Annotated in this window: 54 protein-coding genes and 1 pseudogene; 2 read left to right on the top strand and 53 right to left on the bottom strand. The window is 35.2% G+C overall.

Annotated elements, in window-relative coordinates; translation table 11 throughout:
* Nucleotides 1–181: 181 nt before the first annotated feature.
* From WKS98_RS06935 to WKS98_RS07185, 51 genes are all read right to left on the bottom strand, one after another.
* Nucleotides 182–538 carry a hypothetical protein gene (locus tag WKS98_RS06935; RefSeq protein WP_316536343.1) on the bottom strand — a complete coding sequence of 119 codons (357 nt, stop codon included), beginning with the start codon at nucleotides 536–538 and terminating at the stop codon, nucleotides 182–184.
* Nucleotides 538–1,134 (bottom strand): major tail protein, encoded by a 597-nt coding sequence (locus tag WKS98_RS06940; protein WP_311537686.1) that lies wholly within the window; start codon nucleotides 1,132–1,134, stop codon nucleotides 538–540. The genes WKS98_RS06935 and WKS98_RS06940 overlap by 1 nt, the downstream gene beginning before the upstream one ends.
* Nucleotides 1,127–1,471, bottom strand: a complete 345-nt coding sequence (locus tag WKS98_RS06945; protein ID WP_498918074.1) for a hypothetical protein — start codon at nucleotides 1,469–1,471, stop codon at nucleotides 1,127–1,129. Before WKS98_RS06945 ends, WKS98_RS06940 begins: the two co-directional genes overlap by 8 nt.
* Nucleotides 1,468–1,845: an HK97 gp10 family phage protein gene (locus tag WKS98_RS06950; RefSeq protein ID WP_498918075.1), complete on the bottom strand. Its 378-nt coding sequence runs from the start codon at nucleotides 1,843–1,845 to the stop codon at nucleotides 1,468–1,470. The genes WKS98_RS06945 and WKS98_RS06950 overlap by 4 nt, the downstream gene beginning before the upstream one ends.
* Nucleotides 1,842–2,174: a phage head closure protein gene (locus WKS98_RS06955; protein ID WP_498918077.1), complete on the bottom strand. Its 333-nt coding sequence runs from the start codon at nucleotides 2,172–2,174 to the stop codon at nucleotides 1,842–1,844. The genes WKS98_RS06950 and WKS98_RS06955 overlap by 4 nt, the downstream gene beginning before the upstream one ends.
* A complete protein-coding gene (locus WKS98_RS06960; RefSeq protein WP_498918079.1) occupies nucleotides 2,161–4,005 on the bottom strand; it encodes a collagen-like triple helix repeat-containing protein in 1,845 nt (614 codons plus the stop codon). Before WKS98_RS06960 ends, WKS98_RS06955 begins: the two co-directional genes overlap by 14 nt.
* A 9-nt stretch (nucleotides 4,006–4,014) precedes the next feature.
* Nucleotides 4,015–4,287, bottom strand: a complete 273-nt coding sequence (locus WKS98_RS06965) for a head-tail connector protein (RefSeq protein WP_498918081.1) — start codon at nucleotides 4,285–4,287, stop codon at nucleotides 4,015–4,017.
* A 10-nt stretch (nucleotides 4,288–4,297) separates the two neighbouring features.
* The gene (locus tag WKS98_RS06970) at nucleotides 4,298–5,488 is read right to left on the bottom strand and encodes a phage major capsid protein (protein ID WP_498918083.1); all 1,191 of its coding nucleotides are present in this window, start codon (nucleotides 5,486–5,488) and stop codon (nucleotides 4,298–4,300) included.
* Between the two features lie 4 nt (nucleotides 5,489–5,492).
* On the bottom strand, nucleotides 5,493–6,179 hold the full coding sequence (locus WKS98_RS06975; RefSeq protein WP_498918085.1) for a head maturation protease, ClpP-related: 687 nt from the start codon (nucleotides 6,177–6,179) through the stop codon (nucleotides 5,493–5,495).
* The gene (locus WKS98_RS06980) at nucleotides 6,166–7,284 is read right to left on the bottom strand and encodes a phage portal protein (protein WP_498918087.1); all 1,119 of its coding nucleotides are present in this window, start codon (nucleotides 7,282–7,284) and stop codon (nucleotides 6,166–6,168) included. The genes WKS98_RS06975 and WKS98_RS06980 overlap by 14 nt, the downstream gene beginning before the upstream one ends.
* 210 nt (nucleotides 7,285–7,494) lie before the next feature.
* The gene (locus WKS98_RS06985; RefSeq protein ID WP_498918089.1) at nucleotides 7,495–7,989 is read right to left on the bottom strand and encodes a DUF8617 domain-containing protein; all 495 of its coding nucleotides are present in this window, start codon (nucleotides 7,987–7,989) and stop codon (nucleotides 7,495–7,497) included.
* A 51-nt stretch (nucleotides 7,990–8,040) separates the two neighbouring features.
* Complete coding sequence (locus tag WKS98_RS06990) at nucleotides 8,041–9,630, bottom strand: terminase large subunit (RefSeq protein ID WP_498918091.1); 1,590 nt, start codon at nucleotides 9,628–9,630, stop codon at nucleotides 8,041–8,043.
* Between the two features lie 98 nt (nucleotides 9,631–9,728).
* Nucleotides 9,729–10,016, bottom strand: a complete 288-nt coding sequence (locus WKS98_RS06995) for a transcriptional regulator (protein WP_498918093.1) — start codon at nucleotides 10,014–10,016, stop codon at nucleotides 9,729–9,731.
* A gap of 98 nt (nucleotides 10,017–10,114) precedes the next feature.
* On the bottom strand, nucleotides 10,115–10,420 hold the full coding sequence (locus WKS98_RS07000; protein WP_498918094.1) for a hypothetical protein: 306 nt from the start codon (nucleotides 10,418–10,420) through the stop codon (nucleotides 10,115–10,117).
* 90 nt (nucleotides 10,421–10,510) lie between these two features.
* Complete coding sequence (locus tag WKS98_RS07005; protein WP_498918095.1) at nucleotides 10,511–10,735, bottom strand: DUF4314 domain-containing protein; 225 nt, start codon at nucleotides 10,733–10,735, stop codon at nucleotides 10,511–10,513.
* Between the two features lie 45 nt (nucleotides 10,736–10,780).
* Nucleotides 10,781–12,223: a DNA cytosine methyltransferase gene (locus WKS98_RS07010; protein WP_498918096.1), complete on the bottom strand. Its 1,443-nt coding sequence runs from the start codon at nucleotides 12,221–12,223 to the stop codon at nucleotides 10,781–10,783.
* Entirely contained in the window at nucleotides 12,216–13,451 is a 1,236-nt protein-coding gene (locus WKS98_RS07015) for a site-specific DNA-methyltransferase (RefSeq protein WP_498918097.1), read from the bottom strand. Before WKS98_RS07015 ends, WKS98_RS07010 begins: the two co-directional genes overlap by 8 nt.
* Complete coding sequence (locus WKS98_RS07020; protein WP_498918099.1) at nucleotides 13,448–14,230, bottom strand: S-adenosylmethionine synthetase N-terminal domain-containing protein; 783 nt, start codon at nucleotides 14,228–14,230, stop codon at nucleotides 13,448–13,450. The genes WKS98_RS07015 and WKS98_RS07020 overlap by 4 nt, the downstream gene beginning before the upstream one ends.
* Nucleotides 14,231–14,235: 5 nt before the next feature.
* Nucleotides 14,236–14,901 carry a P27 family phage terminase small subunit gene (locus WKS98_RS07025; RefSeq protein ID WP_498918101.1) on the bottom strand — a complete coding sequence of 222 codons (666 nt, stop codon included), beginning with the start codon at nucleotides 14,899–14,901 and terminating at the stop codon, nucleotides 14,236–14,238.
* 32 nt (nucleotides 14,902–14,933) lie between these two features.
* Nucleotides 14,934–15,293 carry an HNH endonuclease gene (locus WKS98_RS07030; protein ID WP_498918103.1) on the bottom strand — a complete coding sequence of 120 codons (360 nt, stop codon included), beginning with the start codon at nucleotides 15,291–15,293 and terminating at the stop codon, nucleotides 14,934–14,936.
* Between the two features lie 111 nt (nucleotides 15,294–15,404).
* On the bottom strand, nucleotides 15,405–15,821 hold the full coding sequence (locus tag WKS98_RS07035; RefSeq protein ID WP_144398650.1) for a DUF1492 domain-containing protein: 417 nt from the start codon (nucleotides 15,819–15,821) through the stop codon (nucleotides 15,405–15,407).
* A 47-nt stretch (nucleotides 15,822–15,868) separates the two neighbouring features.
* A complete protein-coding gene (locus WKS98_RS07040) occupies nucleotides 15,869–17,212 on the bottom strand; it encodes a DEAD/DEAH box helicase (RefSeq protein WP_498918104.1) in 1,344 nt (447 codons plus the stop codon).
* A complete protein-coding gene (locus tag WKS98_RS07045; RefSeq protein ID WP_498918106.1) occupies nucleotides 17,213–17,494 on the bottom strand; it encodes a VRR-NUC domain-containing protein in 282 nt (93 codons plus the stop codon).
* A 137-nt stretch (nucleotides 17,495–17,631) separates the two neighbouring features.
* The gene (locus WKS98_RS07050) at nucleotides 17,632–19,860 is read right to left on the bottom strand and encodes a phage/plasmid primase, P4 family (RefSeq protein WP_498918107.1); all 2,229 of its coding nucleotides are present in this window, start codon (nucleotides 19,858–19,860) and stop codon (nucleotides 17,632–17,634) included.
* The gene (locus WKS98_RS07055) at nucleotides 19,861–20,184 is read right to left on the bottom strand and encodes a DUF7768 domain-containing protein (protein ID WP_498918109.1); all 324 of its coding nucleotides are present in this window, start codon (nucleotides 20,182–20,184) and stop codon (nucleotides 19,861–19,863) included.
* A 13-nt stretch (nucleotides 20,185–20,197) separates the two neighbouring features.
* Nucleotides 20,198–22,129, bottom strand: a complete 1,932-nt coding sequence (locus WKS98_RS07060; RefSeq protein ID WP_498918111.1) for a DNA polymerase — start codon at nucleotides 22,127–22,129, stop codon at nucleotides 20,198–20,200.
* Entirely contained in the window at nucleotides 22,104–22,304 is a 201-nt protein-coding gene (locus WKS98_RS07065; RefSeq protein ID WP_002834902.1) for a hypothetical protein, read from the bottom strand. The genes WKS98_RS07060 and WKS98_RS07065 overlap by 26 nt, the downstream gene beginning before the upstream one ends.
* A gap of 9 nt (nucleotides 22,305–22,313) precedes the next feature.
* A complete protein-coding gene (locus WKS98_RS07070) occupies nucleotides 22,314–22,859 on the bottom strand; it encodes a DUF2815 family protein (RefSeq protein WP_044565544.1) in 546 nt (181 codons plus the stop codon).
* On the bottom strand, nucleotides 22,849–23,973 hold the full coding sequence (locus WKS98_RS07075) for a DUF2800 domain-containing protein (protein WP_498918113.1): 1,125 nt from the start codon (nucleotides 23,971–23,973) through the stop codon (nucleotides 22,849–22,851). The genes WKS98_RS07070 and WKS98_RS07075 overlap by 11 nt, the downstream gene beginning before the upstream one ends.
* Nucleotides 23,973–24,269: a hypothetical protein gene (locus WKS98_RS07080; protein WP_035109048.1), complete on the bottom strand. Its 297-nt coding sequence runs from the start codon at nucleotides 24,267–24,269 to the stop codon at nucleotides 23,973–23,975. The genes WKS98_RS07075 and WKS98_RS07080 overlap by 1 nt, the downstream gene beginning before the upstream one ends.
* Entirely contained in the window at nucleotides 24,211–24,375 is a 165-nt protein-coding gene (locus WKS98_RS07085; RefSeq protein WP_002834906.1) for a hypothetical protein, read from the bottom strand. The genes WKS98_RS07080 and WKS98_RS07085 overlap by 59 nt, the downstream gene beginning before the upstream one ends.
* A 194-nt stretch (nucleotides 24,376–24,569) precedes the next feature.
* Nucleotides 24,570–25,088, bottom strand: a complete 519-nt coding sequence (locus tag WKS98_RS07090; protein WP_498918116.1) for a sigma-70 family RNA polymerase sigma factor — start codon at nucleotides 25,086–25,088, stop codon at nucleotides 24,570–24,572.
* Nucleotides 25,089–25,421: 333 nt separating this feature from the next.
* Nucleotides 25,422–25,586, bottom strand: a complete 165-nt coding sequence (locus WKS98_RS07095; RefSeq protein WP_176269516.1) for a hypothetical protein — start codon at nucleotides 25,584–25,586, stop codon at nucleotides 25,422–25,424.
* Nucleotides 25,587–25,658: 72 nt separating this feature from the next.
* A complete protein-coding gene (locus tag WKS98_RS07100; RefSeq protein WP_498918118.1) occupies nucleotides 25,659–26,444 on the bottom strand; it encodes an ImmA/IrrE family metallo-endopeptidase in 786 nt (261 codons plus the stop codon).
* A gap of 2 nt (nucleotides 26,445–26,446) precedes the next feature.
* Complete coding sequence (locus WKS98_RS07105) at nucleotides 26,447–26,818, bottom strand: helix-turn-helix domain-containing protein (RefSeq protein ID WP_002834913.1); 372 nt, start codon at nucleotides 26,816–26,818, stop codon at nucleotides 26,447–26,449.
* A 245-nt stretch (nucleotides 26,819–27,063) separates the two neighbouring features.
* Entirely contained in the window at nucleotides 27,064–28,863 is a 1,800-nt protein-coding gene (locus tag WKS98_RS07110; RefSeq protein ID WP_498918120.1) for a recombinase family protein, read from the bottom strand.
* A gap of 59 nt (nucleotides 28,864–28,922) precedes the next feature.
* Nucleotides 28,923–29,069 carry a hypothetical protein gene (locus WKS98_RS07115; RefSeq protein WP_001058404.1) on the bottom strand — a complete coding sequence of 49 codons (147 nt, stop codon included), beginning with the start codon at nucleotides 29,067–29,069 and terminating at the stop codon, nucleotides 28,923–28,925.
* A 448-nt stretch (nucleotides 29,070–29,517) separates the two neighbouring features.
* Nucleotides 29,518–29,934: a sigma factor-like helix-turn-helix DNA-binding protein gene (locus WKS98_RS07120; protein WP_001051308.1), complete on the bottom strand. Its 417-nt coding sequence runs from the start codon at nucleotides 29,932–29,934 to the stop codon at nucleotides 29,518–29,520.
* Between the two features lie 277 nt (nucleotides 29,935–30,211).
* On the bottom strand, nucleotides 30,212–32,035 hold the full coding sequence (locus tag WKS98_RS07125; protein ID WP_017646122.1) for a serine hydrolase domain-containing protein: 1,824 nt from the start codon (nucleotides 32,033–32,035) through the stop codon (nucleotides 30,212–30,214).
* The gene (locus tag WKS98_RS07130; RefSeq protein ID WP_498918123.1) at nucleotides 32,032–33,411 is read right to left on the bottom strand and encodes an MATE family efflux transporter; all 1,380 of its coding nucleotides are present in this window, start codon (nucleotides 33,409–33,411) and stop codon (nucleotides 32,032–32,034) included. Before WKS98_RS07130 ends, WKS98_RS07125 begins: the two co-directional genes overlap by 4 nt.
* Before the next feature lie 21 nt (nucleotides 33,412–33,432).
* Nucleotides 33,433–34,878 carry an ABC transporter ATP-binding protein gene (locus WKS98_RS07135; RefSeq protein WP_498918125.1) on the bottom strand — a complete coding sequence of 482 codons (1,446 nt, stop codon included), beginning with the start codon at nucleotides 34,876–34,878 and terminating at the stop codon, nucleotides 33,433–33,435.
* Nucleotides 34,827–35,522, bottom strand: coding sequence for an energy-coupling factor transporter transmembrane component T family protein (locus tag WKS98_RS07140; RefSeq protein WP_001226868.1), 696 nt, complete (start codon nucleotides 35,520–35,522; stop codon nucleotides 34,827–34,829). The genes WKS98_RS07135 and WKS98_RS07140 overlap by 52 nt, the downstream gene beginning before the upstream one ends.
* Nucleotides 35,522–36,130, bottom strand: coding sequence for an MptD family putative ECF transporter S component (locus WKS98_RS07145; RefSeq protein WP_498918127.1), 609 nt, complete (start codon nucleotides 36,128–36,130; stop codon nucleotides 35,522–35,524). The genes WKS98_RS07140 and WKS98_RS07145 overlap by 1 nt, the downstream gene beginning before the upstream one ends.
* A 19-nt stretch (nucleotides 36,131–36,149) precedes the next feature.
* A complete protein-coding gene (locus tag WKS98_RS07150; protein ID WP_498918129.1) occupies nucleotides 36,150–36,890 on the bottom strand; it encodes a class I SAM-dependent methyltransferase in 741 nt (246 codons plus the stop codon).
* Nucleotides 36,891–37,475: an L-2-amino-thiazoline-4-carboxylic acid hydrolase gene (locus tag WKS98_RS07155; protein ID WP_009346326.1), complete on the bottom strand. Its 585-nt coding sequence runs from the start codon at nucleotides 37,473–37,475 to the stop codon at nucleotides 36,891–36,893.
* On the bottom strand, nucleotides 37,472–39,226 hold the full coding sequence (locus WKS98_RS07160) for an ABC transporter ATP-binding protein (protein ID WP_009346315.1): 1,755 nt from the start codon (nucleotides 39,224–39,226) through the stop codon (nucleotides 37,472–37,474). Before WKS98_RS07160 ends, WKS98_RS07155 begins: the two co-directional genes overlap by 4 nt.
* Nucleotides 39,223–40,977: an ABC transporter ATP-binding protein gene (locus tag WKS98_RS07165; RefSeq protein WP_000791333.1), complete on the bottom strand. Its 1,755-nt coding sequence runs from the start codon at nucleotides 40,975–40,977 to the stop codon at nucleotides 39,223–39,225. Before WKS98_RS07165 ends, WKS98_RS07160 begins: the two co-directional genes overlap by 4 nt.
* Nucleotides 40,967–42,436 carry an ABC transporter ATP-binding protein gene (locus WKS98_RS07170; RefSeq protein WP_000569061.1) on the bottom strand — a complete coding sequence of 490 codons (1,470 nt, stop codon included), beginning with the start codon at nucleotides 42,434–42,436 and terminating at the stop codon, nucleotides 40,967–40,969. Before WKS98_RS07170 ends, WKS98_RS07165 begins: the two co-directional genes overlap by 11 nt.
* A complete protein-coding gene (locus WKS98_RS07175; protein WP_001162459.1) occupies nucleotides 42,433–43,137 on the bottom strand; it encodes an energy-coupling factor transporter transmembrane component T in 705 nt (234 codons plus the stop codon). The genes WKS98_RS07170 and WKS98_RS07175 overlap by 4 nt, the downstream gene beginning before the upstream one ends.
* Entirely contained in the window at nucleotides 43,138–43,737 is a 600-nt protein-coding gene (locus tag WKS98_RS07180) for an MptD family putative ECF transporter S component (protein WP_000797113.1), read from the bottom strand.
* 66 nt (nucleotides 43,738–43,803) lie between these two features.
* Nucleotides 43,804–44,418 (bottom strand): TetR/AcrR family transcriptional regulator, encoded by a 615-nt coding sequence (locus tag WKS98_RS07185; protein ID WP_000155678.1) that lies wholly within the window; start codon nucleotides 44,416–44,418, stop codon nucleotides 43,804–43,806.
* A gap of 589 nt (nucleotides 44,419–45,007) precedes the next feature.
* Here WKS98_RS07185 and WKS98_RS07190 point away from each other — a divergent pair.
* Both WKS98_RS07190 and WKS98_RS07195 read left to right on the top strand, forming a co-directional pair.
* On the top strand, nucleotides 45,008–45,364 hold the full coding sequence (locus WKS98_RS07190) for a plasmid mobilization protein (protein ID WP_498918130.1): 357 nt from the start codon (nucleotides 45,008–45,010) through the stop codon (nucleotides 45,362–45,364).
* A gap of 2 nt (nucleotides 45,365–45,366) precedes the next feature.
* The gene (locus WKS98_RS07195) at nucleotides 45,367–46,698 is read left to right on the top strand and encodes a relaxase/mobilization nuclease domain-containing protein (protein ID WP_498918131.1); all 1,332 of its coding nucleotides are present in this window, start codon (nucleotides 45,367–45,369) and stop codon (nucleotides 46,696–46,698) included.
* A gap of 71 nt (nucleotides 46,699–46,769) precedes the next feature.
* Here WKS98_RS07195 and WKS98_RS07200 read toward each other — a convergent pair whose 3' ends face one another.
* Nucleotides 46,770–47,429 carry a DNA-binding protein gene (locus WKS98_RS07200; protein ID WP_498918133.1) on the bottom strand — a complete coding sequence of 220 codons (660 nt, stop codon included), beginning with the start codon at nucleotides 47,427–47,429 and terminating at the stop codon, nucleotides 46,770–46,772.
* A 40-nt stretch (nucleotides 47,430–47,469) separates the two neighbouring features.
* A pseudogene (locus tag WKS98_RS07205) lies at nucleotides 47,470–48,847 on the bottom strand (helicase-related protein); the annotation flags it as partial.

The raw sequence follows: 48,847 nt of genomic DNA on the forward strand, positions 1-48,847 counted from the left end.
TAAAACTTATCAAAGTCTTCTTGTGTAGCTACTTCTTTGTATTTATAGTCGTCATTATTCTTTTCTGTGAACATATCATTTACAAGTCCAATTGTTAGTAGAGATAAATCAGAAACAGAAAGACCAAGTTCCACTGCCCTTAATAGGAATAAGGGTGTAGTCATTGGTCTTTCTGTTGGTCTTACTTTTTTTTAGGAATTTCTTCCGACTTTATGTTAAGTCCCCATAACTCAATTAACTGAGGTAGAATTTGGTAAATTGAAAAAGTTGAGAAATTATCTAACCATTCTTCTGGACTATCAGGAATAGATTTGTCTCCATGCTTTGCCATTACATAAGCTATATTTTCAAATAACTCAAGTGAACCAATATCAAGATTAGATTTATCTTTATCGTTTTTCTTCATGGACCTTTCTAGTTCCATCAAGTCTTTAAAGATGTCTCGACCAAACTTTAATCTATAGATTCTTGGAATAGCTGCAGACGCACGAAATATAACATCTTTTCCATCAATTTTTATAGTTTTTGTTAATGCCATTATCTACTACCTCCTGTTGTCCTTGCCACAGAGGATGAACTTTCTATTGGTAGATAAACTGATTTATACCAACCATCATAAGTTTCCTTAGTTGTCTCATCACTTGTTCTAGCCTTTACATTACCATTTGGAAGTGGTCTTGCTTGGATAGATAAGGTTTCTGGTTGAACTTCTCTTGATTCTTCATTGGTTTCTCCTTCAAGAGTAGGTCTTGCTGCTGAGCAGTTATACATGACATGACGGATTTTCTTTTGGTCACCATCAAACTCGAAAAGAAGTGCAAAGTTTGCAGTCTCAGAATTTGAGGACTCAATTAAAACTTTATTAGAATCTGATTTTTCCATCAATACATCAGTCCTAAAGGATTCTGGAATAAGAGCGATTTCTAAATCTCCATCATATCCCATATTGTTTGAAATAGTGTAATATTCAATTCCATCTGCATAAAAGCTTTCTGGCTCTCCATTTGGATCTAATGAAATTGAAACAGCACCAGGCATTGGCACTGGTGTCTTATATTTAATAACGCCCTCTTCTGCTTTATCAAAGAGAGCGTAGTGTACGTTACAAATATTAAATTTAACTTTATTAGCCATTATTATTTACCTCCGTAATTTTTAAATTAAGTGTGAATTCATACAAAACTTCATAGAGTCTTTCTGACTCAATCCAAACTTCAGATTTTTCATAATAGATTTTTTCTCTATCAAGTATCTCTTCTATTTTTTCTTCAAGTTTTAAGTCCTTCTTATCAGTATAAAGTTCTAAGTCTATCTCAGTATTTTTATAATATACATATCCATCTGCACCAAAGTGTTTATTATTTGGGAATAGATAGACTATAAATGGTGGATATGGACTTTCTCCCTCAACAAAGTGTGAGTATGCAAAAGGAAGTCCAATCTCGTTAATTATTTTCATTAACTTCTTCATTCTCTTAACTTCCTCATAATATTTTCTTCCAATTCTCTGACCCCTTTCTCTTCAGATGGTCCAATGTGTGGCTTAGCAGAAACTCTTCCTCCTTGTCTAAGGACATGACCTTTTTCAAGTAAATGAGCCAGTTGATATCTATTCCTTGAGTGAACTACAAGTTCTATTGAGTTTGAAGTTTCTTTCATAGTTTTTACAGACCAAGACTTAGAATATTTCTTTGTTTCTCCTACAGGAGCATTTTCTTGTATTTCTTTTCTTATATTCCTACCAGCTTTTTTTACTTCATTTTTGACTTCATCTGTAGCCATATCAGAATATTCTTCTAAGCCCTTCATAATTTCACTAGCCAGGTTTTCAATTTTTACATTCATCTACTCACCTTCCTACACCTAAATTTTATAAGTCTATTTTTATAGTTCATAAAGTCAATTGAGATGATATTGTAATTTTCAGCTTCAAATAGAATCCTGTACTCTGAGGTATTAATATTCTTTAACCTATTTTGAAATCTTACAGTAAAAGAAATATCTGACCTATCTACTTCCATACCAAGGAAAACTTCTTCTCCTTTACCTTGAAATGATATATACGAACTTGTGGTTAGATAATCATTCCATATTGAGCTATGATTACCTATTTCATCTACTTCAACATCTTTATTTTGAAAGGTTATCTTTCTATTAAAATCAGCTATTTTCATAATAGTCTCCAGTATCTTCTGGGAGTTCTGGTAGAATATAATAAGCTAGATAACGACTTTTATTCCAACCACAAAAATTTCCATTAAGGATAAAAAATAACATATAATCGTCGTAACCCTCGTTACTTTCATACCTTGTTTTTAATAACTTTTTATAGTTAGGTGATTTAGTAATCCTTTTTTCCTTTGTAAATAAGTTTATTTCATCGGTTGTTTTCATATCACCATTTACATAGGATATAAATAAGATATCATCATCAGTTTTAACTTCTGTATTTTCATCATATTCCCATTCGTAAGCTATGCTCACATTATTATTAGATTCAACTAATAACGATATTCCTTCATATGTGTACCTTTCACCAGAATAATTTCTACTATAAGATAAAAATTTTCCTTTTGCCCATTTTGATAAGTCAACATTTAGCCTTGGACTTTGAGGAACACCATTCTTTAATTCAAAATAATATATTTTATAATCTAAAGTGTGGATTCTTAAACCACTAAGATTAGCATGTACTATTCTGTCAAATTTATAGTTAATTAAATTAAGTGAAAAAATATTACCATTTGCACTCAATCCCGATACGGTGCTATTAATTTGGACATAGGTTGTATCAAAGTAGCTAAAAAAATCATCATATTCATTAACCCTTAGATATTTTTTATTCTTCAAATTATGAAACTCTGCTTCAGACTTATCATTTGCTGATACAATTAAGGTATCATTAACAGTTTCTAGGTTTATTTTTTTATTTGATGGGATTTTTGTATCGATAACCCACAGTTCCTCTAATATCATGGATATCCCATAAATTGAAATAAACCCATTATTATCTGCACTAACTATTCCAAAACAATCTCCATTACTATAACTACATAAGTTTAAATATCTACGCTTATTAGAACTTAAAGCTTCGTTAAGGTGGATAAGTAAGGATAATTTTCCTTCTTTTATAATAAAATATGCATCACCTGCATCCTCGATACCTAAAGCATCGTCTATATTTTCCAAGATTGGAAAGGGATCTGTATCATATTGGTAGTTATATTCTATTTTTAATTCTCCTTCTATAAATTTATGCCCAGGCTCCCATCCAGTTTTTATTTCTCCAATTTTATTTGCTAAGTCTGTAAAGCTATCATCTTTATTAGCTTTTCCTTTCTTGTCGACAATAGCCTTAGCAATTAAATCTTTACCATTATCGACATCGTAAAAAAGCTCATCATATTTTTTATTTAGAATTTTACCTTGTCTAGCAGACAGGGCTTTTTCTCCGTTTTCACTTTCAAGGTTATCTATAACTTCACAGTCCTTACCATCTTCTCCTTTTGGACCAGGTGGTCCTTCTTTGCCTTGAGAGCCGTCATCACCCTTATCTCCCTTTGGTCCTCTTATATCTTCTAGATTCTTTTCAATAGCTTTTTTTATCGCCTCGTCAGCTATATTTTTAGCATTTTCAATGGCAACTACTGCACTTTCCGAATCTGTATATGACTCATAACCCTTTGTAATCCTTATATAAGTTCCTTGGTCTGATGGGAAAATATGACCATCTATTTTGATTTCTATTTTATATGATCCTATGGCAAGTGGCTTGTCAATTCTAAAAGAAATCCTATCTTCATTTACCTTTGTCTTACATTTCCATTCTAGTTTCTTTTCTTTGCTATAAAGTTGAATACTAGCATCTTTATCATTTAAAAAACTAATAGGGTCACCTTTTGAGTCACATAGCTGGAAACTCAGTTCTGAAGATATATCTCCTTGTTTTATATTAATTCCACCCTTTGTTTGGATTAAATTTAAAGTATTTAAACTATTAGCCATAATACCTCCTTAAAAACCTGGTTTTCTATCACCAAATAATAAAGCCCTTAGAGTTAAGTTTAGTTCAGAATAATCTGCCTCTTCTCTATGTTCATAAAGATAAGCTGTCATATAGAGAACTGCTATCTTTCCATTTGGATTTTTAGAAAGTTCTTCTTCACTATTAACCCTAGCAACATCCATGGAGTGCTTTATTGATGATTGGATGAGAGATTCAATCATCTCATCCTCATCATCAAAATCCACCCTTAAATAGGACTTTGCCTCCTCAAGAGTAATCATAATCTACTCCTTAGGCAGTAGCACCGATTTTTAAAAGTTTAACTGCCTCTCTTAAAACAAGGATTCCATCAACTCTTTCTTTACCTAAGAAACCAACCATGCCATTACCAGCAAATAACTCCTTTAAGTCTTGGAAAGACCTATTTCCTCTATCTCCAATCTTGTAGTAAGAAAAATCGCCAAAGGCTACTGCAAGTTTTCCTTTTTCAGCTTTTGGAGCAAAGGCAGATGTGTAGGCGGGATATCCTAAAAGTCTATCCGGTTCTCCATCTTTAAGTGATGGTTGCCAAATATATGCACCATTAACATCTTTAAGTTTTCTAATTTGAGCAACTGTTGCATCATTTAAAATGAAGGCTGCTTTCTTTCTATAAGGTCTGTCTAAGGAATAGACTAAATCAATTAGTTCATCTGCAGTAATTGTTTGAGCCTTTGTTGTACCTCCAAGTTCTCCACCTTTTTTAGAGTCAAAAATTCCTGTAGGCTTATTTACTCCGTCACCATTTAAGAAGGCATCTTCTTCAGCATTTGCTAGTGCTCTAGTAAATTCTTCAGTGATGTATTTTTCTAGATTAAAGGCTGCATCATAGAGAAGTTCTTCAGTAACTTTAATTCCAACATGGAGTTTGTGTGCATCAAGTGCTACTTGATCGAATGTGCCATCTCCAAAGGTTAGTTGACCACCTTCTTCTACCCATAAGGCTGCTGGTTTTGTAGCTGCAATGTTAATTTTATGAAGTCCAGAAGTTTGAACTTTTGTAGCTAGTTTTCTTACAATATTTTCTTCTTCAAGACCATTTACAATATCTGCTTCCATTTCTTCTGGAACTAAATATCCACCACTTTCATCTGTTCCTACTTTTAATTCATTGGAAATATCTCTAAAGTTAGTTCTTAATGCCTTCATCATAGACTTCTTGTAGGCATTTCTTGCTCTCATTGGTTTTTCTCCTTCATTAAAAGTAGCAGGTTCATTTGTTAGTGCTTGAGTAGTAGGTTTTTCCAAGGATTTATCCATTTCTTCTTCCCTCTTCTTTCTTTCGATTTCACGAGTATAATTCTCGATAGTTTTTTCCATCTCTTCATATGTTTTAAAGTCTTCATCAGACATTAGCCCATTTTCATCTTTCTTAGATTCAGCAAATGCTTTTGCCTCATCCCAAGCTTTAGTTCTCTTTTCCATTAGTTCTTTTAAGTCCATATCTTTACCTCCAAGTGTTTTTAATTTTGTTTAATCTTTCTTCTACTTCTCTCATTGAGTGAGTCTTTACTTCTTTATTTATCTTTGTTAAAAGTGAGTTTGTAACCGCTCGTCTTGAAAAGACCATGTTCGTAACTTTCTCATCTTTTCTTTTGTCAGTGAGAGTTCCATCACAAAAACCCATCTCGATGGCCTTATTCTTATCAAACCAAGTCTCTCCATCCATTAGATTAGAAATCTCTTCTCTGGATAAACCTGTCTTAATCTCATAAGCATTTATGATTGATTCCTTAACTTCCTTTAACATATCTATGGCTTTTTGCATTTCTTTTGAGTCACCAATAGCTACAGTTAAAGGATTATGGATCATCATTAATGATGTAGGACTCATCAACACTTCAGTTCCTGCCATTGCAATAACAGACGCAGCAGATGCTGCAAGCCCATCAATCTTAATGGTCACATTTCCTTTGTGCTCTAAAAGCATGGTGTAAATTCTTGATGCAGCTATACAATCTCCACCAGGAGAGTTGATCCATACAGTTATGTCTCCACTTTTATTTTTTAATTCTTCAAAAAAGAGCCTTGGCGTGATTTCATCATCAAACCAAGACTCTTCTGCAATAACTCCATCTATATAGAGTTCATTTAAATCCTTTTTCCAATTCCAAAATATTTTATTGTTCTTCATTCTCGGTATTCTTACCTCCGTTTCTTTTACTCTCATAGAATGACCCTGCCTTTTCAAGTGGTAGCATATTTCCATTTACTAAATAAAGGTCACCACCTTCTTCAGCTGAAATCCTATCAAGATTTTCTAACTCTCTTATGTCATTTGCACTCATCCAACCATTCTGTCTTCCTACAGCATATCCATTCATTCTTGACTCATAGTCTCCTCTTAGAAGTCCATCAAGATTGAATTTAATAAAGTAGGATTCTTTTTCTTTCTTTGTTAGTAGTGCTCTTTCTAGAGACTTTTCCCAACGAACAATCCAAGGATCAAGGGTGTATTTAACAAATTCTAGTGACTGCTGTTCTATATTTGAAAATGATGACTTCTCCAAGTCACCAATCATATGAGGTGGTATCCTGAATATCCTTGCTATCTCATTTAACTGAAACTTTCTTGTTTCCAAAAACTGGGCCTCACTTGGTGCTATGGCTATGGGTTGGTATTTCATTCCTTCTTCAAGTACAGCCACTTTGTTGGCGTTCTTAGGCCCTTGAAAGGCTGCATTCCATGACTCTCTAACTCTTTCTGGATCTTTAATAATACCTGGATGCTCTAAAACTCCACCTGGCTGTGCGCCATTTTGGAAAAAGCTAGCACCATAATCTTCACAAGCCATAGCCATACCAATGGCATTTTTTGCCATGGTTATTGGCGAATATCCAATAAGTCCGTCAAAACCAAGTCCAGGTATATGAAGTACATCTTCTTTTAAAAGATAAACCTCTTCTGATTTGTGATTGTATTTATAAAAGATTTCTCCATCTTCACTTCTCATAACCGTCATCTTGTTTGGCATTAAGGGATAAAGTCCAATAACCTCATTTTTTCCATTACGAATTATCTGAGCGTAAGCATTACCCCAAAGTAATAGATGGGTCATTAATGTTTCTCTAAATACAAAGGAAGTCATTTCAGTATTTGGTTCATCGTGTAATAAAAAATATATAGCGTGTTCTTTTGCTTTTTCCTTTGAGTTTGAATTTCCTCTTCTGTATAAATGAAGAGGAAGTCCTGCTAAGGTTTCAGCAAGAACCCTTACGCACGAATAAACTGCTGTCATTTGCATAGCAGTAAATTCGTTGACATTCCTTCCTGCTGTTGTTCTCCCAAATAAAAAAGACGATGAAGATATCCTCTCCCCGTCTTTAGGTTTGTCTCTCGACTTAAATATTAAATTTAAAATGTTTATATTACCACCTCCTTAAAAGTAAGCATAAGAAAAGCACCTACAGATGTAGATGTTTAACCTTTATTGTAATATTTGTTTGATTTAATCTTCTCTATATTTATAAATTCTATCGATAGTATCCATATCTGTATTCACAATGTATACGTAATTATGATTGTCTGAAACATAGTACTTATATGGTCTGAAAGGATTTCTTAAAAATAAATCAGATACATAAAGGTCATCGGTGTTGTCATTAAGATTTATAATTAGAATTTCCTCTAGCTGTTTAACTTGATCCAATGTAATACTCCTTTTAGAGATCTCTGTCATACTGTATACTCTGCATTTATTTGGATTAGATGGATCTTCCCCATCCCATAAATATACAGACTGACATCTATCGCATTTCCAAAAGTAATCATTAAACAGTTCATAATCCTCATGAAAAACTATATCTTCAAGCTTTGGATTCTCTTGATTCAAATATTTTCTGTTAAAATCTTGCAATTCCTCTTTTGTGTAAACATCAAATACAATGCTACCATCATGATCTCTCAATATATTTCTGCAAATATAACATCCCATACCGGCCATATCGATTTCTCCTAGTTATTTATTATTAATAATTTAATACCCATTTTACTCTTAAATTACTATAAGTCCCCTGTCATCATAGACAGATTCACTTGTATCATTTCCACACCTTATAGCCCTATCAAGAGCCATAATTGTAGCAATAACCCCATCTATCTTTTCTGTAGATTTTTCCTTATCTGCTTTAATGTTTCCAGCAGGATCAGTTCGAATAAATATATTATCCATCATCCATCTAAGAACTGGATGACCTCCATGGGCTATTTTTCTTTCAAGTGTGAGTTTCATTAATTCTTTTGTTGGTGGAGACATGTCTTTAAATCCTTGACCAAAAGGAACAACTGTAAAACCCATTCCTTCTAAGTTTTGGACCATCTGAACTGCTCCCCACCTATCAAAGGCAATTTCTCTAATGTTATATACCTCGCCTAAGTCTTCTATAAATTTTTCTATAAATCCATAGTGAACTACATTACCTTCTGTTGTTTGAATGTATCCTTGTTTTTTCCATAGGTCATAGTTTACATGGTCTCTTTTTACTCTTAGGTCGAGGTTATCTTCAGGCAACCAAAAGTAAGGTAATATTTGATATTTATCATCTTCATCTATTGGAGGAAATACTAAAACAAAAGCTGTAATATCCGTTGTGCTTGATAGGTCAAGACCACCATAGCATACTCTGCCTTTTAGTTCTTTTTCATTAACAGCAAAATTACATAGGTCCCATTTTTCCATAGGCATCCACCTAATTGCTTGTTTGACCCATTGATTAAGTCTTAGTTGTCTAAAAGCATTCTCTTCAGTTGGATTTTGCTTAGCCGATTCACAAGCTTGTCTCACTTTTTCTATAGGAACTGTAATTCCAAGAGACGGATTTGCCTTATGCCATACTTTTTCATCTGTCCAATCATCTTCTCTGTCAGCTCCATAAATAACAGGATAAAAAGTTGAATCAGTTTTTCTTCCTTCAAGTATGTCCACTGCCTTTTGATGCGTCTCATAGCAGATTGATTTCGTATCTGTTCCTGCAGTTGTAATAAGAAAATATAGTGGTTGGGTTCTTGCATCACCAGACCCTTTTGTCATAACATCAAATAATTTTCTATTGGGCTGAGTATGAAGTTCGTCAAAGACCACACCATGAATATTAAATCCGTGTTTAGAATAAGCTTCTGCAGATAGGACTTGATAAAAAGAATTAGTCGGCTTATATATCATCCTCTTTTGAGATGCCAAAATTTTTACTCTTTTAGATAGGGCTGGACTCATCCTTACCATATCGGCAGCCACATCAAAGACAATGGTTGCTTGCTGTCTATCGGCGGCACAGCCATATACCTCTGCTCTTTCTTCTCCATCCCCACAAGTGAGAAGAAGTGCTACAGCAGCTGCAAGTTCAGATTTTCCCATCTTCTTTGGAATTTCAATATATGCTGTATTAAATTGTCGGTATCCTGTATCTTTTACAATGCCAAATAAGTCTCTTATGATTTCTTCTTGCCATTCAATAAGCTTGAAGTCTTTACCTGCCCATCTACCTTTTGTATGCTTCAGACATTCTATAAATGTGACTGCATAGTCTGCTTTATTTTTATCATAGTGAGATGTTTCAAGCATAAATTTACTTGGTTTATATTTCATTTGACCTCCTTCCTTTAAAAATGGGCATAAAAAATAGCCACCTGATTGTGACTTCTACTACGACAAATAGAGCCTAAACTCTATTTGAAATTTTATTTTTATCTTTGGCTTGCTATGTTTAATTCTTTGTATGCTTTCTTAAGTTCTCTTTCTAGTGTTTCTGATTCTGCAAAAAGTTGAAATTCTTCCTCTGTTAAATTTCCTTTCGATATTTCCCAAAGTTCTTCATGAACTTGGTCTGCACATTTCTTTGCTGTTCCTGCTATCTCTAAAAGGTTAATGGCTGCTCCAACCTTACCTTCTTTTGATTTTTTTATTGAGTTTTCTGCGTATCTTTTGCAAGCTTTAACTTCTGTATCTAATCTTTCTAAAAGGTCTTTTTTCATAGTTTTACTCTCCTTTGCTTTTGTTATCTACATATTCCCGTATAAGAGAGTATTAGTCAAGTCTTTTATACCTATAAATCGGCTGTTTTTCAATGTTTTTAAAGGTTGTCTATAAAGTCATCAAACCACTTTGCTCCAATCTCAAGCCTTATCATTGGAAGTCTTCCAAGCTTATTATATTTTAAACTTACTATCCTTAAGTCTTCTGGTAGTTTGGTTTCGTAAAGTGCATTGATTGTTTTTCCCATTGTAATGTAAATTGTGTCATCTTCAAGGTAGTCTTTTAGATAATCTTGAAAAGCTAAGTCTCCATTTTCTCCTTCGTAAAGTCCAAGCATTGTAATTGCTGAAGAGTCGATTAAATCATTTAAATCTTCTTGTGTTTTCATATATTTGTATGCCATTTTTATTCTCCTTATCTCTTTTTGTTATGTACATATTCCCGTACTATCGAAGATAAGTCAAGTAATTTTCGCTCAAATATCGGCTATTTTTCAACATTTATCCGATATTTTCTCTATAATATCTTCCCTAAAAATAACATTTAATGTTGAACCATTATCCCACTTCACTAGGATTGATCCAATAGCATCAATTCCATAAACTGTACCCAGAGTTCCTTTTGGTGGTGCTTGCACATCCTCCATCTGAATTAATTTAACTCTTGTTCCTACTGGATAAATTTCTTTTAATTTTTCTATAATTTCCTTTGAAATCATCTAATCACCTCTTACATACATATATTGCTCAAATACTGATTTATATCAAGTATTATTTATTGTATTTACAAGGCTTTTAAAAATATATATCGCACATGTAAGAGCAATACCATTGCCCCACATTTTATATTCTGCAGAATCATTATGAGGATTTTCAAGCCATTTTAATATCTGATTATCGGTTTTCTTCTTTTTAAGACCTTTTATTTCTGCGTCCTTATCAAAAACTTCTCTCCAAAAGGCCAAGTCTTCCTCTGTTGGGTTTTCTATTTCTAAGTTATCACACCAGTAATCAGGAAATCCTTGTAATCTTCCACATTCTTTTGGTGTTAATCGTCTTACAAGTTTCTGATTAACAAGAGGTGGATCTTTATAATCAGTAGCCAGTAAAGGTGACGATATATTCTTGTCTGCTTTTGTAAAATGAGAATTTTTACTCATGGTGTAGGTATCCTCTACAATTGCAACTCCACCTTGATTTCTTGTAGGAGTATTTCCAGATGTGTCAATGGTTCTTGAAACGTCACACTCATAAATATTATGCCTTTCATTTTTAGTGTTTTCTGAAGTTTGTCTTATATCATAGACTACAAATGGTTGCTTATTTCCACCTTGTCCTAAGTTTGATGCAAGTGTTTGTGTTTCTTTTAATGGTCCTTTATACCTTGAGTCTTGACTGTGATTTTCAAAAACAAATGGTGCAATTCCACCACTTGCTCTCAAGGTTCCACTTTCATCAGAATAAAAGTCCATCCTTTGACCACCTTGGTCATTTAAACAGATTGTTTTATTAAAGCTTTCTTTAATGGCTCCGGTATTTCTTTTCCCTTTCTCGCAGCCCTCTGAAGTATTCCCTGACAAGCTTTTTTGCTCAAATAATATTTCTCTGGCACTTCCTCCATCAAGATCTGCGACAATGAAGATTCTTCTCCTTCGTTGGGGCACTCCGAAGTATTTAGCATCAAGGACTCTCCAAGCAAGGGAAAAATTGTCTCCCAGGATTTCTCCTGCACTTTGCCATCTCGAAGGTCGAGGAAGTTTAACTGTGGAATCTTTAATTCTTGTAACTTCTTCAAGGACGCATCTAAAATCCTCTCCTTTGTTTGATGAGAAGGCTCCTGGCACATTTTCCCATAGTAGGTATCTTGGATACTTACCATTAGTTTTACACCTCATTTCTTTTATAACTCTTATTGCCTCATAAAAAAGGTTGGATTTTTCTCCTTCAAGCCCTGCCCTTTTACCAGCGATTGATAAATCTTGGCACGGGCTGCCAAAGGTAATTATATCAACAGGTTCAATTTCAGACCCATCGATATCTTTTATATCTCCTAAATGTTTAACTTGAGGTAGGTTTTTCTGTGTAACTCTTATTGGAAAAGGCTCAACTTCAGATGACCATATGGGTTTTATTCCACAAAAAATACCAGCAAAAGGGAATCCTCCACTGCCGTCAAATAGTGAACCTAATCTTAGTTCTTTATTCATCTTTTAATACCTCTGAGTATTTATACTCTTTTCCATTTCTTAAAAGACTTACATCTTTATCACTACCAACCAATTCAATATATCTATTTACAATGACATCTACAAATTTTTCATCAAGTTCTATCATCCTACAAATTCTATCAGTTTGCTCACAAGCTATTAGTGTACTTCCACTACCACCAAATGGATCAAGTATAATGGAATTTGTCATTGATGAGTTTTTAATCGGATAAGATAAAAGAGGAATAGGTTTCATAGTAGGGTGGTCGCCATTTTTTCTTGGTTTATCAAATTCCCAAATGGTAGACTCTTTCCTTCCTGTATACCAGTTATGCTTTCCTTTTTTCTTCCACCCATAAAGGATGGGTTCATGTTGCCATTGATATGGACTTCTTCCAAGTACAAGGGATTGTTTCTTCCAGATACAAGTGCCAGATAAATAAAATCCAGTATCTTGAAATGCCTTTCTAAAATTAAGCCCTTCTGTATCTGCATGGAAAACATAAATCGAACCATCATCTGCGAGGAACTTTTCCATATTTAAAAAGGAGCTTAGTAAAAATTCATAGAATTTACCTTGCTCCATATTGTCATTTTTAATTTTTCCAGCCGACCCTTCATAATTTACATTGTATGGAGGGTCTGTGATGATAAGATTTGCCTTTAATTCTCCCATCAACTTCTCGTAAGTAGTCTCATCTGTAGAATCTCCACAAACAAGTTTGTGCTTACCTAAGGTCCAAATATCTCCAGATTTAGAAAAAGTAGGTTTTTCTAATTCTTCATCTACATCAAAACCATCATCTTCGGTCTTATTTCCTAAGTCAAAAATATTTGATAATTCATCTGGTGAAAAACCAGTAAGTTCTACATTAAAACCATAATCTCCCAGGGATTCAATCTCTACTCTTAGTAGTTCTTCATCCCATCCAGCATCAAGAGCCATTCTGTTATCAGCTAGGATATAGGCTTTCTTCTGTGCCTCGTTTAGATGGTCTGCAAAGACACAAGGTACTTCTTTTATACCTTCTTCCTTTGCTGCCATAATTCTTCCATGACCTGCAATAACTCCGTAGTCTTTATCAATAATTACAGGATTGATAAAACCAAACTCTCTAATTGATGATCGTAGTTTGTTAATCTGGTCTGCTGAGTGAGTTCTTGCATTGTTTACATAGGGTACAAGTTTTTCAATATCAACTAATTTCATTTCTTTTGTTGTAATCATATTAGCCCCCACTTTGCAAATTCTTCAAAACCACCAATAGAGTTAATGTAGTTTCTAGCAATTTCTACAATTTCAGAATATGGTTTACCATCAACAGTTTCATCTCCGATTGCACAGGATAATTCAATCTCTCTATTTTCCTCTTGTGCCTTTAGGTGGGCATAAATATTGACTGATACATCAGCCTTTGATAGGTCTTTACCATAAAGACCTCCACCCGTTACTGCTCTTCCCATATCAGATCCGAGTTTTCTATTAGTTGCTCCAGTATCAACATTATATCCTCCAGTCCAATCTCCTAATGGATTTACGATTGCTCTAGGATAAATCGATTTTAAAATTTCTGTAGATACATTTGATTGGCAGATGATGAGTTTATCTCCATCAAGAATGTATTTTCCATCGTAAGAATAATTAGAGTATATTTCACGAGCAATTAAAGATAGTTTCTTTTCTTCATCTGATGTTGGCACTCCCTTAAAGATTCCATTGTCACCACATCTTATCTTTTCTTTTTGATTATTTGATAGGTGGATATCCTGTTCTACTATTTTAATATCTGCTTTGATATCTCCAGCTATCCTATTAATCGCTGTTTCAATTTCTTTTTTATTTAGATTACAATCTGTTTCTATAATTACATGACAATTTCCATGTCCCAGCAAAACTTCAACTGCTATTTTAGGATTTTCTTTTTCCTTATATGCTAAATCTACAATTGATCCTGCAATGCAATCTGCTATTTTATCTGGATGCTTTGGATTTACTTTTTCAAACAAATTTATTACCTCCTTTGCCTTAGTAATTTTTCCATCATATCTTCTCCATAGTCCTCATAAACTTCAGTACAGTTTTCTTTCACTATGTCATAAATTTCGTACCACAAAAGGTTAGCTGTCTTTTGAAACTGACTAGACATCTGTACAAATGGAGATGCAATAACTCCACCAGTTGTAGGATGCTTACCTAATAGTCCAAATTGGCTAATTGCCTCTTCACATTGAATGTATCTTGCAAAAGCCTGAGAGTAGGATTCTAATAATCTTGGATTTACTAAGTTTTCACAGTTTCTCTGTTTTAACCATCCCCATGTCTCTTTATATATTTCATCAGCACCGAGTGGTATTCCATTCTTTTGCTTTGCAGATAGATAGTCACTAGGTGTTGGCATATCTGTTCCATCAAGAACTGCTCCATCTGGTAAGTCAACTGCATCTATTTCTTCTGGAGTGAATGTAGGAATATCGTTCATTAAAATTTCTACCTTTTTACCTTTTTCTATTTTTTCAGCAGCAGGCTGTGGTTTCCCTCCTGCTTTTACTCTTCTTCCACCTCTGTATGTTCCGTCCTTAGCGATAGTATCACCTCCTAATTCATCATCTTCTTTAATAGGGCCTTTGAACCCGTTTTTTTGTGCGTGAGAGGGCGGCACCGTTGGTAGGGGATTCACTCGTAGAGATTAAGACTCCCCCTCCCTCAAAACTATTCTCGTCCGAATCTATCTCCACGCTCAGCATGAATCTTTGAGTGACATGATTTACAAAGACTCATTAAATTATCTTTGTCATTAGTTCCACCACGAGAAAGAGGAAGTATGTGATGTACTTCCTCTACCTTGGTTATTCTATTTTCTTTTAAACACATCTCACAAAGTGGATGTTCACTGACATATCTTTTTCTTATAAGTCTCCACACTTTTCCATAACGCTTATGAGTGTTAGGATCTCTTTTATATTTTTCATAGTTTCTGTTGTATTCTTTTTCATGTTCTTTACAGAATCGTCCATCAACTAATTCAGGACAACCTGGATGTGAACATGGTCTCTTTGGTTTACTTGGCATTTTATCACTCCATAAAGAAAGCCCTGAAGATTTAATCTCCAAGGCTCATTTTATTATTCTTTTGCTATTCTAACTATACTACAACTACTTACTCTCATTCTATCAACTTTACTACATAGATTTAATCGGAATGGAAATCTTTCCTAGTGCATTTCTATGGACATTAAAACAATACTGAATTGAATAATTCATATCCACTGCAATCTGCTCCCAAGAATTAAAACAAAGATATCTTTTTTCAAGAACTGTTTGCTCTTCTTTGTCTTCTAATGAAAAAATTGAATTAGCTATTTCCTTCTTCAAGTCTACCAACTTATCTATATCCCTATTGATTTCTTCTTGAAGGTCTATAATCTTAACAATAGTATCCTCAAGTTTTGATGATCCTCTATTAGGACTCTTAGGCATATCTGATAAGGTAGATGTTGCTTTTGTTGCTAGAGCGTTGAGTGATTCAACTTGCTCCAGCTTGCTATTAATTCTTTTGTCTAAATAAAAGGCTTGTTTTAAATATTCTTTTGCGTTCATTTCTTACCTCCATAAGTTTTGAGGTAAGTTCTCTATAGAACCTCTACTCATTTTAAATTAGCTTTTACTGCATCTATAAGTGCAGCTTGTGTTTTATTCTTATTTTCTAATGCTTTCATAACATCTTCATCAATAGTTCCTTTTGCTAAGATATGATGAATCACAACTGTTTCTTTCTGTCCTTGTCTATAAAGTCTGGCATTGGTTTGTTCATAAAGTTCTAAGGACCATGTAAGGGAAAACCAAATAAGTGTTGAACCTCCAGCTTGTAAGTTAAGTCCATGACCAGCAGATGCTGGATGGATCATGGCTACAGGAATCTTACCTTGATTCCATTCTTTAAAGTCCTCATTTGTCTTAAGTTCTCTTACATCAAACCTATCTTTGATTCTTTTTAAATCTGACTTATACCAATAAGCTATTAATACTGGTTTACCATTTGCACCCTCTATTAAATCTTCTAAAGCATCAAGCTTTCTATCATGGATATGAATCATATTTTTATCTTCATCATATACAGAACCCGATGCCATTTGAAGTAACTTATTAGAAAGGGCTGCAGCATTAACTGCATCTATATCTTTATCCTTAATACTAACAACCAAGTCTTTTTTTAAGGTCTCATAGATATCTCTTTCTTTATCTGATAGATTTACAAAGACTTCATTGTTTATCTTCTCTGGCATTTTTAGGTAATCTTCAGCTTTCATAGAAACTGTGATATCTGATATCTTTTTATAGATTGCATCTTCAGCAAAAGGCAGTGGTTTGTAGGAATATATGATTGGTCCATTTCTCTTATCTGGTTTGAAGTAGATTTCCCTATACTGACCAATAAATCTACCAAGTCTCTCTCCCATATCAAGCAGTCTAAACTCAGCCCATAAATCCATTAGTCCATTAGATGATGGAGTTCCAGTAAGACCAACTATTCTTTTTACCTTTGGCCTAACTTTCATCAAGGCTTTAAACCTCTTTGACCTATGAGATTTAAAAGAGGATAGTTCATCAATTACGATCATGTCGTAGTTGAATGGTAGTTCGCTCTTGTTTATTAGCCAGTCTACATTTTCCCTATTGATTAAATAGATGTCTGCTTGTTCTTCTAATGCTTTTATTCTCTCTTTTTCACTTCCTACGGCTACTGAATATTTTAAGATATCAAGGTGAGACCATTTACCTATTTCTTCCTTCCATGTATCTCTTGCAACCCTTAGTGGTGCTATGATTAAAACTTTAGAAATTTCAAAAGAATCAAAGAGTAAATCTTTTATAGCTGATAAGCTTATAACCGTCTTGCCGAGACCCATGTCCAGTAGAAGTGCTGATTCTTTGTTTTCTTTTATAAACTCAGTAGCATAGTTCTGATATTTATGTGGAGTGTATTCCAATTAGTCACCTCCGATTCTCTTTATTATTTCATCAATGTTTTCTTTTGAGTCAAGAACATAAACTTTAAAACCTAAGTTTTTAAATTGCCTAATTCTTTTTTTCTGAATTGGTCTTGGTTCTCCTCTAGGTCTTTTTGTTTCCACAAATCCAATCTTTCCTTTAGGTAGAAGTATTATCCTATCTGGTATTCCCGTCATTGAAGGAGATGTAAATTTAAGACAAAGACCTCCATGGATTTTTACCTTATCGACTAAGGCTTTTTCTATTTCGTTTTCTAGCATTGATATTTCAACCTTTCTAGTGATTGTGTGAAGGTCTCGAAAGTCTCTTCTATAACCTTTATATATATACTAATTTTAATTTTATTACTATATAAAAGTTATATATATGACCTTCGAGACTTGCACAATGCCTAAATTTACACAAAGTCACTTTTTAATTTTAACCCCTGAATCTTAATCCCGTCTCGAAGTTTCACCCTATTAAATCCATTGGATGAAAGAGCAGAATAAAAATCTGTTGTTGACCTTACATAGTCTCCAGTTCTTAAACAATAGGCTCTATATTCTTGGTAGACTTCCCCAGACTTCTCTTCAAATGATGAATCTATCTCACAACACTCATTTAAAAAATGCTTGAACCAGTTATTTGATTCCTTATATTCATCAATGGCTCTAGCTACTTTTTTAGGTAGACTGAATTTAAAATCTTCATCAATAGCTTTTTTAGCACCTTCGATTAACCACTTGAGAACTGCTCCCCCAGCCTTATCTACTAAATAATCAGTGTAGTTTTTAATATCACTAGTCCCCTCTATCTTTGCCTCAAAAGGAATTACAATAAGTCTCCTCCAAGTTCCTTCATCTAAGGCACCCACCTTTGGTAGGTGATTAGTATATAGGACAAGGGTATGAGAAGGTATGAACTTGAATGGATCTCGATATTTTTTCTCTGCTACAATTTCATCTGTAGAACAAAGCTGTTTTACATTTGAAGTATTAAGTCTTAATCCCTCTTGAAGTTCAGCTGCAATTAAAAGTCTTTTACCTCTTGTTTCTGCAAGTTCTGGTTTGGCATTTCTCTTAGAATTAACAGTAAGAATGTCTGCCGAGATTGACCCACTATATAGATTTAGAACTCTTGAGATAGTATTCCAAAAAGTGGACTTCCCATTTCTTCCATCACCATAAGCTATAATTAGAGCCTCTATATAGACCTTTCCGATTAGAGAAATCCCTGCAACTTTCTGCACGTATTCTATAAGTTCACTATCTTTTACAAAAAATGTCTCTAAGGCATCAAGCCATATATCCATATTTTCATCACTTGGATCTACAGATGCTTCTTTTGTTATATAGTCTTCTGCCTTATGGTCTCTACACTCTCCAGTTTTCAAATCTACTGTAAAAGATGGTGTATTAAGCAAGAACTCATCCGTATCAAGTTCTCTTTGGTCTATTTCTAACATTGGCTTTGATTCTTTTAAAGTTGCATGGATAGCTCTGGTGTCACCTCGTTTTACTGCATATTTCTTATATGCCTCAAGCGAAGTTAATTTATAGTATATAGATTTTTGATTTTTATCAAAAACCTCCATTGCCTTTTTCTCACTCATTGAGGCCATAATATCTCTAACCCCAGATTTCTTAATGTCTTCATCCATTTTCAAAAGTTCATTGTCTATTTCTTCTATCTGTTTTAAAACTAGATCTTGAGAATATCCTTGTGCTTTTAGTTCAGATTCCTCCCAATAAGAGTTGTTATAAACAAGAAAGCCTGTAGAAGGAGAAAATCGAATTCTGTCTTGATATTCTCTTACAAAAACTTCTGCTTGACCTATATCTGAAAATTCTGACGGTCTTAAATTTATGCCTTCAGTATATTCTTCAGGTGGAACATAATCTTCACTTGCAGCTATCTTTTTATAGAATTTACAAGCAGACCTCCATATTTGTTCCAGTTCATCATCTGGAAGTGGTGGTGAGCAAAGACTAGCTTTTTTATCAAATAATTCTCTCGCCTCACCTGTATTTCCATATCGAATTAGAACCCTACCAGCGAAATGATTCATAGTTGAATTTCTAGAGCCTTGCTGAATCAAGTCTTGAGAATTATTAAAATCCTCAAAGTCATCTTTTAAAATATCAGTTATATATTTCCTTCCCCTAACTATTTCAACCGCAGGATTCTTAACTCCAAAGAAAAACCTCGCTCCATCTAATGCATTTCCATCAAAGAAAATATAGGTCTCTGACAATCTTTCTTTGATTCCTACATATTCATCTAAATTTGTGACCTTAGGTATTGGAAAATATATGTGTATCCTTGGTCTTGCAGCTTTCCCATTTTTTTCTTTTCTATGGTTTCTGCTGTAAACTATAGCAAATTTAACTCCATCAAATATTCCCTTTAAATCATTAGCTGAAATCCAGTCATCTGGATTTTCTGAATGGTCGTTGTCTATATCCATAGGGACACATTCCGACTCTATAAAATTATCGTTAGACCTGTAGGAATTTTTATACTTAGCCATTACATGATCAAAACTCGCAGCTTTCTCAAATGACCTAACATCTACTGCATTGACCTCATTAGGATAAACACAATTTGACTCCACTCCTATTAAATTTGAGGTGTATATTTTCAATTAGGCTACCTCCTTAATATATCGAATCTCCATTTTCCTATTCTCAGCAATCTTTATTTCTTCAGCCATTCCAGCACTTATATAGTCACCAAAGACCCACACTTCTTCACATTTTCCAAGAAGGACATAATTAAAATGCATGGCAAGTCTTCTCTCACTTTCATCACTCATAAACTGAGGAAATAGTAGATTTGGCGCTATGGGAATATTTCCTTTATCCAAAGCATATCGAGAATACTTCTGTGTCTTGATTACATTATTTTCTACATCTCCAGAAAATGGACTGCAGATATATACCAAAGGATAGTATTTAGTTTTTTTCATTAGACTACCTCCATTAATCTTTCTTATAAAATTCACTTTCAAATCCATCTGCATCTAAGATAAGTCCAGGTGCCCAGCTAGGAACTATGGACATGATTTCATTTATCTCTTCGATACTAGATAAATCACTTTCTATTACAACTTCATCATGAATATGCATGACGATATTAAATCCTTTTTTCTCAAGTCTCATCATAGCCTCTGCTAAAATATCTCTGGCTATTGCTTGAACAATATTTTCTACAAATTTTCCACCATAGGATTCAATTTTGTCCCACTTATTTCCTACTACGATTCCTTCATAGACTATTGATTCTCCACCAAATCGGTTCGTCCCTATCTTTGCCTTTGGATAAGCAAGTCTTCTTTTTGAAGGAAGCTCTATAAAGAGAATCCCCTTTTCATAACTAATAACTAGGTTCTTATATCCTTCTTTACTTCTAGTCTTTACAACTCTTTTTACGACTGAATCTATGTCCCACCAAAGACTTACTATATTTGGATTAGCTTCTCGCCAGGAATCAACTATTGATTGAAGTTCATCTTCAGATAAACCCATCTCAATACCACCCATTGCTTTAAGAGCACCTAAGGCCCCTTGATAACCACAAGCTAAAGTCGCTATCTTTCCTTTTTGTCTAAGATGACCATTTACTCCATGCTTTTCAACTGGCACTCCAAACATCCTCGATGCTGTTCTACAATAGATATCTTCTCCATTTTCAAAGGCATCTAGCACCCATTGTTCTCCTGCAAGCCATGCTAGAACACGAGCCTCAATTGCTGAAAAATCTGAAATAATAAACCTAGTGCCTTCTTTTGGTATAAAGGCTGTCCTTATTAATTGGGATAAAATATCAGAGGGTGATTCATATAGAATCTCCATAGTTTCGTAATCTCTATTTTTTACAAGACTCCTAGCTAGGTCTAAGTCTTTTAGATTGTTTCTCCTTAAGTTCTGAACTTGAATAAGTCTGCCTGAATATCTTCCAGTTCTATTTGCTCCATAGAATTGGATCAGACCCCTTGCTCGATTGTCTTTTCCTTTTACATTTTTCATAGCGTCGTATTTTCTAACTGAAGACTTAGATAACTCCTGTCTAAGTTCCAAGACTTCTTTAATATGACCTTCAGCATTTTTAAGAGCAGACTCTACATCTTTTTTAGCTAAGGAATCTATATCTAAGCCTTTCTTATTTAGCCATTCTTTTAGCTGTAATGGAGAATTTGGATTTTCAAGACCAGTTAATTCTATAGCTCTGTCCATATTTTCTTCTCGTAATATTTCATCAAATTTAATAGCTGAATCAACTAAAGATTCATCAATTAAAATTCCTCTATCATTGATGTTTTGGTCTATCCAGTAGTTTTCCCATTCTGATTGGGGAATAGGAAATGCTGATAGCTTTTTCTTAATCGCCATTTCTGTTTCCACATCTCTTTGGTTATATTCCTTAAATGTAGACCACTTTTCTAAATCATGATGTGGTAGATTTCTTTTCCTCATACCATTTGTCTTAGTTGGTTTACAAGGAATAGAAAAATATCTAATAAGGGTCTTGCCTTCATTCATCTTTTGCTTATCTAGTTTCAAAACCTCCCCGACTTTCTCAAGCGATAGAGGTAGACCAAGATAGGCTGACCAAATCATAGTGCAGTACCAACCTTGAGGTTTTAGTCTCTTACCTAAAAACCTAGATAGACACACCCTTTCAAAATTTGCATTAAAGGCCCACTTTTCTACGTTTTCATCACTAAGGGCTGACAATATTTCTTCAGGAATAATCTCTCCACTTGCCAAATCCATGACCTTAACTTCTCCATCATTAATAGAATAGGCAAAGAGGAGGATTTCAAAATCCTCACTCTCGGCATATTTGTATACACCACTTTTGCCTAAGTCAACTGAAGAATAGGTCTCAAGATCTATGGACAATCTCTTCATAGCTATCACTAAGCTTTGTTAATTCTGCTAAATTATTTTTTCTATCTTCTTTTATTTGTTTTTCTATTTTTCTGATATCTCTATCTAGTTCTTTTAGTTGAGCTTGTAAAAATCCAAGCTTATACCATAAAAAGGACCAAATAGCTAAAACTATTGCTGTAATTAAATAGTCCATTTCTGCCTCCTATGCTAAGAAATCTTCGTCATCATCGTCCATGGCATCAAAGTCATCTGCTGCATTAGACCTATTTCCTAGAGGTTGACCATCTCTTAGTTTTTGAATATTTCCAAGACCTACGGCAACGCCCTTATTGCCATTTACGTTGTAGGCATAAAAATTTAGTGATACCCTTGCATAAACTCCTGAGTAGACTTCACTTCTATCAAGAATTGGCTCTACGTTTCTATCTACAATTTGAGGTGCTGTCATAGAGTTGGCATTTAAGAAGTATGCATCTGCATATGCCTCATCATCTTTTTCTGTGTCACCATCTCTTAATGGAAGTTTGATAGCTTTCTTATTTGGTTTCTTTCCATTGAATTTAGAAAGCCCTTCATCAATAGCAGCATCTACTGCTTTTTCAATTTTCTCAATTGTCTTTTGGTCGCTCTTTGGGATAATGACAGATACTGAGTATCTTTCTTTACCGCCATTGATTGACTTTGGTTCCCATCCGTTAAAATATGATAATCTAACTTCACCTGTAATTACTTTTGTTTTATTTTGCATTATTAAATCCTCCAAATTCTTCTTTCACATTTTTAATTACAACTTCTTCTCTTTTATCATTAATGTTCACTAAGGTAAGTTTGCCTTTTGGTTTTTCTAATAAGTCGCTGATATTTTCATCAAAGACTTTCTTACCTAGTAACTTAGTCATAGCTGTAATGCCAAGTAACTTCTCTTCAAAGGGATTAAATCCCAGTTCTTTTACTTTTTTTACAACTTCATCTTCATCTCGGTATTTTCTATTAGACCTACCTTCGACAAGTTTTAGGTCTTTCCACCTGTGACCTTTAAGGGCTCTTTCTAAAGCGTAAGCCTTGATATCTTTGGTCCATTGTTCTAACTCATCTAGTTTTGGGAGAATCTCTTCAATTTCTTCGTCAGATAGTTCTGGTGGTAGGATAAATTCTTCTTGTGCCAGTTTTAGATTCTCTTCTGCTCTTTTCCTGCATTTATTCTTAGCTTTGCAGAAGATGCACCATTCTCCACAAGAGAATTCCCCCTCGCCTTTATATGCTTTCTCAGCAATCTCTCGTACGGTTTCTCCCCACTCATAAAGTTCTATCTTTTTAATTTCATAAGTTGAGATATTGCATCTTCTTGGTTGATAGATGTGAAGTATTACATTTTCGATATCATAAATTCCATCAAAGAGAATTAGAGCACCAAGCCCATATAACATTAGTTGAGTATTTTCCCTAGCATCTACTAAAACTCCCTGACCATACTTTAGATCTATTACATGAAGTTCTTTTCCTCCAACAACTACACAGTCAGCAGTTCCAAAGGACTCCTTAACATAGTCTGATAGGTCAAGTCTTTCTTCCACAAAGACGGCTGGGCTTTCGTACCTACTTATTACTTCTGTCACATATGAAGCATATCCCTCAGTTAGCTCATCCATTTCCTCATCATAAAAATCTAAATCCTCTGTCGGGTCTTTAGTATCTAAACCTAATAACTTCTTTAGTTTATATTCTGCTAAGGCATGAGCCGATGTGCCTTCAAGTGCATAAGGACTAACCTCATCTTCATATTTTTCAGAAAGCCTAACGCTTGGTGGACAGTGAATCCACCTATTAGAAGATGATGCTGATAGTATTGCGTGAGCACCCATTACAACTTCTCCACGTCTGCTACCAAGTCTTTATAGTTACTTGGTTCAATCTCAGATAACTTTTTAGCTCCATACTTTTCTAAGAGTTCTCTTATCTTAGCTGTATGGCCTAATCTTGATTTGTCGGCTAGTATCTTTCTAACATCTTCAATCTCATAGGTCTTTTCTTCTTGTTTTGCCTTCTCTTCTTTAGGTAGTTCCTCATCACTTTCTAGTGCTGTTAGAAGGACACCTATACTAGATGCAAGATTCTCTGCATCTTCTTTGATTTCCATTAGTAGCTTTATTCTTGGCACTTTTTTCTCCTTTCTCTGGTTGCATTAATTCCATAGCTATCTTCTTGGCAACAATTGAGATGGCTATTAAACTTTCTGCCATCTGTTCGTTTTTTACTAAGTCCACTTTGTTCCTCCTTTCATACTCCTTGGGACATTCATTAAATTTTTGAGTAAGATTTCTCCTCTCATACTCCTTAGGACATTTGCCTTCATTTTGAGTAAGTTGTATCTCCTCATACTTCTTAGGACATCCTGTTTGTATTTGAGTAAGACTTCTTCCCTCATATTCCTTAGGACATCTAGTAAGTTTTTGAGTAATTATTTTTTCCAGGGTCTTAATTTTTCTTGAATCTTTGGTAAATGCTTATTTTTGATGTTATTAACTGTTTTTTGGGATATTCCTACTACTTCTGCGACTTCTCTTTCTTTCATTTCGTAGAGAAAAAGTAGTTTTAGAACTTTTTTATCTCTTTCAGAAAATTCACTAATGACTTCTAAGAATGCTTCTTCTAGAAGTTTGTACATTACTATGTCCTCAGTATTTTTAACGCTAGTTACTTCAAAGTCGTATTCTTCTTCAGCAACATCAAGGGATAAGGGAAGACCATATTCTTTTGTTTCGACAAAGCCTGTTTCTAAACTTCCTGCTTGGACATAGTTTCCATTTTTCTCAGCCACTGTTTTAATTCTGTCTTTATCTTGTAGTCCTTCTAAATTCTTGTAGGCTCTTTGGATTCTCTTTTTTTCTCTCCAGATTGGTTTCATATATTCTTTGTAGACTTCTTCACTAACTTCGATTTCTTTGCCATTTATTTCTAAATATCTTTTCTTTGCCATCTTTTGCCTCCTTGCAAAATCTCTAGATCCGCAAGAAGGCCATCCGTAAAAACAAAAAAGACGGCAATAGAAAACCATGGTTTGGTTTTCCGACTGCCGTCTAGCGTTCTTGCGGATATCTTTTACTTATTTAAAATTTTAATTTCGCCTTTAACTACATAGGCTATGGTTGTACTTTTACCTCGCCTGATAGTTAGCTTTTTCTTGTCTTCACTAATATCACAGACTCTTTTTCCTTCTTTGTTTCTTATTTCTATAGGATCACCTCCTTAATATAAAAATAGCCAGATGAGTTTCCTTTTGAATACTCATCCGGCTATTTGATAGTTATATTTACTTCTTTGCTCGGTATGGTTTTTTCTTATTTTTGTTTGATATTTCCAGTGTTGAGATTTTCCCACAGTGTGGACATTTAGCTTGTATCTCTATTTTCTCTAAAGGAATTCTTGATACATCAAAAAATCTTTTTTTACAGACTGGACATGCCATTTGTTCCATAATACCTCCTTATCTTTCCTTGTTAGCTTCTTTGCTAATTTCTTTCTTAAAAAAATATAGCTACGCTATATTTTAAAAACTAAATTCGTTATATAGTTCTTTTGTTAATTCAAAGTCATTAGGTGCATAGCCTAATACTTTTAATCGAACTAATGCTGCTGTTTTTGATACTTGGAATTGCTCTGATACTTTCATGATGAAATCAAATAGATAAGTTTCATCCTTAATGTGCTTATCATAACCTAGATAGTATAAATACTTTCTAATCGCTTTTTTATTCATCAAGAGACAAGAAGCAAATGTGTTTGCCTGCCATTCTATTGTATCCATAAATCCCCAGCGTTTATTTTTCTTCTTATTAACATCGCCAGTTCGACAAGCTAATGAAGCAGGCTTTTCTTCTTCATTAAAAAAAGATAGTTGGTTTGGATCTCTATAGAATACACACGGATGGATTACTCCATGTCCACATTCATGAGCTAGGGTAAATCTTCTAAACCCTTTATCTCTTGGATTGTCTAATTGTTTATCTATTAGAATAGTATTAGCTCTATCTGTAAGATATTCTAGTTCCCATTGCCCAGTTTCAACATTTGGCATTAGACTTTTCATTGTTCGTATTACTTGGTCATCATTAAAGACCATCATTCCTGCATAGCATCCGTTATGAGATAAGTAGGCATACTCAACATTAAACCCTAAATCAAATTCTGCCAGTCCCTCAATATCTACTGCTTCAAAATTTTCAATTGCAGAAGGACAATATTTATTAAGAATATTCTCGGTCAGTGTTTCAATTTGATCTAAAGTGATAAATGGAGCGCCTGAACTTGATTTGTTGAAGTTATATTGATACATGCCTACCTCTCTTTTTCAATTTCTTCAATGAATTTTATCCACTCTTCTTCTTTAACATCTAAGTCTCTAGCCTTTCTCAAAGCTACGCTTAAGCCTTTAGTCTTTAAAATATACTCTGGCAAATCAGGTGCCACCGTATTTCTTTGCTTTCCAGCTAAATCCATCATAATGGATGATTCTTCTTCATCCAAGTTTAATATTTTAGCAATTTGGTTCAACCTATCTAAGTCAAAAGAATCTCTTTTTCCTTTCTCTACATCGCTTAGATACGGTGAGGAAATATTAAGCCTGTCCGCCATATCCTTTAAGGTGATTCTTAAATCCTTTCTCTTCTGAGAAATAAAATCCCCAAAAGTCAGTTCGTGATTGTTCATGATTACCTCCTATTACTTTATTAGCTAATCTGCTAACTTGTTTATATTTTACAACTTATTAATTGATGTGTCAAGTCCTAATATCTATTCTGTTCACTCTCCGTATAAATATCTATCCTGTCTACACACCCCTACGATTTTTACTATTAATATGTTCCCACAAAGTGTTTTTCAAATAGAAAAATGGCTTTTAAGATTTCTTCTAAAATCTTAAAAGCCATTGATTTCAACAGTTTTATAGCTTGTTATTCTATTTTCTTGACATCAATACTACAGTCTCCACATGTGTTGTCTGTTGAATAGGAATACAATTTATTAACCTCGTTGCTTGACTGAGAATACAATTTATCGCCATCATTTTCCTCAACAACCTTTGCATTTTTTCTTCTGCTCTTGAATAATCGTCCGTTTTGAGAATCCTTTTTCCCTGTCTTATATATGATAGTAATCATTGCAGGATCAATTTCACCTTCATCGTTAGTTCCCCCAATGATGATTTTATCTACTATACTTTCAAATACTGCCCTATCAAATTCCTCAAGGTATTTATTGGATTCAAGTAATTTTTTAAAACCCTCAAGCCTTTTCTTCAATGCTTTTTCATCAGTCAGTGTTACCTCTAAAGTCCTCTTTTCTTCGAGCAATTTTTCCTTGCTTATGGCTATTTCATTATATTCCTCTTGATATATCTCCATACTGATTGCTTCATTAAGTCTTAATTCTACAAGGTCTTTTTCTTTCTTCAGTATTTTATCAAGTTGATTGCTTATTTTCTTCAAGTCCTTTGCTAAGCTATTATCTTTTAGCTCTTCTTCCACAGTTTTCAAGAACTCATTTGTAATTTCTACATTATTGTGGCATACCTGACGATAGCTTTCCATAAATGCTTTTTCTATGGCTTCTTCTTCAATCCCTTTACTATGCGGACAATACTTCTTTCCGTTTTTAGTGGCATTGACACACTGCCATATAACTTTTGTATATTCTGAACTCGAATGCCAATTTCTTCTTGAAAGATTATGACCGCAAAATCCACATTCAAGCATACTGCTAAAAGCATATTTTCTTGAATACTTTTCTCTTTTACCACCATTATTGGCAACAGTATTTCTGTTTTTTGACCTTCTCAATCTAATACCTTGAGCTTTTTCAAAATCTTCTTCTGAAATGATTGGCTCGTGATGATTTTCTATATAAAACTTATCCTGTTCTCCATAATTGTCCAATCTTCTCTTTGAAATAGGATCAACCGTATAGGTCTTTCCCATCATAAGATCCCCTTTATATTTTTCGTTTTTTATGATTCCTAAAACAGTTGTTTCAGTCCATCTTTTATTTCCTCTTGGCGATAAATATCCTTGTTCTTCCAGTTCTCTGGAAATTACCATACCGCCAACACCTTCAATGTATCTTCTGAAAATATATCTTACAATCTCAGCTTCTTTTTCATTGATAGAAATGCTTTTAGTTTCCGGATCATAGTCATAGCCTAAACACCCTTGAAAGCCGACCATTTCTCCTCTTTCCATCTTCATTCTCAAACCTTTTTTGACATTGGCTGAAATGTTCTCTACTTCCTGTTGAGCAACTGAACTTAAAATTGTTAAAAGCAACTCTCCGTCCATTGTTAAGGTGTTTATGTTTTCCTCTTCAAAAAAGACCGCAACATTAAACTCTTTCAACTTTCTTACATACTTTAAGGTGTCTAATGTATTTCTTGCAAATCTTGATATAGACTTTGTAATTATCATATCTATATCGCCGTTCATACAGTCATTTATTAATCTTTGAAAGTCAATTCTTCGATCAACCTGTGTTCCTGTTATCGCCTCGTCAGCATATATTCCGGCAAGAGTCCACTCTTTATTTTTCTGTATAAATTCTGTGTAATGCTCTACCTGAGAATTATAGCTATTAATCTGATCTTCAGTATCCGTACTAACTCTGCAATAAGCTGCCACTCTCTTTATTGAGCGTTGAACACACCCTGATGCAGTTCTTTTCAGTGTGGTATCACCTTTAATAACTTTAACATCCTTTTTCACTGCACTGCCTCCTTTTTGTATCTTTCTATGCAGTCTTATTATACCACACTTGCAAAACATTATAAATATAATTCTGTTGAAATGTTGTACTTTTTCATCAGTTTTAATTTTATCTTCCTGTATTCAATATCATTTAGTAAATGTTTGGAAAGCAAAATAGATAGCATAGATAATTGGAGGCTATATTTTAGTAATTCGTTATTCATTCGAAACCCTCCTTGTTAAAATTCATTTTTAAGTTTTTTGACATTGGTAGGTGCTTGGCAGCAACATAGGAATCTCACCTCCGCCTCTTATTCCAGACGAGCCGGCTTAAACTATTGAAGTATCATTATCACTACTTGTTTCAACGAACAGATTGCCACATCTGTTTTTATGTATTCTTATTTATCGCTCGCTTTCTTGTTTCCTTGATTTATCAGTATTCATAAAACCAAAATTTCTTTCAGCAGAAAGGTCATGGCGTAAGTCATAATTCTCCACAAGTAGATAAAGTCCTACCTTGGTCTATTCAGTTGTCAAGGAACAAGTGCCTATTGGCTTTTAGAGAGATTTTCTTTTAAGCAATTCTTGAAAATAATTCTTCAATTAGATTAAGAGGACAGATCTCCCTTCACTTTATACAAGGAAAATCTGCCCTCATGCACAAGGCGATTACTTCATAAATTCTTCCAATAGCACACTTAGTTTTTTAAGAATGCTATTTTTTCGCCATTGTATAGCTTGATAGCTCACTTTCTTACCTCTCGCTATGCTTGATAGCGTTTCATCATTGAAATATAATCGCTCTATGATGTCCCTTTCCTCATCGTTTAGTTTTGATATAGCATTTCTGACTGCCTCAATCATCATCTGTGTTTCAACAATCTTTGCTACATCAACGCTTTCATCAGCGATGTTATCTACAAAATTCCCATCATGATCCAAAGAGGAAAAGAAAAGCAGGTGGTTTTTTCTGTCCACCTGCTCTAAATACTTCTCGTGTTCTTTTTCTCGCCAGTAGACTTTATAAATATCTTCACTGACTTTTACCTTTTGCCCTCTGACATAAAGGTAATACTCTTTTGCCATAAAGTTTCCTCCATTTCTTTTTTGTCTATTTGTTTTTCAGACAAAAAAGGAGGACTCCTGCACATAAGCATAAAAAGTCCTCGAAAACGGAAGAAACCTGTTCTTCCAAAATGTTTTAAATTTAATTGTTTATAATAATTACTGACATCAAAAAGGTCTATTATTATTTTCTATATAAATAACAGACCCTACATAACACATAGCAATTACCTCCACTATTTAATCAAATTTTCCTTACTCGAAAAATATATATTAGAGCATTCTTTTAAAAGATCCTCTATACAACAGTTAAAAACCCAAGATAATATGCCGAAAAAATCTGAGCTATAAATATTAGTAGTAATCCACTGTTTTTGATACTTCTTTCTTTGAAAATTGCATATCCTCCACATAAAATCCCTATAATACTAAAACACCATCCAGCAATAATAATAATCATAAGTTCATGAGCAAGAATTTCATATATTGAAAACCAATGAGCCATTCCTGTAATTCCAGAAATCCCAAGCATAGCTCCACAAATATATAGATATATATGATGTCGCATACATCTCTTCCACCTTTGTAGCGTTGAAATGATGCATATAATCAGTAATGTTAAAAATAATAATGTGGTTGATATATAAGTTCCCAAGCTGAACAAAAATGCTATTTTCCCTTGTGTGTTAGTGGCAGGGATATAATCATGAGCTAATCTAAAGCTCATAGAATGTACTTTGCCGTCATTTATATTAAAAGCAAGTATTTTTTCTTCAGGACTCGCATCCTTACAAAAGAAAATGTTAGAATCTATTTGTTCGTAATATTGCTTTTTATCTTCAAATGGCATGGTAAGACAAAGACGATTTCCATCTGTCACTCTAATGGAAATCATTTGCTTTTTCCCTTGTATTTTTCCAACATTTTTCAATGCAGAGCGGGCAGGAAGATAATCTCCGCTTAACATCTTGAGATCTAAATTTTCTTTTATCTTTTTTTCATCAGCTTCTGTATATGCAATTTTTTCCATAATCTCTGAGCAAAACTCCGTCTCCATTACATTTGTCAATATTAAAATTGCTCTCTCATTTTTCGGTTCTACCCATATTTGTGTTTTGAATCCGTATGTTCCACCTTCATGTCCATGCATTTCCGGATTATTCGCATATTGCCAGAAGCCGTGAGATAAACCTGAATTTGCACCATAGGAGCGATAGGTTTCTGTAAACATTTCTTTTTTAGTATGAGGATTATTAAACAATAGATTATCTTTATCATTATTTTTAGCCAGCTCTTGTGCATAATTCAACAAATCCCCAGCTGAGCCATTCATTCCACCAGCAGGGTACATTCTTAAATACATATTCGGTTCTTTGCGGAATCCCTTTTCAAAAAAAGAATAACCGACTGCCTTTCTTGCCAAAATCGTAGGATTATCATTTTGAAATGGACCTATCGATGTATTGTTCATATCTAAAGGTTTCAAAATGTGTTCATTTACATATTCTTTGTAATTTTGACCACTCACTCTTTCTACAATAAATGCAGCTAATGCAGCGCCCCAGTTAGAATATGCGCTTACCTTGCCCGGTGAAAATACCTGTTCGGGTTGATGTGAGGACAAGACTTCGGCTAATGTAAATTCCTTATCACTTTCAAAATAGCGAAGGTTAATAAGCTGCTCCTCGAAGCCCGCCGTATGATTCATGAGATGACGCATTGTAATAGGTGTATCATAGTGTAAATTTTTCAAAAAACCTTTTGGTAGATAGTTGCGAATATCCGCATCCAAATCAATTTTTCCTTCTTCATTTAATTGCATCACACCTACCCATATAAAGGTTTTTGATATTGATCCCCATTCAAAAACTGTGTTTTCAGGATCCATAGGTATATTTTTTTCTAAATCAGCGTATCCGTAGGCTTTTGAAAACACAATTTCTCCGTGTTCAGATACAATGACACATGCACCTGGAACGCTTTTACCTATATACGCATCCGCAACTTTATCAATAACAGTTTCGTAATGTTCAGTTTCTTCCGCAGCAAAAATAAAGGAACGCGGAAATAAAACGACAAAGGCAAAAGCAATGAAACAACTCAAAATGACGATTTTTTTCATGATATCTCACCAACATTAACCTTGTTTATTTCCTGTGCAAGCTTAGTAATGCGCTTGTATTCACTAATTAGCAATATAATGGCAATCAAAATTATAACGACATCATTCAAAGGCAACGCCAGCCATACTCCGAGAACATTTTCGTTCAGAAAACGAGGTAATATCAATACTAAAGGGATTACAAGCGCAAGTTGCCTTAGTATAACCATTACTCCTGCCTGCTTTGCTTTACCGATAGCCTGAAAATAAGTGACTGTCATTATGAGCATGCCATAAGTAGGAAATATGCAGTACATAAGCCTAAAATTAGATAATCCTGAACTTACAATAACTGAATCGGTAATAAATGCAGATAATATCTGCACTGAAAAAATTTCAATTATGGCAAAGAAAAATCCGGCAAGACAAGTAGAACCTATAATAAATACATTCGTAAGTTTTTTAACCCTTATATATTCTTTTGCTCCGAAATTTGTTCCGACAGCGGGCTGCATCCCTTGACTCATTCCCCATATCGGAACAAATGCAAGCTGCATAACTCTTTGAGCGGCTCCCATAAGAGCTATTTGCTTTTCTCCGCCAAAATGCACTGCCGTATTATATACAACTGTCATTTGAACCAACATCATAATTTGCATGAGCATAGCGCTCATTCCCACGGAAAAAATTTCAGGTAATAAATCTTTTGCAGGTTTTATCCCATGAAAACGAACCACCGGACTTTTTTTCAAGAAGTATATTAAGGTGACCAAAGCTTGACTGATTTGAGAAATCACAGTTGCGATTGCAACAGCTTGCGGTCCTCGAGATGGCATAAACAGAATGAATATAGGATCTAATATAATATTTAAAATAGCACCAGCCGCCATGATTCCCATTGCAATTCCCATGCGACCCTCTGCCCTTATTACCATATTTGCACCCTGCATAAAATTTACGAATATGGAGCCGAGATATACTGTTCTTAAATAAGAAACACCCATCTCCATCACTTCACCGCCGGCACCAGATAAGCGTAAAAATTCAGGAGCAAATATGATACCGATAATCATAACTACTGATGATAAAACGATTACCAAGAAAGTTAGATTTCCTATAATCTTATCCACGGTTTCTTTATCTTTTTTTCCGATTGCCCGAGAAAGTACAGAGCCCGAACCTATCCCAAGAAGAACAGCAATCGCATTATTGATTAATACAAACGGAGATGCCGCCGAAACTGCACTCATGGCATCGGTTCCCACCATTTGCCCGACATAAATTGAATCGACAAAGGCATATAATCCTACTATCAGTTGACCCAAAATTGCCGGCAAACTAAGATGAATCATCAATTTCCAAGGATTTTCCATAAGTAATTTATCACGAACATCCATTATAAAAACCCTCCTTGTCCTTTATTTTTGCGTTTTATCGATACTTATTCTGTATTCACAGCAAGCATCCATAAATTCCTCATCATGAGTGATTACCAAAATAGTTTTTTCTTTTTCTGCAGCTTTCTTTAGTTCCCTTGCAATCAAAAACATATTTTCGGCATCCAAGCCACTGGTCGGTTCGTCAAGTATCAAAATATCTTTACCTGACAACAACGCACAGCATACTGCAAGTCTTTGTTTTTGACCTCCCGACAAGGAAGCAGGATGAGAATCTTTATATTCGTATAAACACATATCCTTAAGCAATTTTTTTGCATTTTCTAAATTCTCTGCATCATATTTTGTTCCAAGCAAAAGTTCTTTTGAAATGCTTTCTGTAAAAAATTGTGTCCCTGTGTCATTTGAACAGTAATAGGTATGTTTGCAAAGTTCTCTGTACCCTGCCTTCTCACCATGAATATAAACATTACCTTCTGTTAATTTTTCAAGTCCGCTTAAAATTAAAGCTAAACTGGTTTTTCCCGCACCATTGTTGCCTGTGATTGCAGTAACACTTTTCTCATTAGCAAAAATATCCACATTTTTTAATATTTGTTTTTTATTTTTCTTGAGAGAGAGCCTTTCTCCTTGTATTGCAATATTGTCCGTTCGGGGTGGGGCAATCTGTTTTGTAAAAGGTTTATTTATAATACGGCGAAGTCCCTTTGAAATGCGTTCCAAGTCATTCATTGTACTAAATTCTAAAGAAGAATATTCATGCTGTATCTGTCCGTCTTTCATATATAAATACCTGTCGGCAAGTTCTTCTGTCCAACTGAGACGATGCTCGGCAATCAGCAATGTGTATCCTGCTTTCTTTAACTGCATAAGGATGTTTTTCATTTGAATGATGCCGTCTTTGTCCAGATTTGCAGTCGGCTCATCAAACACAAAAACCTCCGGATGCATTGCATATACAGAAGCTACTGCTGCTCGTTGTTTTTCACCACTTGAAAGCAAATCTAAGGAAATCTTTCCTATGTTTTCCAATCTCATCTTATGAATAGCATCCTTTGTTCTTTTTTGAATTTCAAACTTTGAGAAACCGTAATTTTCACATCCAAATGCTATTTCACCCTCAAGCTCTGATGAAAAGAATTGTCTTTGAGGATCTTGAAATATGCTGCCAACAATTTTACCGATATCATAGGACGGCATCATTTCAATATCTTTTCCTGCAATTCGTATACTGCCTTTTTTTGTTCCTTTGTAATATTTTGGAGCAAGACCGTTGATAAGTCTTGTAATGGTCGTTTTTCCACATCCTGATTTTCCTGTCAAAACCACACATTCACCGGCTTTTATCACTAAATTTATATTCGTCACACCATAATTGCTATCCGCATACTGAAAGGAAACATTCTGTAAGTCGATCATATTCTCATGCCTCCTATCCATAAATAACCCGATATCAAAGCGAACCATAAAATCATGGCAAATATATCCGTTATTTCAATCTTGCTCTCATAGTAGCTGCTTCTTTTCCCCGGTGATTCCCCACCTCTTGCAATAGCTGAAACGGAAAGCTGATCTGCTATCATCAAGATTCTGACGAGTAGGGGAATCAGCACATATTCACATGTCTTTGCAGGTGCTTGCAATATCTGTTTAAGACCTGTCAAATTTCTGTTTTTCATAGATAGATACACACTCCTTAACTCCGATTTCATGGTAGGGAAGAATCTAAATACTACAAGGACACCCAAAATAACGGATGTAGGAAGGTGAATGGAACTTAGGAATGCCGAAATTTTTCCAGGCGGTGTTGTAATCAAATCCCATGATACCAAGAAAGCAGGAGAAAGATTCCAAAGCATCAGCACATAAAACTCCGAAAAAATCAGCATATGAAGTCCGAAACGTTGTATGGCGTAGAGTAAAATTCCCAATAAGATATAGAATATGCCGTAATCAAATACGATTTTCCATTTCCCTTGTATACCTAAATATAAAAAAGTGGCAATTGTAAGGATGCAGCTGAAAACGACATCTTTTCCCATATAAATGGCTATTAGTACACAAATGAATCCCCATATTTTAGTTATGACAGCAAAAGAAATTTTTCTCATTATAGAAGTCCCGTTTTTTTGAAATGTTTTCCCATAATTTTTTTTCCTGCCAGACCACCCGCAAGCCCACATATCGCCGTAAAGATAATAATGAATATAATCCATCCGGGAGTCTTATAGTAGCTGATATATGAGTCTATATAGCTTTGATCCATGCCACCGCTTTTTGCAAAGCTGTAATAGGTTTCCCAAAAGAACCAAATCGGCAGTAAATTGACACCGTTATATAAAAGACTGGCAACAGTCCACGATGCTATAATTTGTTTTGAATTCCTTTCAGAACAATCTTTCCACAAGATTGCTTCGCATATCATACCAATTGCAACAAAGTACGGTAAAAGATACCAGTTCCCCATCAACAGATAAATCATACCGACGATACTCATATAAACAAGGCTGACAAAGTGCTTCCTTACCCGACACAAAAGCAGATAATAGACAGGTGCACATAAGAACATGGTAAAACCAACTGATAAAACCATACTGACAAAATGATTGGTCATGCATACCATATTTACAATAAACTGGATGAGAATGAGAAAGAGACTCAACAGAGCAGCCGCAATGACATCTTTAATTTCCCATTTTAATGCTTTATTTTTTTTCATTTATTTTCCTCCGTAAATATTACTTTTGAGCTTTGATGATAAAGGTCGGCATCGTGCGATACCTGCGTGCCATAAAAGGATTCCAATACTTTTCCTGTAACAGTGTCTCTGTTTCAATGTTCTTAAAACCTGTTTCTCTGCATGTTTCCAAATCCCATTCCGGGCGTTTTATATAACTTAAAGGGAGTTTTTTCAATTCGTCCATCATATCTGTATCATGATAATAATCCTGAAATTTGCCGTAGCGTTTTGTTAAAATGTTTTCATCTGACTGAAAGAGCTTTGCCTGTTCCTCTCCCCAAAAAGGGAAAAGCCAATTTGCATCTAAATTCAGCATACAACCGCCGGATTTCAAAATTCTGTACCACTGCGCATAAACTTTTTTCGGATTATTAAATAGCCAAAAGGCATGTCTTGAGACCACTGCATTAAAGGTATTATCGGGAAAATCCACTAACTCTGTGTCTTTAAGCATAAAAGTGATTTTATTTGAAAATCCTAACTCCTCAGATATTTTTTCAGCTTCCTTGAGCATTGCGACATTATTGTCTATTGCAATGACATCACACCCAATTTGTGCAAGAAGCAGCGAAATAAACCCGGTTCCACATCCGACATCTAAAATTTTGTTTTTTTGACAATCTCCAAGACACCGTTCTAACAAATCTCTCCATTCCAGACCTCTTTCTTCTATTTCTTGAAGAAGAAACATTTTCATTTTTCCGGCATCCCCGGACCATTTTTCCTCAGCCCTATTCATTTAACTTTCCCCTTTCCTATTTATGAAGCAAAAGTCGCATTTTTCACCGTTCATTCCCAGTGTCTGACTTCTTTCAAATACAAATCCCTTTATATTTCCGAATACGATATGATCACACAGACAGAATATCTCACAAAGCTCTGGGCATTCAAAAAAATTGCAGGTATCCGCCCAAAGGCACTTGAGCACATCGACACGGTAGTATTCCCCGTCATCCGACAGGATTCTGCTTTTCCATATTTCATCGCCCGACATCCCTTTTTTCATAAACAAGCGGAACAGCCTGAAAAACCCGGGGATATAAAAAAATGTTTTCAAAAGCTTATGTGCCTTTTGGGCAACATAAAATGAATACTCCTTTACCAATTCTTTTGCCTCATTTTTTGAAAGCCCTTTATCTATGAAACATCGGTATAGGGCTATATTTGAAATAATGCTTCTTTTTTGCCTTTTTTTCTGTTTTTCCGTCCATGATCCTTGATTGATTTCTTTGATGAGCTGCTTCATTTTTGTTTTATGTTCCGCATCTATTTTTTTTAATATCTGTGCATTTAACTTTCCGAAGTAAAATTTTTTGTATGTCATTCCAGGCCTCCTAATTTCCATCCAATTGCATTTCCCCGAATTTCAACAAATCGTCGATAAAGTCCTTCCTGCTGTATCAGCTCCTGATGTTTTCCTCTTTGCACAATTCGTCCATTTTCAAGAACAAGAATTTGATCTGCTTCTCGAACTGTATTCAACCTGTGAGCAATCATCAGAAGCGTTTTATTTTTTGTCAGCTCTGAAATAGCCTGCTGCAATTCCCGTTCGTTTTCAGGATCGACACTTGCCGTAGCCTCATCTAAAATGACAACAGGTGCATCTTTCAAAATCGCTCGTGCGATAGAGATTCGCTGCTTCTCACCGCCGGAAAGGGTTGCACCTCCTTCTCCAATCTTTGTTTGGTATCCATCCGGAAGTGCGGATATGAAATCATGGCAGCATGCTTTCTTTGCCGCGGACACTATTTCTTCTTTTGTTGACTGCGGTTTTCCAAAAAGAATGTTATTTTCAATGGTATCTTCAAAAAGGTAAACCCTTTGAAACACAATGGAAAAATTCTTAAGAAGGCTATCGCAAGTATAGTCTTTTACATTAACGCCACCTAAAAGAATCTCACCATCTTTTACGTCCCAAAAGCGTGCAATTAAACTGCAAAGGGTCGTCTTTCCTGAGCCTGATGGTCCTACAATGGCACAGCTCGTACCTTGAGGAACAGAAAAGCTTACATCGTGCAGAATTTCCTTTTCCTCATATGCAAAGGAAATGTTTGAAACGGTTATGTCGTATGCTTTCGGGATAAGGTCTGTTCCCTTTTCATCAAGAAGGGGAATATTGGATATTGTTTCCAATCTGTCTAAAGAAGCATCCACAACTCTTGCAACGGCAGCCGTACTTCCTGCAAGCTCCACAGTCGTATAAATCATAAAGCTTGCGACAATAAGGAGCAGGCACTTTTCAGGAGTTATTTCTCCGTTCATAAGCAGGTATGGTGCAACAACAAGGATTGCGAATCTGGCAAATTTGAATATCATTTGAAAGACGGCAGCTAAGCCGGAGAAAACTTTTTCTAAAGCGATGTTTGCCTCTGCGCTTTCATTGATTGCAGCGTCTACGGATTTGTCCGAACGGTCGGCAAGTCCGAATGCCTTTATCACGGACATCCCCTGTATATATTCTAAAATGCCTGTAACAAGTCCGGCCTGTGCAGCTTGCCTGCGCGGAGAATATTTCATACCAGCTTTTTGTGTTTTTGCGTACACACAAAGGGAAAGAAAAAGCCCTATGAACATCAAAACTCCAATTTTCCATTCATAAAACAAAAGCCATATCCCTATCACTGCAGCGTGGATAAATCCTCCGGCTACCGCTTCCATGACGGTAACTGCATTGGTTTCCAGATCTCCAAGTGTTGTAGTAACTGCCGCTGTAATATCTCCAAGGCGATGCTCATTAAAATATCCCATAGGTACGCGTTTTAATTTTTCGCCAAGCTCCATGCGCCATTTGGAACACATGGAAAAGCTTCCAAGGGTTCTTTTTACAGCGGAAAGATTCGTAAATAGAATGCGTCCTGAAATACTTAAAAGCATAATCCCCAAGGCTGCCCATATTGTTTTAATCGACATGAAGCCACTTGAAAGTGATAATAGTATTCCGTTCAAAACTGCAAGCACAGCCATAATGGGAAGCATCTCAAACACGGAATTGCACATATGAAAAATAAACGATAAAATCAATCTTTTTCTTTCCATTCCGGAAAAATCCAAAAGTCGTCTGAACATCTGAATCATGCTGATACCTCCTTCATATCAAGCGTGCTGATATGTGTATTCCAAAGTTCTCTGTAAAGAACACAATTTTGGGTAAGCTCCTCATGTTTTCCTTCCGCTTCTATATTTCCTGCATTCATGACGATAATCTTATCGGCTGATGTGATAGTAGATAATCGATGTGCAATGACAATCAGCGTTTTTCCCGCTACAAGCTCGCTGATGGAGTGCTGAATTATCGACTCATTTTCAGGGTCTGTAAAGGCGGTAGCTTCATCTAAAATAACTACGGGGCTGTCTTTTAATATGGCTCTTGCAATGGCAATGCGCTGCTTTTCTCCGCCGGAAAGATTGCTTCCGCTGTCTCCGACAACGGTATCGTAGCCATTGGGAAGTGATGTAATAAAATCATGGCATGCCGCTTTTTTTGCTGCATTTTCGATTTCGCTGTTTGTAGCATCCGGCTTACCGATTCGTATATTTTCTCGTATAGAAAGATGAAACAAATAATTATCCTGTGAAACATACGCAATATGTTCCATTATCTGCGAAAGCGGTATGTTCTGCACATCGACACCGCCTATTTTCACGGTTCCGCTTCCCGCATTCCAAAAAGACGCAATGAGTCTGGCGACAGTGGATTTGCCCGATCCCGACGGTCCGACCAAAGCCGTCATTTCATTTTCATTCGCTTCAAAGGAAATGCTGTGTAAAACCTCTGTATCCTTGTAAGAGAAAGAGACGTTGGAAAATTCTATTTTTTCTCCTTTAAGCTGTACTCGTTTTTCCGGGCGTTCCATTTCTTCCGTATCCAAAAGGCTTCCGATTTCTTTTACGGTGGCATCTACCATAGCAAGGCTGTCTGTATATCGCAATGCCTGAATAAGCGGAGCAATCAAGCCCAATGATAAAATAATGCAGGATATAAAACTGCCTGCGCTTATGCTTCCGCCTATATAAAACAAACTTCCGACAGGAAGAACTCCGATTAGACTTGAGGGTGCTATTGCAATACCTGCCGCATAGTACGGATTCGTCTTTTTGAACCATTCCGATTTAGAATTTTCATTCTCCTTTACCGCCTCTGCATATTTGCGATAAGAATCGCTACTTTGATTAAAAGCCTTAACCACTTCGATTCCGCCTATATATTCAACCGTAGCGGCATCCATAGCTTTTGCGGCTTTAATAACTCTGTCATAACGCTTCTCATAATCTTTCATCATTCCCATATAACAGAGCATCCCGACAGGAAAGGTTGCAAGAGCAATAAGTGCCAGCCTCCAATCAAGGAACATGAAATAAATCAACATTAAGACAGGAATCATAATATTTGCTGTTAATTCCGGTATCATGTGAGCAAGGGGTAACTCCAGTTTTTCAACCGTATCTACAAGCATCGTTTTGAATTTTCCTGACGGGGTATCCAAGACAAATCCCATGGGCACTCGTGACAACTTTTTCGTAAGTGCAGTACGAATATTTTTTAGTATAGTAAATGCGGCTTTGTGAGACCGCACCGTAGATACAGTTGATAGACCAAGCTGCAAAAGGTACCCCAAAAGAGCAATTACTGCCATCGGCATGATTGATTTCAAGCTGTAATCGCCGGCGCATATTTGAATAATAATGCGTGAAACTGCAATATACGGGACGATTCCAAACCCTGCACCAAGAACGGCAAAAACAACCGAACTTAAAAGCAAGCCTTTACATGATCCGGCAAACTCAAATAAGCGATGCAATGTGTTTTTGTTCTTCTTATTCTTCATTTCGATCTCCTTCTGCTAAAATATATTTTTCGATATTTTTCTTTTCTTCACCTCTCAAATCGGCAATTATTTTACCGCCTGACAAAAGCAAAACTCTGGAACATATTGTTTTTATAAATTCAATGTCGTGTGTAATAATGAGCAGGATTTTTTCCTGTTCAGAAAGTCTCTCTACCATCGTTCCTACTTCCCGCATGCTTTTTAAGTCAAGCCCACTGGTCGGTTCATCGAAAATAAGAATTTCTTTATCACAAAGCAAGCTGATTGCCACTGCCAACCTCTGTTTTTGTCCTCCTGAAAGTGAAAGGGGATGTCTGTTTTTTAATTCGGAAAGAGATAAGGCCGATAAAGTTTCGTCAATAACAGACTCATCTGTTGTTTTTGTTCCGAGTGTGCATTCTGTTTCCACACAATCCGTAAAAAGTTGATGTCCGACATCCTGCATCACCATGTAAGATTTTTTAATACGCGCTTTTGCAGACAAACTCCTGCCGTCTACAAAAATATTTCCCGATTTTTGTTTTATCAGTCCGCATATCGTGCGTGCCAGTGTCGTTTTTCCTGTTCCGTTTGCGCCGGTAATTGCGACGATCTCTCCACCATTTGCGGTAAAAGAGATGTTTTGCAAGATAATCTTTTCACCATATTTGACATGAATATCTTTCAGCTCTAAGGTGTGTTGGGAAAATTTTTTATCATTGGTATTTGTTTTGATTTCAGAAAGATTTCGACACCTGAGCCCCATATTTTGTATTTGTTCAAGCGGGAGCTCGCAAAAATCCTGTATACTCATATCCTTAAAAATCTGACCCTCCTGCATTAAGATGACCCTGTCTGCAACATCTGTTAAATACCACAAGCGATGTTCTGCAATGATAATCGTTTTCCCTTGTTGTTTTATTTTTTCTATCAGTTTTTTCAGTTCAAGCACGGAATGAAAATCCAGATTTGAGGACGGTTCATCCAATACAAAAATATCCGGATTCGTGGCATACACAGACGCAAATGCAATTTTTTGTTTTTCCCCTCCGGAAAGTTCAAAAATGCTGCATCCTTTTAATTTTTCTATATGCAAATCTTTAGTAATCCTTTCAAGCTGCTGTTTTAATTCTTTCATCTCCAGCATTCTGTTTTCCAGTCCGAAAACAATTTCACTATCTGTATCTGTGTTGAAAAATTGTGTTCTCGGATTTTGAAAAACCGTGCCGACACTATCGGAAAGAGTTGAAATTTCGGTCTCGGCAACATTCATTCCTTTTACAGTTACTTTGCCTGAAAGTTTTCCTTCAAAAAAATGAGGAATCAGCCCGTTTACCAATCTGGTAAGAGTCGTTTTTCCGCATCCTGATGCACCGCACAAGAGAACACATTGTCCTTTTGGAATATTTAAGTGTAATTCCCGTAAAGAAGCTTTTTCCATATCCTTGTAGGAAAAAGAAAGTTTTATAAATTCAATCAAGGGAATACACCTCCTCGTAAAAAATCAAAAAATATCATGCAAATAATCCCTATATAGATTGTTACAATCAGAGCATCATGGATTGAAAAACAAACTTTTTCCATACAGCTGCGCCTTCCGACATGATCTATTCCTCTTGTAATTGCGGCTTGTGTGATTTCATCAGAGATTTTAGAAGCAGATACCAGCATGGGTACATATACATACTCCATTATTTTGACCGGATGGCGTAAAAATCCTGTAAAAGAAGCGGTTATCCCTCGAAGAGCCATGGCGTCCTTAATATAGTTCCATTCCTCAGCCATTGTCGGAAAGTATCGCAATGTAACAGAAAGTGCAATAGTGAAACCTTTAGGCAAATGCAATCGACTGAATGCAGCTAAAAAAGCACTGACCTTTGTAGTTTGTATTAAAAATGTGCCGAGCATAAAACAAGGAATAAGTTTTCTTATATAGACATCAAACATATATATGATGCCTCCGATCGTAACAGGTAATTTTGATATAACAAAAAGCTGTACCATCAATAACACAATAAAGAGAATTCCGTATTTTGAAGCAGTACGGAACTCTTTCGCCTGTAAGAGCAATAATATAGGGATTGCTGTAAAAAGGCATTCTATAACGATACTTTCATTCAGAAACACGGAAATACTTGTTATTGATAAAATCAGCAGCTTTGTTCTGGGATCTAAAGCCATTTATATAATCCCCACTTTTTCAAAATGTTTTTTCAATAATTTTTTACCTATAAGGCCTCCGATTATGGCACAAATAATTGTCCCCAAAATCATTAAGGGGATAACCCACCAATTTATTCTAATAGCATTGATGATTCCTTCAAAAGAAGAAACATCTCCTTTTCTACGCATGAATTCATCAAACTGTGCAGGCATGATAGCCATGGGAATATAGGCTCCCATTGGAGACAGCGCAAACACGCAATAGGCAAGTAAATTTCTTCTGAATGATTTGAAATTTCCTGATTGGCAAATAAAGTCCGCAATAAATCCAAATACGATGAAAAATACCGACATCATCCAAAACATACCGGTAACAAATAACAAGATTCCGGCAAGTATACCAAGTATGGAAAGTGATCCGCGCTTCGGTATTTTAGCGGTGTATAACATAAAAACACTGCCCGCAAATAAAGCTACTATCATCGGCATAAACGGAAAAGTGACAGGTGTCATTTGTGCGATACCGCCTATAACAAATGCAATAACAAAATAAATAAGTGAAAAAACGCCTATGGAAATATAATCTCTTGTTAGTAATATATTTTCTCTATTTTTCATAATAATCTATATCCTTTCTAAATATAGTTGTTAGCCTTTGCTAACCTTGCGTGAAAATTTTACGCTTTATTTAAACCTTAAAAGTCCATCCCATCCCGAATTAAAAAAAACTGCAAGCTCTTTAACATATTTAATGGCTTGTTCTCTTGTCATATCATGCACAATCGTTTCAAAAACAGCTGTAAAATATGCACTGGTAATCATGTGATGTAAATCATGACTGACGTTTCCTGCCATTTTGCCTTTTTCTTTAAGAATAGCGTAATATTTTTCCGTACGGGATACTTCCAATTCTACAAGTTCATGAATATAATCTTCGTATTTTGTGCCTTCAGAACAGCAAATTACAAGCTTGAATTCTTCAAAATAATCATAAATATAATTCACAAAATGCAAAAGATATTTTGTAGACAGCTCTCTGCTTTCTAAAGTTTTATTTTCTGGAATTAAATCAAAATGTGCATCTTGTGCAGCTTTGAACTGTTCTATTAACCCATCAGCTACATCAGAAACAATAGCTTCAAATAAGGCCGCTTTATTAGGATAGTAACCATAAAAAGCACCTTTCGTAAATCCTGCTTCCTCGACAATTATTCTAAGTGAAGCATCCTTAAATCCTTTTTTTAAAAATTCTTTCTTGCCGACTGCCAATATTTTCTTTTGAGTCTCAGAAATAGTCATTTAAACACCTCCATCAACAATATACCATCGGTATATACTATCAGTATATACCGATGGTATATTGTTGTCAATAGTTTTTTTACATTCATAATAATATTCACATTTTTTCAATTTCCTGTTTGAAATTTACTCTAAAAATTAAATCATACGAGAACAAATTAAACTTATAATGCTAATGTTATCTTTAATCCAGAACTTTTTGAGCCTTAAAACAAAGAAATGTTTATTATGAATGTAAACTATTGCAAAATAATAAAGAATTACAAAAGTCCTTCGATTGGAATTATTCACCATATAAATCAACAAATCTGCGTTCTTCTATGGAGAGAAATATTTTAAAATTAATACAAAACCTATGATATAAATACAGCTAAAGGAATTGATTTATGGTATAATACAAATGTAATACTTAATAAAAGCTTAACGCTTGCTACCCTAATCATTCTTTTGTAGCAAGCACAGTAAGTGTACGGACACTTACGGAAAATTGACGAAGCAGCCCTTGGGGATCTGCTTCTTTTTTTATCAATTTTTAGCTTGTTAGGGAGAACCCTAAGACCCCGAAATACACTAAAAGGAGGAACTAACTATGGCAAATAGAATAAGAAACGAAAGACTTGAAATTAAACTAACTGAAGAAGAAAAGGCTCTTTTTGAAGAGAAAAGAAAACTTTCAAAGTGTAGAAACATGAGCCATTTCATCCGCAAATGCGTTTTGGAAAAGGAAATTTATCAAGTAGATTTAGAGCCTTTCAGAGATTTACAAGGCTTACTTTCTAATGCAACAAACAACATCAATCAGATTGCAAAGCGAGTAAATTCGACAGGTGTAATCTACAAAGAGGACGTCAGTAATATAAAAAAAGAGATTGAACATTTCTCAAAAGAGCTGTGGCAAATTCATTCACTACTTCTGAAAAGAACATCTGAAACGGAAGGTGAATAATAATGGCTATTACAAAAATACACCCAATAAAATCGACTCTTAATCTTGCTATCGACTACATTGTAAATGGAGATAAAACAGACGAGCAGCTTTTAGTAAGCACTCATAAATGCCACGAATCAACTGCTCACACTCAGTTTTTAAGGACACGAAATGACGCAGGAACAAAAGGAACCGTTCTTGCAAGACATCTCATTCAATCATTTTTACCGGGAGAAACAAGCCCTGAATTAGCTCACCAGATTGGTATGGAGCTGTGTAAAAAGATACTCAAAGATGAGTACGAATTTGTCTTATCTACTCACGTAGATAAGGGGCATATCCACAATCACATCATCTTCAATAATGTAAATATGGTAACAGGTAGGTGCTACCAGTCTAACAAGAAAAGCTACCACCAAATCCGTTATCAGAGTGATAAACTCTGCAAAGAAAATAGCCTATCTGTCATTGACGAGTTTTACGAAAGCTATAAGAAAAAATATAAGATTAACGGTAAATCTTGGTATGAAAACGAACAGGCAAAGCATGGCACTTCTTGGAAAAGTAGACTTCAATTTGACATTGACAGAATGATAAAACAGTCTAAGGACTGGGACGAATTTTTAAAGAAGATGGCTGATCTTGGCTATGAAATCAAATACGGTAAGCACATTGCTTTTAAGCCAAAAGATAAAGCGAGATTTACAAGGGCTAAAACAATTGGAGAAGATTATACCGAAGAAAGATTAAAAGAACGAATTGCAGAAAGAGAGTATATCCAGACTCCTGCCGTCAAAAAACGCATCGGTAATGTTATTGACATGAACACCAATGCAAAGGTAAAGGAAAGCAAAGGCTACGAATATTGGGCAACCAAACATAACCTTCATACAATGGCTGACTCTGTTATTTATATCAGAGAACATGGCATTAAATCCGTTAAACAGCTTGACGAGTATATTCAAACAGCAGCTGATAAAAGGCAAAATATACAAGAGAAAATCAAGGCTATTGATAAAGAAATGCAGGAACTTTCTGGCACTATGGAACAAATTCATACAGTAAAAAAATACAGGCAATACTACAAAGAATATAAGGCTAATCCGTCTGATAAGGCATTTTTTGAAGAGTACAAAGCTCAGATTACCCTATATGAAAATGCTCTCTCAGAGCTTAAAAAATCCTATTCCAAGCTCCCAAATTCAAAGGATATTTTAGCTGAGCTTGATAAATTACAAGAAAAGAAGAATACCCTTATGCAGAAGTATTCTTCCTCAAAATCGACTATGGACGAGCTTTACAAGATACGAAAAAATTATGGAATTTATATGGGTAAGGAGATGGAGAGATAGAGCTTCATCTCCTTTTTTCGCAAATAAAAAAAAAGAGTCGGTGCAGTCCCAAGACCACACCGACCATAAGTTTATCTCTCAGCTTCTTTTGATGTTTCTTTCTTTTCTTTAGGCTTTTCCTTATTTTCAGCCTGATATTTTTTGATAGCTCCAAGCACAGACTCTTTCTTTTCATCTCGACCTTTCATCTGTTCTTTTGCCTTTAAGAGCTTTGAAGAAAGTATCCTGATGTTAGTATGTTCCTTGCCGTTATCGTCAACGGAAGTTCTAATCTGTCCAAAGAGTTTTACAAAATCTCCCTGCTTAAAGTCTTTTGGAATATCACCCTTTTCTCCATAAGCGGAGCAATTGTGATATACCTTATTTCCATCATCATCTTTAGAAACAACAGAGAAATTTGCCACCTTAAAGGCTTCTCCGTTCTTATTTTCCCTTTCAACTACATCGATCTTTCCTACAATATTTCCAACGATATTGACAAGATTATCTTTCTCCTCTTGAACATAAGGAAGATCTTTAATCTGCCCCTGTTCTCTTAAATCTTCAATCATGTAATCAAATTCCTCATGCAGTAAATTAAGGCTGTCATTGTCCATATAAGCCTCATAGAGCTTATCCAAAGCACTTTCATCGTTGATACCTTTTTCCATGCTGATAACCGCCTTAACAAAGTCCTTGTGATTATCATTTACCATATCTTCTATCTGATTTCTCATTGTTTTGTAATCCATGTTTTATCTCCTTTCATGGCAAAAGGGAGGTTTCCCTCCCTTATCGTACATATTCCTGTTCTTTTGCAGTTTGTTTTTCTTCTGTTTTACTTTCTTCCTGATAGGCTCTAATTTGTCCTAAAATAGACGGCTTATCCTCTGTTTTCTGTGTTGCTTCCTCTTTGGTATGCAAATTATCTTCAACATCATAGGTTGACTCAAAATAATCGCTGTCCTTAAAGTCATTGTCATATCTGTCAGCAATTCCATCATTATCAAGGTCTTTAGAAAGTGGATCATAGAAGTTACCTTCATCATCAATTTCAAGTCCCATTGCTTGCTTTAATTCTTCTTCATTTACCGAAACAAAGGTAGTAAACTCTCCATTTTCCATTTCAAATTTTATGACATCAAGTGCCTTTTCAACACTTCCATTTTCCTTTACATAATCATAATGACTTACTACAACATCATTTACATATTGAGTTGCTGTATAATTCTCAAGGTCTAACTCAAACTGTATACCATGTCTTTCATCCGGTGTATCAGTATAAGCAATTCCTATGTGCTTTAAATCAGGATATAGAGCGTCAAACTCATCATAACTATTATTTTCTTCATACTCTCTGTTGCAGAAGTCAATGATGGCTCGTTTTACATCTTCTACAAGGGGATTATCATTTCTCTTTTCTTCCACTTCTCCCATATCAAGGAGCTTATTCAGTTCTGCCAAGCGAAGCACCTTATTCTTTAGTTCATCAGCTTTTTCAAAAGGCTTTTGTAATTCCTCTTTGGCATTTTCAAGCTGTTCTTTTGTGCTGAAGATCTTTTCTTCAAGCCTCTTTAATTTCTCAGGCATTTTCTCAAGAGCATTATCAAGCCTTGTTATATTACCGTCCGCACTCGTTCCAAGCTCTCCTGAATGCTTTGCAGCACCGTTTAAGCTGAAGTTATGCTCATTGGTGAAGAAGTTGTAACTTACTTCTAAATCCATGTTTCTATACTTACCGATAACCTTGCTTTCATTGATTTTCACTTTAGAAATAGCTTCAAGCAACTTTTCTCCGGCTAATTTCTTATCGGTAATCTTTTCTCCTGCAATGGTAATGGAAGTAAACTTTTCCTCGCCTTCCGCTTTAAGCTCTACATCGGATATATCTTTCTTAACAGCTTCTATGAGCTTTTCCGTTCTTGCGATTTCTTCAGGATAATTTTTCGCCACCTTATCCTCTAATCTGTAACGGTTAGACTTATAGTTTGCTTCAAGCATTTTAAGTTTTGTAACCTCATTATCCAAGTCCATCTTCTCTTTAATCTTCGGATCACCTGTGGCAAGAGCTTTAATCTCTGCATAGTTTAATGAACTTTCGTCCATATCTTCCGCCACACGAACAGGAGTCTTTGAAGTCATAATCTGAGAAATGAACTTCTGCTTATTC

It is taken from the genome of Lagierella sp. ICN-221743 (assembly GCF_037890055.1).
GTDB lineage: Bacteria > Bacillota > Clostridia > Tissierellales > Peptoniphilaceae > Mediannikoviicoccus.

Excerpts from the sequence above, each read along its gene's own strand:
- WKS98_RS06935 (WP_316536343.1), bottom strand. The coding sequence starts at position 538 with ATGGCATTAACAAAAACTATAAAAATTGATGGAAAAGATGTTATATTT.
- WKS98_RS06940 (WP_311537686.1), bottom strand. The coding sequence starts at position 1,134 with ATGGCTAATAAAGTTAAATTTAATATTTGTAACGTACACTACGCTCTC.
- WKS98_RS06945 (WP_498918074.1), bottom strand. The coding sequence starts at position 1,471 with ATGAAGAAGTTAATGAAAATAATTAACGAGATTGGACTTCCTTTTGCA.
- WKS98_RS06950 (WP_498918075.1), bottom strand. The coding sequence starts at position 1,845 with ATGAATGTAAAAATTGAAAACCTGGCTAGTGAAATTATGAAGGGCTTA.
- WKS98_RS06955 (WP_498918077.1), bottom strand. The coding sequence starts at position 2,174 with ATGAAAATAGCTGATTTTAATAGAAAGATAACCTTTCAAAATAAAGAT.
- WKS98_RS06960 (WP_498918079.1), bottom strand. The coding sequence starts at position 4,005 with ATGGCTAATAGTTTAAATACTTTAAATTTAATCCAAACAAAGGGTGGA.
- WKS98_RS06965 (WP_498918081.1), bottom strand. The coding sequence starts at position 4,287 with ATGATTACTCTTGAGGAGGCAAAGTCCTATTTAAGGGTGGATTTTGAT.
- WKS98_RS06970 (WP_498918083.1), bottom strand. The coding sequence starts at position 5,488 with ATGGACTTAAAAGAACTAATGGAAAAGAGAACTAAAGCTTGGGATGAG.
- WKS98_RS06975 (WP_498918085.1), bottom strand. The coding sequence starts at position 6,179 with ATGAAGAACAATAAAATATTTTGGAATTGGAAAAAGGATTTAAATGAA.
- WKS98_RS06980 (WP_498918087.1), bottom strand. The coding sequence starts at position 7,284 with ATGACAGCAGTTTATTCGTGCGTAAGGGTTCTTGCTGAAACCTTAGCA.
- WKS98_RS06985 (WP_498918089.1), bottom strand. The coding sequence starts at position 7,989 with ATGGCCGGTATGGGATGTTATATTTGCAGAAATATATTGAGAGATCAT.
- WKS98_RS06990 (WP_498918091.1), bottom strand. The coding sequence starts at position 9,630 with ATGAAATATAAACCAAGTAAATTTATGCTTGAAACATCTCACTATGAT.
- WKS98_RS06995 (WP_498918093.1), bottom strand. The coding sequence starts at position 10,016 with ATGAAAAAAGACCTTTTAGAAAGATTAGATACAGAAGTTAAAGCTTGC.
- WKS98_RS07000 (WP_498918094.1), bottom strand. The coding sequence starts at position 10,420 with ATGGCATACAAATATATGAAAACACAAGAAGATTTAAATGATTTAATC.
- WKS98_RS07005 (WP_498918095.1), bottom strand. The coding sequence starts at position 10,735 with ATGATTTCAAAGGAAATTATAGAAAAATTAAAAGAAATTTATCCAGTA.
- WKS98_RS07010 (WP_498918096.1), bottom strand. The coding sequence starts at position 12,223 with ATGAATAAAGAACTAAGATTAGGTTCACTATTTGACGGCAGTGGAGGA.
- WKS98_RS07015 (WP_498918097.1), bottom strand. The coding sequence starts at position 13,451 with ATGATTACAACAAAAGAAATGAAATTAGTTGATATTGAAAAACTTGTA.
- WKS98_RS07030 (WP_498918103.1), bottom strand. The coding sequence starts at position 15,293 with ATGCCAAGTAAACCAAAGAGACCATGTTCACATCCAGGTTGTCCTGAA.
- WKS98_RS07035 (WP_144398650.1), bottom strand. The coding sequence starts at position 15,821 with ATGAACGCAAAAGAATATTTAAAACAAGCCTTTTATTTAGACAAAAGA.
- WKS98_RS07045 (WP_498918106.1), bottom strand. The coding sequence starts at position 17,494 with ATGCTAGAAAACGAAATAGAAAAAGCCTTAGTCGATAAGGTAAAAATC.
- WKS98_RS07055 (WP_498918109.1), bottom strand. The coding sequence starts at position 20,184 with ATGAAAAAAACTAAATACTATCCTTTGGTATATATCTGCAGTCCATTT.
- WKS98_RS07060 (WP_498918111.1), bottom strand. The coding sequence starts at position 22,129 with ATGAAGAGATTGTCCATAGATCTTGAGACCTATTCTTCAGTTGACTTA.
- WKS98_RS07065 (WP_002834902.1), bottom strand. The coding sequence starts at position 22,304 with ATGGACTATTTAATTACAGCAATAGTTTTAGCTATTTGGTCCTTTTTA.
- WKS98_RS07070 (WP_044565544.1), bottom strand. The coding sequence starts at position 22,859 with ATGCAAAATAAAACAAAAGTAATTACAGGTGAAGTTAGATTATCATAT.
- WKS98_RS07075 (WP_498918113.1), bottom strand. The coding sequence starts at position 23,973 with ATGGGTGCTCACGCAATACTATCAGCATCATCTTCTAATAGGTGGATT.
- WKS98_RS07090 (WP_498918116.1), bottom strand. The coding sequence starts at position 25,088 with ATGGCAAAGAAAAGATATTTAGAAATAAATGGCAAAGAAATCGAAGTT.
- WKS98_RS07095 (WP_176269516.1), bottom strand. The coding sequence starts at position 25,586 with ATGGAACAAATGGCATGTCCAGTCTGTAAAAAAAGATTTTTTGATGTA.
- WKS98_RS07100 (WP_498918118.1), bottom strand. The coding sequence starts at position 26,444 with ATGTATCAATATAACTTCAACAAATCAAGTTCAGGCGCTCCATTTATC.
- WKS98_RS07105 (WP_002834913.1), bottom strand. The coding sequence starts at position 26,818 with ATGAACAATCACGAACTGACTTTTGGGGATTTTATTTCTCAGAAGAGA.
- WKS98_RS07115 (WP_001058404.1), bottom strand. The coding sequence starts at position 29,069 with ATGAATAACGAATTACTAAAATATAGCCTCCAATTATCTATGCTATCT.
- WKS98_RS07120 (WP_001051308.1), bottom strand. The coding sequence starts at position 29,934 with ATGGCAAAAGAGTATTACCTTTATGTCAGAGGGCAAAAGGTAAAAGTC.
- WKS98_RS07125 (WP_017646122.1), bottom strand. The coding sequence starts at position 32,035 with ATGAAAAAAATCGTCATTTTGAGTTGTTTCATTGCTTTTGCCTTTGTC.
- WKS98_RS07130 (WP_498918123.1), bottom strand. The coding sequence starts at position 33,411 with ATGGATGTTCGTGATAAATTACTTATGGAAAATCCTTGGAAATTGATG.
- WKS98_RS07135 (WP_498918125.1), bottom strand. The coding sequence starts at position 34,878 with ATGGTTCGCTTTGATATCGGGTTATTTATGGATAGGAGGCATGAGAAT.
- WKS98_RS07140 (WP_001226868.1), bottom strand. The coding sequence starts at position 35,522 with ATGAGAAAAATTTCTTTTGCTGTCATAACTAAAATATGGGGATTCATT.
- WKS98_RS07145 (WP_498918127.1), bottom strand. The coding sequence starts at position 36,130 with ATGAAAAAAAATAAAGCATTAAAATGGGAAATTAAAGATGTCATTGCG.
- WKS98_RS07150 (WP_498918129.1), bottom strand. The coding sequence starts at position 36,890 with ATGAATAGGGCTGAGGAAAAATGGTCCGGGGATGCCGGAAAAATGAAA.
- WKS98_RS07155 (WP_009346326.1), bottom strand. The coding sequence starts at position 37,475 with ATGACATACAAAAAATTTTACTTCGGAAAGTTAAATGCACAGATATTA.
- WKS98_RS07160 (WP_009346315.1), bottom strand. The coding sequence starts at position 39,226 with ATGATTCAGATGTTCAGACGACTTTTGGATTTTTCCGGAATGGAAAGA.
- WKS98_RS07165 (WP_000791333.1), bottom strand. The coding sequence starts at position 40,977 with ATGAAGAATAAGAAGAACAAAAACACATTGCATCGCTTATTTGAGTTT.
- WKS98_RS07175 (WP_001162459.1), bottom strand. The coding sequence starts at position 43,137 with ATGGCTTTAGATCCCAGAACAAAGCTGCTGATTTTATCAATAACAAGT.
- WKS98_RS07180 (WP_000797113.1), bottom strand. The coding sequence starts at position 43,737 with ATGAAAAATAGAGAAAATATATTACTAACAAGAGATTATATTTCCATA.
- WKS98_RS07185 (WP_000155678.1), bottom strand. The coding sequence starts at position 44,418 with ATGACTATTTCTGAGACTCAAAAGAAAATATTGGCAGTCGGCAAGAAA.
- WKS98_RS07190 (WP_498918130.1), top strand. The coding sequence starts at position 45,008 with ATGGCAAATAGAATAAGAAACGAAAGACTTGAAATTAAACTAACTGAA.
- WKS98_RS07195 (WP_498918131.1), top strand. The coding sequence starts at position 45,367 with ATGGCTATTACAAAAATACACCCAATAAAATCGACTCTTAATCTTGCT.
- WKS98_RS07200 (WP_498918133.1), bottom strand. The coding sequence starts at position 47,429 with ATGGATTACAAAACAATGAGAAATCAGATAGAAGATATGGTAAATGAT.